Below are 57,671 nucleotides of genomic sequence, written 5' to 3' on the forward strand. Positions count from 1 at the left end.
CAACAGCCGCAGCTACCCACTGCCTAGAAGGAGTATCACCATGTGTGGAATCGTAGGTCTGTACCTGAAACGACCGGAGCTGGAAGCCCAGCTCGGCAAGCTCTTCGAACCCATGCTCGAAGCCATGACCGACCGTGGCCCGGACAGCGCCGGCTTCGCCATCTACGGTGACGAAGTGGCCGATGGCTGGGTCAAGCTGACCCTGCAGGCGACGGACATCCACTACCCGTGGGCGGCCCTGATGGGCCAGTTGGAAGGGCGCCTGGGGTGCTCGCTGGACTGGTTCCAGAACGCCAGCGCCGCCGTGCTCAAGGTGCACACCGATGAAGCCGCCGCCCGCACCGCGCTGGCCGAATTGGCACCGGACGTGCGCATCATGAGCGCCGGGCAGAGCATCGAGATCCTCAAGGGCATGGGCCTGCCGGCGGACATCTCCAGCCGCTTCGGCCTGGCAGGCATGAAGGGCAGCCACATCATCGGCCATACCCGCATGGCCACCGAAAGCGCGGTGACCATGGAAGGCAGCCACCCGTTCTCCACCGGCGCCGACCTGTGCCTGGTGCACAACGGCTCGCTGTCCAACCACTTCCGCCTGCGCCAGGCACTCAAGCGCGAAGGGATCAGCTTCGAGACCGACAACGACAGCGAGGTGGCGGCCGGCTACCTGACCTGGCGCCTGCAGCAGGGCGACACCCTGGCCCAGGCCCTGGATGGCGCGCTGGCAGACCTGGACGGCTTCTTCACCTTCGCCATCGGCACCCGCAACGGCTTTGCCGTGATCCGCGACCCGATCGCCTGCAAGCCGGCCGTGCTGGCCGAAACCGACGACTACGTGGCCATGGCCTCCGAATACCAGGCCCTGGCCAGCCTGCCGGGCATCGACAAGGCCAAGGTCTGGGAGCCAGCGCCCGCCACCCTCTACGTCTGGGAGCGCGAGAGCGCCTGACGCCCGAATCACTGGAGACAATCATGAAGACGATCGACCTTTCCAGCGCCTCGGTGCGCATGCTCAACCAGTCCCTGCACGGTGACGTGCAGGACCGCGAATGGCGGGTGACCCACCCCGACGGCAAGCACAACCTGGCCGTGGGTATCGACGCGGCCGTGTCGGTGGATATCGAAGGCCATGCCGGCTACTACTGCGCCGGCATGAACCAGCAGGCCAGCGTCACCGTGCACGGCAACGTGGGCGTCGGCGTGGCCGAGAACATGATGTCCGGCTCGGTGCGGGTCAAGGGCAGTGCCTCGCAGGCTGCCGGCGCCACCGCCCATGGCGGATTGCTGGTGATCGAGGGCGATGCCGGCGCGCGCTGCGGCATTTCCATGAAGGGCGTGGACATCGTGGTCGGCGGCAGCATCGGCCACATGAGCTGCTTCATGGGCCAGGCCGGGCGGTTGGTGGTCTGTGGCGATGCTGGCGATGCCTTGGGCGATTCGCTGTATGAGGTGCGCATCTACGTCAAGGGCTCGGTGCAGTCGCTGGGCTCGGACTGCATCGAAAAAGAGATGCGCGCCGAGCACCTGCAAGAGCTGCAGGAGCTGCTGAACCAGGCCGGCCTTGCGCACAAGGCCGCCGATTTCAAACGCTACGGCTCGGCCCGCCAGCTGTACAACTTCAAAGTCGACAACGCCAGCGCGTACTGATCCAGGAGCATCCCATGAGCGAGCAATTTCCCCCGGTACTGCGTGAGTCGGCCACTTTTGATCGCCTGACCATCCAGGAAATCCAGCGTGCCGCCGAAACCGGCATCTATGACATTCGCGGCGGTGGCACCAAGCGCCGCGTGCCGCACTTCGACGACCTGCTGCTGCTCGGCGCCAGCGTGTCGCGCTACCCGTTGGAAGGCTATCGCGAAAAATGCGGCACCGACGTGGTGCTGGGCAACCGCTTCGCCAAGAAGCCGATCCACCTGAAGATCCCGGTGACCATCGCCGGCATGAGTTTCGGCGCGCTGTCGGCCAACGCCAAGGAGGCCTTGGGCCGTGGCGCGACCATTGCCGGTACCAGCACCACCACCGGCGACGGCGGCATGACCCCGGAAGAGCGCGGTCAGTCGCAGCACCTGGTCTATCAGTACTTGCCTTCACGCTATGGCATGAACCCCGATGACCTGCGCAAGGCCGACGCCATCGAGATCGTCCTCGGCCAGGGCGCCAAGCCGGGCGGTGGCGGCATGCTGCTGGGCATGAAGGTCACCGAGCGCGTTGCCGGCATGCGCACCTTGCCGATCGGCGTCGACCAGCGCAGCGCCTGCCGCCACCCGGACTGGACCGGCCCGGACGACCTGGCGATCAAGATTGCCGAGATCCGCGAGATCACCGACTGGGAAAAACCGATCTACGTGAAGATCGGCGCCAGCCGCCCGTACTACGACGTCAAGCTGGCGGTGAAGGCCGGCGCCGACGTGATCGTGCTCGACGGCATGCAGGGCGGCACCGCGGCCACCCAGGAGGTGTTCATCGAGCACGTCGGCATCCCGATCTTGCCGGCCATACCACAGGCGGTGCAGGCGCTGCAGGAGATGGGCATGCACCGCAAGGTGCAGCTGATCGTCTCCGGTGGCATCCGCAACGGTGCCGACGTGGCCAAGGCCATGGCCCTGGGCGCCGATGCCGTGGCCATCGGCACGGCGGCGCTGATCGCCCTGGGCGACAACCACCCGCGGCTGGACGGCGAGTTGAAGAAGATCGGCTCGGCCGCCGGCTTCTACGACGACTGGCAGAACGGCCGCGACCCGGCCGGCATCACCACCCAGGACCCGGAGCTGGCCAAGCGCCTGAACCCGGAAGAGGCCGGCCGGCGCCTGGCCAACTACCTGCGGGTGCTGGTGCTGGAAGCGCAGACCATGGCCCGCGCCTGTGGCAAGTCGCACCTGCACAACCTCGACCCCGAGGACCTGGTGGCGCTTACCGTCGAAGCCGCCGCCATGGCCCGGGTGCCGCTGGCCGGGACCTCGTGGGTGCCAGGGCAGGCGCAGTACTGATTAGACCATCTGGGTCCGCTTTGCGGCCCATTCGCGGCACAAGGCCGCTCCTACAGGGGACCGCAGTGGCTGAGCCTTGCGCGGCCCCTGTAGGAGCGGCCTTGCGCCGCGAATGGGCTGCAAAGCAGCCCCAAAGATGTCCCCCATTCGCACAGGAGTGACCCCATGAAGCTTGCCCTTGCTGTTGTGCTGTTCGCGTTGACACCCTTGGCCCACGCCGCCGACTCCACCCTGGACACCGGCAACACCGCCTGGATGATCTGCGCCGCGATGTTCGTGCTGATGATGTGCATCCCGGGCCTGGCGCTGTTCTATGGCGGCATGGTGCGGGCGAAGAACTTGCTCTCGGTGTTCACCCAGCTGTTCGCCGTGGCCGGGGTGATCGGCATCCTCTGGGTGCTGTTCGGCTACAGCCTGGTGGTCGATACCAGCGGCATGGTCGAAGGGCAGCTGACCTTCAACAGCTTCATCGGCGGCCTGGACAAGGCGCTGATGCTCAACATCGGCCACGACAGCCTGGTGGGCACCATCCCGGAAGGGGTGTTCGCGACGTTCCAGCTGACCTTCGCCATCATCACCCCGGCACTGATCGCCGGCGGTTTTGCCGAGCGCATGAAATTCAGTGCTTCGTTACTGTTCATGGCGGCCTGGTTCGTCCTGGTGTACGCGCCAATCGCCCATATGGTCTGGGGCGGGCCGGGGGCGCTGATGGTCAACTGGGGCGTGCTGGACTTTGCCGGCGGCACCGCGGTGCATATCAACTCCGGTGTGGCAGCCTTGGCCGCCGCGTTGATGCTGGGCAAGCGCAAGGGCTACCCGCAGACGGCTATGCCGCCGCACAACCTCGGTTTCACCCTGGTGGGCGCGGGGCTGCTGTGGGTCGGCTGGTTCGGCTTCAACGTAGGTTCCGGGCTTGCCGCCAACGAAGGGGCAGGGGTGGTGATGCTGGCGACCATGGTCGCGGCCTGTGCCGGGATCGTCGGCTGGTTGCTGACCGAAAAGGTCATGCATGGTCGGCCGACCGCGTTGGGTGCGGCCTCAGGGGCGTTGGCCGGGCTGGTGGGGATCACGCCGGCCTGTGCCTATGTCGGCCCGTTGGGTGCGGTGGTCATCGGCTTGCTGACCGGGGCGATCTGCTTCTTTGCCGTGACCCGCTTGAAGCAGACGTTGGGGTATGACGACAGCCTCGATGTGTTCGGGCTGCATGGGGTCGGCGGGATGGTCGGGGCGGTGTTGACCGGGGTGTTTGCCGCGCCGGCGCTGGGCGGGTATGTGGAGGGGGCTTCGCCGATCGGTCAGGCGCTGGTGCAGCTCAAGGGGGTGGCCTTTACCTTCGTGTATTGCTTCGTGGTGAGCTGGGCGATTCTCGGGGCCATCAAGCTGACCGTGGGGTTGCGGGCCAGCCGGGAAGAGGAAGAGCAGGGGCTGGACCTGGCGGAGCACAATGAGCGGGCTTACAACCTGTGATTCATGTACCGGCCTCTTCGCGGGGCAAGCCCGCTCCTACAAAGTGAACGCATACCGTTGTAGGAGCGGGCTTGTCCCGCGAAGAGGCCGGTGCAGGTGAATCAGTGGCTCATGGCGAGCTTGGCACTGGTTTGGCGACGGCGGTAGGCACTGTCACGGCTGGCCAGCCACCAGTAGAGCGGCGAGGTTACTGCCAGGCCCACCAGCCATGACAGGTCAGCGCCGTTGATGTGCTCTGAGATCGGCCCGACGTACAGCGGCGTGTTCATGAACGGAATCTGCACCACGATACCCACCACATAGGCAATCAGTGCCTGCGGGTTGTAACGGCCGTAGATGCCGCCATCGACCTTGAAGATCGACTGGATGTCGTAGTCGCCCTTGTGGATCGCATAGAAGTCGATCAGGTTGATCGCCGTCCACGGCACCAGCACCACCAGCAGCACCAGTACCATGTCGACGAAGTGGCCGATGAAGTCGGCCGAGGCGAACACCGCCACCACGCAGCAGGCCGCCAGCACGATCAGCGACAGCACCGCACGGCTCTTGGCGGTGGGAATCCAGCGGTAGGCAAAGGTCTGCACCAGAGTGATGATCGACAGCACCGCGCCATACAGGTTGAGGGCGTTGTGGCTGATCACGCTGAGCAGGAACAGCACCAGCATCACCGGGCCGAGGGTGCCGGTGGCAAGCTTGACGGCATCCATGGTGTCCATGCCGGCCGGGATCGCCAGCACCGCCACTGCGCCAAAGATGAACGACAGGCTCGAACCCAAAGCCGAGCCCAGGTAAGTGGTCCAGAAGGTCGAGCTGACTTTCACGTCTGCCGGCAGGTAGCGTGAATAGTCCGACACGTACGGTGCGAAAGCGATCTGCCATAGCGCCGCCAGCGACACGGTGGCCAGCCAGCCGGCCAGGTTGAAGCCGCCGCGGGTGAGGAAGTCGTCGCTCTGCACGTGGCTGAAGATGTAGCCGAAACCGACGACGATGCCGATGCCCAGCACCCAGGTGCCGATGCGGTTGAGCACGTGGATGAAGCGGTAGCCGATGATGCCGATGATGCCCGACCCCAACGCACCGATGACGATGCCCACCGGCACCGGGACGGCCTCGACCACTCCATGCAGCGACTTGCCGGCCAGAACGATGTTGGAGGCGAAGAAGCCGATGTACATGACGCCTGCGATCACCACCACCAGCAAGGCGCCGAGGGTGCCGAACTGGGCGCGGCTCTGGATCATCTGCGGGATGCCCATCTGCGGGCCCTGGGCCGAGTGCAGAGCCATCAGCACACCGCCGACCAGGTGGCCGACCAGGATGGCGACGATGCCCCAGACCAGGTTCAGGTGAAACAGCTGCACGCCCAGCGCGCCGGTGACGATGGGCAGCGGCGCGATGTTGCCGCCGAACCACAGGGTGAACAGATCCCTTACCTTTCCATGGCGGTCTTGCGGCGGTACATAGCCGATCGTGTGTTTTTCTATGAGGGGTGCCGAATTGGCTGCACTGGTCATGACTGACTCCAAGGCAAGGTGGGGCATCGGGTGCTGCCCGGATGCGTGCCGGCGAAGGGCGACGCGTTCTTGTTGGAGCGATGATGCGGGGCGCGGGGATAACGAGAAATTAGTAAATATGTGCCCATAAACCTTAAAAAACCTAAGGCTGACAAAAGGTTAAGCGGTGGACGGTAGCAAGGAGGGTGCCAGTAGGCTGAAGGGCTTGGGATAGAGGGGGTTGCGACGATCGGCGGCAGCCAGGGTGGGCCGTGATGGTGCACAGCGAGCATTTACAGGGCAGGTTGAAGGTTTGCCTGTGCCGGCCTCTTCGCCGGCACAGGAGAAAATGCTACATCGGCAATAACCGGTCCTGAATCACTTCCTTCATCACCAAGGTCGAACTCAGGCGTTTCACATTGGGAATGCTGGTCAGTTGCTCGTCATACAGTTTCTGGAAGGCTGGCAAGTCCTTGGCCACCACATGCAACAGGTAGTCCGGGTCGCCGAACAGCCGCTGGGCCTCGACGATCTGCGCAATCTCCGCCAGCGCCGCCTCGAAATCCGCCACCGGCTGGCGGGTTACCTCGCGCAGGGTGACGAACACCAGCGCGGCAAAGTTCAGCCCCAATGCGCTGGGCGCCAGGCGCGCGTGGTAGCCAAGGATGGCGCCAGACTCCTCCAGCGCCTTCAATCGCCGATGGCAAGGTGACAGGCTGAGGCCGACACGGTCGGCCAGCTCAGTCACCGAGAGGCGACCGTCTTTTTGCAGTTCGGCAAGGATCTTTCGGTCTGTTCTGTCCACTGGGAAGAATCTTCCAGAAAAAATGACTTGAGGGGAAATATACGAAAGAAAATCCCCTGGCGGAATCCTTAGGCTTTCTTCACCCCCCAAACTGTGTGAAAGGAAGACTCAAGTGGCATTCAACCTGCTGTCCGCGTTCTGGGCCGTGTCGTTGCTGTTCGTGATTACCCCCGGTGCCGACTGGGCCTATGCCATCTCCGCCGGGATGCGCGGGCGCTGGGTGATGCCTGCGGTGGCGGGCATGCTGTCGGGGCATCTGCTCGCCACCCTGGTGGTGGCGGCAGGGGTGGGTAGCCTGCTGGCAGGCCACCCGCTGGCGATGACCCTGCTGACCCTGGCTGGCTGCGCCTACCTGTTGTGGTTGGGCGGCAACCTGCTGCTGAGCCCGGCTGCGCCAGAGGCCGGGCAGGCCAGCGTGGGCGAATCGGGGCCGCGCTGGGCATTCAAGGGCTTTTGCGTGAGCGGGCTCAACCCGAAGGTTTTTCTCTTGTTCCTGGCCTTGCTGCCGCAGTTCACCGACCCGCACTCCAGCTGGCCGGTGCCACTGCAGATCCTGCTGCTGGGGCTGGTGCACCTGTGCAGTTCGCTGGTCATTTATTCGCTGGTGGGTTACGGCGCCAAGGCGGTGTTGAGCACCCGACCCGGCGCAGCCAGGTGGGTAGGGCGCGTGTCTGGCATGGCAATGGTGGCGGTGGCGCTGGGGTTGATTGCCGGCCAGTTGCGCTGAATAGCGCACCGCTGATCGCTCGGTAAAATTCAGCGGAACGAAAAGCTGAAGGCAGGTCTCCTATCCACAGATGGATGGCAATGTGCCCGGGACCTCCCAGACATGAGATCGCTTCAGCAACACGATACGGACACCCTGAAACCCCCGTCGAACTTCTTGCTCAACGGCGGCAGCATTGGCAACTTGCTGCAGACAATGGACTGGAGTAGCTCGCCGCTTGGTCCGCCACCTACCTGGTCGCCGCACCTGCAGGCGGTGATGGCCATGCTGCTGCCGGCACAAGCCCAGTTCGTACTGTTCTGGGGCGAAGCCTATGTGGCCCTGTACAACGATGCCTACGCCCCGACGATCGGCACCAAGCACCCTCATGCACTCGGGCGGCCAGCAGAGGAGCACTGGAGCGAACTGTGGGACGACCTCGAGCCGCTGTTGCGCGGCGTGCGTGAAACCGGCCAGACCTTCTGGGCCAAGGATCGCCCTTTCTATATAGAACGCCGGGGCCTTGGCGAAACCGTGTATTTCGACGTGTCCTATTCTGCGGTGCGTGAAGCCGATGGCAGCGTCGGCGGCGTATTGTGCCTGGTCGCCGACACCACCGAGCGGGTGCGTTTCCAGCAGCGCCAGGCGTTCTTGCTGGAACTGGGCCGGACCTTGCCAGGGCTGGGCGAGGCCGAGCGCATCGAGGCCTATGCGGTCAGGCGCTTGGCGCAGGAGCTGGGTGCTGCACGGGTGTGCTTCGGTGAGGATCAGGGCGACGGCCGCAGTTTCCGGGTGGCCCATGACTGGGCCGACGGCTTGCCCTCCCTGGTCGGTCAGCATGACTACGCCACCTTTGGCACGACGCTGCGAGAGCAGTTGGCGGCGGGCCAGGTGGTGCAGCAGGCCTACCAGGCACACCGCGATGGCTTGTGCGCCACGCTGCATGTCCCGGTGTTGCGCGCCGGGCGCCTGGAGGCGATGCTCGGCGTGCACTTCCATACCCCGCGCCAGTGTTTTGAAGACGACTGTCAGTTGGTCGAGGAAGCGGCCAAGCAGACTTGGGCCGCCATTACCCACGCCCGTGCCGAGCGGGCGCTGCACCTGCTCAACGAAAGCCTGGAGGACCGCGTCGCGGCGGTGCTGGCCGAGCGCGAGGCGGCCATGTTGCAGTTGCACGAGGCCCACAAGCTGGAAATGATCGGGCAGTTGACCGGTGGCATCGCCCACGACCTCAACAACATGCTCACGCCGATCATCGCCTCGTTCGAACTGCTGCACCGACACCCTCAATCCGAACGTGCCCCGCGCCTGATCGAAGGCGGCCTGCAGGCGGCCGAGCGGGCGCGCAACCTGGTGGGGCGCCTGCTCAGTTTCGCCCGGCGCCAGACGCTCAAGCCGCAGCCGGTGTCGCTGGCGGACCTGGTGGTGGACATGCGCGAGCTGATGGCCCGCTCGCTAGGGCCGACCATTGCCGTTCAGGTGCAGATAGACCCGGCACTGCCCTCGGTGGTGGCTGACCCCCACCAACTGGAACTGGCCTTGCTCAACCTGGTGGTCAATGCCCGCGACGCCATGCCCGACGGCGGAGCGCTGCAGATCAGGGCCGGGCTCGATGCCGACGGCCCGCCCCGGCCATCGGGCCTGGCTGCGTCGCGCCTGCTCTGGTTGCAGGTACGTGACAACGGCTGCGGCATGGATGAAGAGCAATTGCGCCGTTGCATCGAGCCGTTCTACTCGACCAAGGGCGTGGGCAAGGGCACCGGCCTGGGGCTGCCGATGGTCCAGGGCCTGGCGTTGCAGTCGGGCGGGGGCTTCGCCATCGATTCGCAGGTGGGGCAGGGTACGACGGCGACGTTGTGGTTGCCGCTCAGCGATGTCGCGGCGCCTTGCAAGGACAGCGAAATACCCGAGGCGCCGCAGGCTGACCGGCCCTACCGTGTACTGCTGGTGGATGATGAGGAAATCGTGCGCCATGCCACCGCCGCGCAGTTGCGCGACCTGGGTTACGACGTGACCGAAGCCGGCAATGCGGCGGCGGCACTGCATCTGCTGGAGCGGGGTTGGCTACCGGATGTACTGGTCACCGACCACGTCATGGCCGAGATGACCGGTGTGCGTTTTGCCCAACAGATGCGCGAGCGGCGGGTGGATCTGCCGGTGTTGATCATCACCGGTTATGCCAACCTCACGCCGCGGGAACTCAAGGGTTTCGAGGTGCTGCGCAAGCCCTACCGGCAGGCGGAACTGGCGCAGAGTGTCGCGCGTCTGCTGGCCAGCCCGCGTTAAAGGGCGGTGCCGGCGCTGAGGCCGGCACGCCTCAGCGCATGAAATGCACCTTGCCGGTGTCGTCATTGCCCATATAGATGCCATACACACCGGCCTGGCGCTCGAGGATGTAGCGCTCGAGAATCTGCCGGATCGCCGGGTAATAGATGTCGTCCCAGGGAATCTCGTCAGGGGCGAAAAACTGGTACGCCAGCGTCTCCGGCCCATACTGCCCGGTCTCCTCGGTGGCGATGGCGCGGAAGATGATGTACACCTCGGAGATTGTAGGCACGCTGAAGATCGAGTAGGGCGAGACGATGTCGGCGCGCACGCCGCTTTCTTCCCAGACCTCGCGCAAGGCTGCCTGCTCGGTGGTCTCCCCGGCTTCCATGAACCCGGCCGGCAAGGTCCAGGTGCCCGGGCGCGGCGGGATGGCGCGCTGGCACAGCAGGTACTTGCCGTCACGCTCGATGATGCAGCCGGCGATGATCTTCGGGTTGATGTAATGGATATAGCCGCAGCCGGTACAGTGCAGGCGTTCGTGGGTGTCGCCGGTGGGAAAGCCCCGGGCCAGCTCCGTGGTGCAGTGTGGGCAGTAGCGCGGGGCGTTGGGCATGGTCAGCGGCCTGTGCGGGGGCTTATATACGGGGGTCCTTCAGGGCCAGGGGCTCGACCATGTCGCGCACCTTGGGGTTGTCGTCCTGCTTCTGGCGCAGATACTCCAGGGCCACCTTGGCGGCGGCGCGAACGTGATCGACCGAGGCCTGGTGGGCCACCAGCGGGTCGCCGCTTTTGATCGCCTCGACGATCTTCTCCATTTCACGGTTACTGGCGCCGCGGCGGTTCTCCTGCGACACCGAGGTAGCCCGCAGGTAGCTGATGCGTGCCTGCAGCTGGCGCAGCTGCTGGGCTGCAACCTGGTTGCCGGAGCCCTCCAGAAGCACGTCATAGAAGCCTTGTACCGAGTCCAGCACCTGCTGCAGCTCGCCTTCTTCCAGGGCTTCGCGGTTGACTTCCAGCGCGCGCTCCAGGGCACGGATGTCCTTGGCCTTGGCGTTGAGGGTGAACAGCTGCACGATCAGGCCTTCGAGCACGCAGCGCAGCTCGTAGATGTCGCGGGCGTCTTCCAGGGTGATGATGGCCACACGCGGGCCCTTGGCATCGGCAAATTCCACCAGGCCCTCGGACTCGAGGTGGCGCAGCGCTTCGCGCACCGAGGTGCGGCTGACGCCGAGGCGGTCGCAGAGGTCGCGCTCGACCAGGCGGTCGCCCGGCAGCAGGTGGAAGTTCATGATCGCGCCGCGCAGCTTGTCGAGCACGATTTCGCGCAGGGTAACGGGGTTGCGGTTGACCTTGAAGCTGTCGTCGAGGGGCTGGCGTTTCATCAAGTGCGCTCTGAATGAGGCTGCACGTCCGCAACCGCAATAGCACCACGAACCATCGGTGCTCCTTGCGTGGGTTCGAACAGCCCGCGGTTAACGGGTTGGCTCCGCATCGGCTTCTGCGAACGCTTCGCGGGCCAGGCGGAAGCTGTCCACCGCCGCGGGCACGCCGCAATAAATGCCGACCTGGAGCAGGATCTCGCGAATCTGTTCACGGCTCAGGCCATTACGCAATGCGCCGCGAATATGCAGCTTGAGCTCGTGGGGCCGGTTGAGCGCGGAAATCATGGCCAAGTTTATCATGCTGCGCTCTTTCAGCGAGAGGCCTTCGCGGCCCCAGACGTGGCCCCAGCAATACTCGGTGACCAGCTCCTGCAACGGCTGGGTGAACTCATCGGCATTCTGGATCGAGCGGTTGACGTACTCTTCGCCCAGCACCTGGGTGCGGATCTGCAGGCCTTTCTCGTACTTTTCGTTACTCATGAGCAGTGCTCCGGATTAAAACAGGGGCCGCAACCGAGGGTGAGACGATTTGCGCGGCCCCTGAAAAACAGGGTCATCGGTGCTGGTCTATCAGCCCAACGGCGGCAGGGCGCCCAGCTTGCCTTTGTGGTAGACCATCGGCGTCACCGGCTCGGCCGGCAACACCAGGTTTTTCACCGCGCCGACGATGATCGCGTGGTCACCGCCGTCGTACTCGCGCCACAGTTCGCACTCGATGATCGCGGTGGCCTTGGTCAGCAGCGGGTTGCCCAGTTCGCTCAGCTGCCACTCGATGCCTTTGGCCTTGTCCTTGCCCTTGCCGGCGAAGGCGTAGGCCTCGGCGGTCTGGTCGGCGGACAGCAGGTGAATGGCGAACTGCTTGCTGTCACGCAGGATCGGGTAGGTGTCCGAAGCGTAGTTGGGGCAGAACAGCACCAGCGCCGGCTCGATCGACAACGCACTGAACGCACTGGCGGTGATGCCGACGATGCCGCCGTCGGCGTCCAGGGTGGTGACCACGGTGACGCCGGACGGGAACGAGCCCATCACGTCTTTGTAGATGCCTGGTTCGATCATCTCGTGTTTCTCCTAGCGCATCACGAACGGGTCGGGCATCGGCGCGGTGGACAGGTTGATCCACACGGTCTTCAGCTCGGTATAGGCCAGCACCGAATCGATGCCGCTCTCACGGCCATAGCCGCTGTTCTTGAAGCCGCCGATCGGTGCCATGGCCGACACGGCGCGGTAGGTGTTGACCCAGATGATCCCCGAACGCACATCGCGGGCCAGGCGGTGGGCACGGCCCAGGTCGCGGGTCCAGATGCCGGCCGCGAGGCCGAACTGCGAGTCGTTGGCGATGGCCAGCGCCTCCTCTTCGGTCTTGAAGCGGATCACCGCGGCGACCGGGCCGAATACCTCTTCCTGCATGATGGTCATCGAGTTGCTGTCACACTCGAACAGGGTCGGCTCGTAGAACCAGCCGTCACCCTCGACCTCGGCCCGTTTGCCGCCCATGTGCAGCTTGGCGCCTTCGGCCTTGGCCGCGGCGACCAGGCCTTCGACCACGGCCAGCTGCTGTGCGGTGGCCATCGGGCCCATTTCGCTGGCGTCGTCCTGCGGGTTGCCGATGCGGATGCGCTTGGCGCGGGCAATCAGGCGCTCGACGAATTCGTCGAAGATCTCGTCCTGTACCAGCAGGCGCGAGCCGGCCACGCAGCTCTGGCCGGAGGCCGCATAGATGCCGGCCACGGCGCCGTTGATGGCGCTGTCCAGGTCGGCGTCGGCGAAGATGATGTTGGGCGACTTGCCGCCCAGTTCCAGCGACAGCTTGGCAAAGTTCTCGGCGCTGCTGCGCACCACATGGCGAGCAGTGGCGGCGCCGCCGGTGAAGGCGATCTTGCGCACCAGTGGGTGACGGGTCAGGGCTGCGCCGGTGCTTGGGCCGTAGCCGGTAACCACGTTGACCACGCCGGCCGGGAAGCCGGCTTCGAGGGCCAGGCGAGCCAGTTCGAGGATCGTCGCCGAGGCGTGCTCGGACGGCTTGAGCACGATGGTGTTGCCGGCGGCCAGGGCCGGTGCCAGCTTGATCGCGGTCAGGTACAACGGGCTGTTCCACGGGATGATCCCGGCCACCACGCCGATCGGCTCATGCACGGTGTAGGCGAACAGGTCCGGCTTGTCCAGCGGCAGGGTGCCGCCTTCGAGCTTGTCGGCCAGGCCTGCGGTGTAATGGAAGAACTCTGGCAGGTAACCGACCTGGCCACGGGTTTCGCGGATCAGCTTGCCGTTGTCACGGCTTTCCAGCTGGGCCAGGTGTTCCTTGTTCTCGGCGATCAGGTCACCCAGGCGACGCAGCAGCTTGCCGCGCGCGGTGGCGGTGATGCTGCGCCACGCCTTGCTGTCGAAGGCACGCTGGGCGGCCTGGACGGCCAGCTCGACATCGGCTTCGTCGGCGTCGGGCAGTTGCGCCCAGGCCTGGGCAGTGGCCGGGTTGAGGCTGTCGAAGGTCTTGCCGCTCTGCGCATCGAGCCATTGGCCGTCGATGCACATCTGGAAACGAACGAGGGTCATGCAACAATCCCCTTGGCGGATTCGGTGAGGGTGCGGGCTTGGGCGAGGAAGTCCAGCAGCATCTTGTTGACTTCACGGGGTGCTTCCACGGGCATCATATGCCGTTGTTCGGCGAGGACCACGCTTTGTGCGCCAGGAATGCTGGCGGCGAGCTGGCGGGTCATGGCCGGGGTGGAGCCCGAGTCGAGTTCGCCGGTGGCGATCAGGGTCGGCACCTGGATGCTGCCCAGGTCGCCGGCGCGGTACATGTCCTGGGTGGCGAACAGCGCATAAGTGGTGTGGTAACCCTGCGGGTCGTTGTTCGCCAGCACCTGGCGAATGGCAGCGACCTGCGCCGGGTTGGCAGCCTTGTATTCACGGCTGAACCAGCGGTCGAGCGCGGCGTCGACGTTGGCGTCGGGGCCGAGCTCCGCAGCCTGGGCGGCGCGGGCGATGACGCCGGCACTCTGCTCGGGGGTGCGGTTGAACACGCTGTTGAGCACTACCAGCGCAGCCAGGCGCTGCGGGTAGTGGAGGGCGAATGCACGGGCGACCAGGCCACCCATGGAGAAGCCGATCACGGTGGCTTGTTGAATCTGCAGGTGGTCGAGCAGTTCGGCGAGCTGGGCGGCATAGCCTTCCAGGCCGGTGTCGGCGGCCGGCAGCGCGCTCTGGCCGTGGCCGAGCATGTCGTAGGTGATGACGCGGTAGTCATTGGCCAGGCCAACGATCTGCCCGCCCCACATTTCCTTGTTCAGGCCCACGCCGTGGATCAGTACCACAGGTTGGCCCTGGCCGACGGACAGGTAGCTGGTGCCGGCGGGTGTACGTTCAGCGACAGGCTGAATCATGGAGGGCGCTCCTTGAAGGTCGGGCGCGGCGGGTAAGCACGCCACGCCCCGGCCCGTCTTGGTTGTTGTTGTTATTGAGCGTTGGCTTTCTCGGCAGCCAGTTCTTCCAGGTCGATGTAGCGGTTGCCGATGCGCGGGTGCAGGCGGCCGCCGTCGGCTGCGCCCAGGACCACGACGATTTCATCGGCGCGCGGCGCGTCTTCGATCTGCATTTCCAGGGTGATGTAGTGCGAACGCAGGCCTTCGTCGTCCTTCTGCATCATCGGGATCTGGATCGAGGTGCCCGGGCCGCCGCGCTTGTTGGTGAAGCTCAGGTAGCTCTTGGCCTGTACCGCTTCACGGTAGTGGTTGCCGAAGCGCAGGGTGTGGATCACCGCCGAGGCGTGCTCGATCTCGCCGTCGGCGCCGACCACTGCGGCCTTGCCGTAGGCTTCGATCTTGTCGGCACCGCCAATGGCAGCGGTCAGACGCTCGACCATCAGGGCACCCAGGTCCGAGCAGTTGGCACGGATTTCCGGCTTCAGATCTTCAACGAAACCGCGACCGGCCCATGGGTTCTTGATCACGACAGCCAGGCCGACCATGGTCACTGGCTTGTCGGTGGCCTTGCCGCCTTCGATGCGGGTCTCTTCGGAGTAGGTGACGATCTTGCGGATTTCGAAACTCATGGGTGGCTCCTGGTGAGGGTTATCAGCTCTTGTTGTCTGATGGTATACCATAATATTTGTTGCGCAAGAGGTGACTTGAAATTTCTCTGGCCAAGGGACGAAAGGTGGCCTGATGCCCTGATTTCTGTGCTATCTGCACTGGCCTCTTCGCGGGTTTACCCGCGAAGAGGCCGGCACAGGCGTTAAAAAAAGCCCGCTCACGCGGGCTTCGGGGCCCACGGGAGCGGGCGCGTCCCGCAATGGCTCAGGCAATGGGAATTCAGGCGAACGCCGGCACCACTTCCTTGATGAACAGCTCGAGCGACTTCTTCTTCTCGGCGTGGGGCAGGCTGTTGTCGCACCAGAAGCTGAACTCGTCGACACCGAGCTCCTGGTAATACTTGATGCGGGCGATGATCTCTTCGGGGGTGCCGATCATGGTGTTCTTGCGGATGTTCTCCAGCTGGAACGCCGGCACTTCGGCAAACTTCGACTCAGGGCTCGGCTCGAGGAAGCCGTTGACCGGGGTAGTCTTGTTGCCGAACCAGGCATCGAAGGTGCGGTAGAAGCGCGAGATGGCCTGGGCGCCGATCTTCCAGCCTTCGGGCTCGGACGGGCTGTGCACGTGGGTGTGGCGCAGCACCATCAGTTGCGGGCGCGGTACGTCCGGGTTGTTGTCGAGGGCGGCCTGGAACTTGTTCTTCAGGTCCAGCACTTCTTCGTCGCCCTTCATCAGCGGGGTGACCATGACGTTGCAGCCGTTGGCAACGGCGAAGTTGTGCGAGTCCGGGTCGCGGGCGGCGATCCACATCGGCGGTGTGGCGTTGAACGGCTTTGGCACGCTGGTGGAGGTGGGGAATTTGTAGACTTCGCCATCATGGGCGTAATCGCCTTCCCACAGCTTGCGCACCACCGGGACCATTTCGCGCAGGGCCTTGCCGCCGTCGGTAGCCGGCATGCCACCTGCCATGCGGTCGAACTCGAACTGGTAGGCACCACGGGCCAGGCCCACTTCCATGCGGCCGTTGCTGATCACGTCGAGCAAGGCGCATTCGCCAGCCACGCGGATCGGGTTCCAGAACGGCGCAATGATGGTGCCGGCACCCAGGCGGATTTTCTCGGTGCGTGCGGCCAGGTAGGCCAGCAACGGCATCGGGCTTGGCGAGATGGTGTATTCCATGGCGTGGTGTTCGCCGATCCACACGGTGCTGAAACCGCCGTGCTCGGCCATCAGGGTCAGTTCGGTCAGGTCTTCGAACAACTGGCGGTGGCTGACCTGTTCATCCCAACGTTCCATGTGCACGAACAACGAAAATTTCATGGGGCTTTCCTCAACGCTTGAAAGTGTCTGGCGCCGGGCAGGGGAGGCGCCAGGAGTCTCGATTCAGAACAGGCTTCAGGCAAAGGCCGGCAGGCTGGCCATCTTGCCGCGGCAGTAGACCATCGGCCGAGGGGCTTGCTCGGGGACGATCAGGTTGTGAACCTTGCCGACCATGATGGCGTGGTCGCCACCTTCATACTCGCGCCACAGTTCGCACTCGATGACGGCGGTGGCGCCGGCCAGGATCGGGTTGCCCAGCTCGCTCAGGGTCCATTCGATGCCGGCGGCCTTGTCCTTGCCCTTCTTGGCGAACGCATAGGCTTCGGCTTGCTGTTCACCGGAGAGCAGGTGAATGGCAAAGCGCTTGTTCTTGATCAGGACAGGGTAGGAGTCGGAGGTATAGTTAGGGCAGAACAGCACCAGCGGCGGGTCCATCGACAGCGAGGAGAAAGCGCTGGCAGTCAGGCCGACGACCGAGCCGTCGTCGTCCAGGGTGGTGATGACGGTAACGCCGGACGGGAAGGAGCCCAGGACGTTCTTGTAGAGGGTTGCATCGATCATCGGGTGTACCTCTAAACGGCTGCGGTGGTCCGCGGTTTTTATCGTTGATGTGTCTGATGGTATACCGTAATACCTATTTTGCAAGCGGAATTTTCAGCGCCGTTTTTTCACGATGAATGGCTCAAACCCATGTAAACCGTGGGATTGAGCCGTGAGGCGGTTTGTCGCAGGGGGTGGGCGAGCAGATCAGTGGGCGTTTTTTCCTGCGGTTCAGTGTTGTCAAAAGTTTGGAATACCATAATATGGTCCGCAGCTGAGAGGCCGCCTAGATGCGGTTTCCTACAACGATAAAAACGACCTTTCGAGCTGAATCCTATGTCCCAACCGTCGTCGCAACACCAGTTTGTCGAGAATCACACGGTCGATTATGTTCCACCTGCCGAGCGCCACGGGAAGGCGCGCGACCTGTTCACCCTCTGGTTCAGTACCAACATCGCGCCACTGCCAATCGTCACCGGTGCCATGGTGGTCCAGGTGTTCCACCTGAACCTGCTGTGGGGGCTGATCGCGATCGTGCTGGGTCACCTGATCGGGGGCGTGTTCATCGCCCTGGCCTCTGCGCAAGGACCGCAGCTGGGCATTCCACAAATGGTCCAGAGCCGTGGCCAGTTCGGCCGTTATGGCGCGCTGCTGATCGTGTTCTTCACCGCGCTGATCTATGTCGGCTTTTTCATTTCCAACATCGTCCTGGCGGGCAAGACCATCCACGGCATCGCCCCAAGCGTGCCGATGCCTGGCGCGATCGTCATCGGCGCCTTGAGCGCGACGGCCATCGGCGTGATCGGCTATCGCTTCATCCATATCCTCAACCGCATCGGTACCTGGGTGATGGGCTCGGCACTGCTGGCCGGTTTCATCATGATGTTCGTCCAGGAACTGCCGGCGGACTTCTTCAGCCGCGGCGCATTCAACCTGTCAGGCTTCATCGCCACTGTGTCGCTGGGCATCATCTGGCAGATCAGCTTTTCGCCGTACACCTCCGACTACTCGCGCTACCTGCCGCGTGAAGTGGGCATCGCCAAGCCGTTCTGGGCAACCTACTTCGGCGCCACCCTGGGCACCATCCTGTGCTTCGGCTTCGGTACGATCGCCGTGCTGTGCGTGCCGGAAGGCACCGACGCGATGGATGCGGTCAAGCAGGCCACTGGCTGGCTGGGCCCGATCCTGATGGTGCTGTTCCTGCTCAACATCATCAGCCACAACGCCCTCAACCTGTACGGCGCAGTGCTGTCGATCGTCACGGCGATCCAGACCTTCATTGCCGAGTGGACGCCGAGCATCAAGGTCCGGGTGATCCTGGCAGCGGTGATCCTGGTGGGCTGCGCGATGGTTGCTCTGAACGCGTCGGCTGGCTTCATCGGCCAGTTCATCGGCCTGATCCTGGCGCTGCTGCTGGTGCTGGTCCCGTGGGCATCGATCAACCTGATCGACTTCTACCTGATCAAGAAGGGCCAGTACGACATCGCTTCGATCTTCCGTGCTGATGGCGGCATCTATGGCCGCTTCAATCACCACGCGATCATTGCCTATGCCTGCGGCATCCTGGTGCAGCTGCCGTTTGCCAACACGTCGCTGTATGTGGGGCCGTATTCGAACATTGTCGAAGGGGCTGACCTGTCGTGGCTGTTCGGCCTGCTGGTAACGGTGCCGCTGTACTATTGCCTGGCGACCCGTGGCAAGGCGGCCGAGACGGCGGGGCGGGCGATTAGCGTTAACGACTGATACTAAAGCAGGGGGCTGCAGAGCAGCCCCAGCTGTTTCAGATCAGACTTTGAACTGCGCGACCATGCCATTCAGGTCCACTGCAAGGCGCGACAGGTCCTGCGCCGCGGCGCTGGTCTGGTTGGCCCCCGCCGACGTCTGCATTGCCAGGTCGCGAATGTTCACCAGGTTGCGGTCCACCTCCCGTGCCACCTGTGCCTGCTCCTCGGAAGCGCTGGCAATCACCAGGTTGCGCTGGTTGATCGAGGCGATCGCCTCGGCAATCACCTCCAGCGCCTCACCGGCACCTTGCGCCACCTCCAGCGTGCCGTTCGCCCGGCCGCGGCTGCTGTGCATCGCCGCCACCGCACGCTCGGTACCGTTCTGGATCCCGGCGATCATCTGCTCGATCTCTGCCGTCGACTGCTGGGTCCGGTGGGCGAGGGCGCGCACCTCATCGGCCACCACGGCGAAGCCGCGGCCTGCTTCACCTGCGCGTGCGGCTTCGATGGCGGCGTTGAGTGCCAGCAGGTTGGTCTGGCCGGCAATTGCGCCGATCACATCCAGCACGCGGCTGATTTCGTTGGCATTGCTGGCCAGTTGTTCGATCTCGGTAGAGGTGCCCGCCACATCGTTGACCAGGTGCTGGATCGAGGCCAGCGCCTGGTTGACCTGCTCGCGGCCATCGCGAGTGGTCTGGTCGGCTCCTTTGGAGGCATCGGCCGTGCTCACCGCGTTGTTCGCCACTTCTTCCACCGCTGCGGTCATCTGGTTGACGGCGGTGGCGGCCTGGTCGATTTCCGCGCTCTGCTGGTGCAGGCCGCGGCTGGTGTCTTCGGTGACGGTGTGCAGCTCTTCCGAGGCCGAGGCCAGCTGGTCGGAGGAGGCGGCGATCTTGCGGATTGTGTCGCGCAGGCTGTTCTGCATGCGGCTCAAGGCGCGCAGCAGCAGGGCCGGTTCGTCACGGCCGACGACACGGATGTCCTGGGTCAGGTCGCCGGTGGCCACGCGCTCGGCCACGGCGACTGCATCGGCCAGCGGCACCACGATGCTGCGCGTAAGCACCGTGGCAATGGCGGCCAGTGCAAGCATGATGACCACGAGTGAGGCGATGATCGCGGTGAAGGCCTCGTCGGCTACATCGCTGCTGCGCTGCGAGGCATCCTCGGCACCTTTGCCGTTGTAGGCAATGAGCGCGGCCATGGCCTTCATCATGGTATCGGCGTACTGGGTCAGCGGGCCGCTGATCTGCTGCTTGGCCTGGTCCATGCGACCGGCAGCGATGTCCTGCACGACCCGCGACTGCAGGTCGAGGTATTGGGTGTAGGCGGCATTGAAGGCATCGAACAGGGCGCGATCATCGGCGGCGATGATGGTGTCCTGGTAGTCCTTGAGGCCACTGCTGAGTTGCTCGTTGACGCCCTTGAGCATGTCGATGTTGCGCGCACGCTCGCCGGGGTTGTCGTCCAGCGCGGCGCGCAAGGTGAAGGCGCGGGCGCGCCCGAGGTTGCTGCTGATTTCACCGAGGGCAACCACGGCGGGCATCCAGGTGACACGGATTTCGTCCGTGGCGGAATCCATCTGCCGCGTTTCATGGATTGCGATAAGGCCCATGGCCAGGACCAATGCGCCCAACAGGGCGAAAACGCTGCTAGCGCGGGTGCCGATCTTCATATTCCGTAGTGGCATGGAATGCTCCTTGACGTTGGCGTGCAGGCGTCAAGAGCATGGTCGGATGGCCGGGTCACCGGGGATGGCGCCAGGCTCTCGATGCGCTGCGATTTAAGTGTGTGCCTCACCCTCTGGAATGCTTTTTGATTACGATGATGCCATATGGCCATCAATATTGACCAGTCATTCAATGTAACGACATCTTCTGACAGATCCGTCATTTATTGATGGATCTGTCAGGAATTTGCCGTTAAACGATTGCGATGTGCGGGTCGGCTGCGGCCAGCGCCAACGCGCGATCAGCAGCCGGTGGGTAGATCCACACGCCGTTGATCTGGCGCTTCATGTCTTTGCCTTCCTGGCCCTGCAGCTTTAGCTCGCGCTCCCATCCTTCACTGAAGGCCGCGCCCCACTCGCCGAGGTCCAGGCAGGTGACGTACTTGGGCTGGCGGTAGACCACGGGTGCCACACCGAGCAAGTCGGCCATGGCGTTGTTGCCGCAGTGGCGGCCCATGGGAATCGCGTGCTGGCAAGTCATCAGGGCGTGATTGCCAAGCTCGTCGACAGCGGCCCAGGCGGTGTCGCCGGTTGCGTATATATGCGCCTGGCCAACCACCTTGAGGTGGTCGTCGACCTTGAGCCGGCCGAAGTTGTCGCGTTCGCCAGCGACCTGGGCGGTCAGCGGGCTGGCCTTGACGCCAACGGTCCAGATCACGGTCTTGCTGGCGATGTACTCGCCATTGTCCAGAGTCACGCCACCGGCATCGATGGCCACCACCGAGCTACCTGTCAGCCACTGCACGCCGGCCTGTTCGGAAGCTGCGATGATCGACGGGGTAATGCCCGCACCCAATGCGGCACCGACACTGGCGCCACGGTCGACCACCAGCACACGCACCGCGGCCTCGCTACCGAAAATGGCGCGCAGGCGCGCCGGCATTTCGGTAGCTGTTTCGATACCGGTGAACCCACCGCCGCAGACCACCACGGTGTTGCGCGCCGGCGACGCGGGCATGGTCGATAGCCCCAGCAGATGCTGCTCAAGGCGCATGGCCGAAGCCATCTGGTCGACATCGAAGGCATGTTCGGCCAGGCCTGGTACTGCCGGGCGTGCCACCTGGCTGCCGGCGGCGAGGATCAGGCGGTCGTAGCTGACCTTCCGGTGCTCGCCGTTGGCGCCGGTGTAGCTGACGCTGCGGTCCGCAGTATCGATGGCTTCGGCAGTCCCGGCAATGAAGCGCACCCCGACCGCATCGAACAGATCAGCTAGCGGCGCCTTGAGGCTGTGCACATCGGCCTCGTAGAAGCGCGGGCGGATGTGCAACTCCGGTTGCGGGGCGAGCACGCTGATGCTCAGGTCGTCGCGCTGGGCCTGGTCCAGCAGGCGGGCTGCGCTCAGTGCGCTCCAGACACCGGCAAAGCCGGCACCGATGATCAGGATGTTCGATTTCATGGAAGTACTCCGCAAGGGTGAAGAGGGCTTCGAGCGTGTTGGTAGTGATGCCCGAATAACTACGACTGTATTAGTCGTAGTTGAAATCGACAAGTGTTTTTTGTACCCGACTCGCTGCCCACGCGTGGTTAAAACCGATCGAATGCCTGTGTCTCGGGCTTTTAACGGCTGAACATGGGCTTGGATTGGCGACGACTGGCGCGGTATGGCTTTGCGCTGCCCAATGATCAGCGTACTATTTGCGACAAACTTTGTCGGAGATTGATATGTCGCTCTACAGCGCTGGCGTCGAATACGGCATCCATTGCCTGCTGTTCCTGGTGGATGAGCGAGGGGATACCCGTGAATGCAGCGTGCGCGACCTGGCGGAGCTACAGGGCGTGCCGCAGGAATACCTGGCCAAGGTCTTCACCAAGCTCGCACGGGCCAAACTGGTGGTGGCAACGGAAGGTGTGCGTGGCGGTTTTCGCCTGGCGCGGCCGTCGGACGAAATCACCGTGCTGGATATCGTCAATGCCATCGATGGGCCGAAGAAGATCTTCGATTGCCGCGAGATCCGCGCGCGTTGCAGCTTGTTCGAAGGTTCGGCGCCGGGCTGGGCGACCGAGGGCACCTGCGCGATTCACGCGGTGATGCTGGGGGCGCAGAAGCGCATGGAAGAGGCGTTGGCGCAGCAGACCATCCTCGACCTGGCGCGGCGCTTCGGGCGTAAGGCACCGACCGAGTTCGGGCAGCAGGTCAATGAGTGGATGGGCGAACGACGCGATGGCAAGCGGGCAGGGGATATCCCGGTCAGCGACGTCTGAATCCAGCATACGCATCGGTTCTTTCGCGGGCTTGCCCGCGAAAGAACCCGCGCGATATCAGCTGTCGTAGCCGAGGTTAGGCGCCAGCCAGCGCTCGCTCACGCTCACCTCCTGGCCTTTGCGCGCGCTGTAACGCTCGATCTGGTCCTTGTCGACCTTGCCCACGGCAAAGTATTGCGCCTGCGGGTGGGCGAAATACCAGCCGCTGACCGCCGCCGCCGGGAACATCGCGAAGTGCTCGGTGAGGAACACGCCACTCGGGCCGGTTTCGCCGATGGCGGTGCCATCGAGCAGGCGGAACAGGGTTTCCTTCTCGGTGTGGTCCGGGCACGCCGGGTAGCCCGGGGCAGGGCGGATACCGCTGTACTGCTCCTTGATCAGCGCCTCGTTGTCCAGCTGCTCGTCGCGGGCATAGCCCCAGTGCTCCTTACGTACCTGCTCGTGCAGCCACTCGGCACAAGCCTCGGCCAGGCGGTCGGCCAGGGCCTTGACCATGATCGAGCTGTAGTCGTCGCCCTTGTCCTGGTAGGCCTTGGCCACTTCCTCGGCGCCGATGCCGGCGGTGGTGATGAAGCCGCCGACGTAGTCGGTGACGCCGCTGGCCTTCGGCGCGACGAAGTCGGCAAGGGACAGGTTCGGCTTGCCATCGGGCTTGATGGTCTGCTGGCGCAGGTGGTGGAGGGTGGCCAGGGCCTGGCCGTCTGCGCCGTAGACTTCGATGTCGTCATCGGCAACCTGGTTGGCCGGCCAGAAGCCGAACACCGCACGGGCGCTGATCAGCTTCTCGTCGATCAGCTTGTCGAGCATCTCGCGGGCATCCTTGTACAGCGCGGTGGCGGCTTCGCCAACCACTTCGTCGGTGAGGATGCGCGGGAACTTGCCGGCCAGGTCCCAGGAAATGAAGAACGGGGTCCAGTCGATGTACTCGGCCAGGGTGCGCAGGTCGATGTCTTCCAGCACCTTGACGCCGGTGAAGGCGGGTACCACCGGCTGATAGCCGGCCCAGTCGTATTGCGGTTTGGCAGCGATGGCCTGCGCGTAGCTCAGGCGCTCGGTGCGGGCGCTGCGGTTGCCGGTGCGCTCGCGCACTTCCACGTATTCCTGGCGGGTCTTCTCGACGAAGCCGGGTTTGAGTTCCCTGGACAGCAGCTGGGTAGCCACCCCCACCGCACGCGAGGCGTCGGTGACGTAGACCACGGCGTCGTTGCTGTACTTGGGCTCGATCTTGACCGCGGTGTGTGCCTTGGACGTGGTGGCGCCGCCGATCATCAGCGGCAGGTGGAAGTCCTGGCGCTGCATTTCGCGGGCGACGTGGACCATCTCGTCCAGCGACGGGGTGATCAGGCCGGACAGGCCGATGATGTCGCACTTCTGTTCGCGGGCGGTCTGCAAGATCTTCTCGGCTGGCACCATGACCCCGAGGTCGACGATGTCGTAGCCGTTACAGCCCAGCACCACGCCGACAATGTTCTTGCCGATGTCGTGCACGTCACCCTTGACCGTGGCCATGAGGATCTTGCCCTTGGCTTCCGGCTTGTCGCCTTTCTCGGCTTCGATGAACGGGATCAGGTGCGCCACGGCCTGCTTCATGACACGGGCCGACTTGACCACCTGCGGCAGGAACATCTTGCCGGCGCCGAACAGGTCACCGACCACGTTCATGCCACTCATCAGCGGGCCTTCGATGACCTCGATCGGGCGCGCGCACTGCTGCCGGCACTCCTCGGTATCTTCGACGATGAAGGCGGTGATGCCTTTGACCAGCGCGTGCTCCAGGCGCTTCTCGACGGGCAGCGAACGCCACTCTTCGTTTTCCACTTCCTTGGTCGCGCCGCCGCCCTTGTAGTCGTCGGCAATCGCCAGCAGGGCGTCGGTGCCGTGCGGCGTGCGGTTGAGCACCACGTCCTCGACCTTTTCGCGCAGCGCGGCCGGGATCTCGTCGTAGATCTCCAGCTGGCCGGCGTTGACGATACCCATGGTCAGGCCATTCTGGATCGCGTGGTAGAGGAATACCGAGTGGATCGCCTCACGCACCGGGTTGTTGCCGCGGAACGAGAACGAGACGTTGGACACGCCGCCCGAACTCAGCGCGTGGGGCAGGTGATCGCGGATGTAGGCGCAGGCCTCGATGAAGTCGACGGCGTAGTTGTTGTGCTCTTCGATGCCGGTGGCGACGGCGAAGATGTTCGGGTCGAAGATGATGTCTTCCGGAGGGAAGCCGACTTCGTTGACCAGGATGTCGTAGCTGCGCTGGCAGATTTCCTTCTTGCGCGCGGCGGTGTCGGCCTGGCCGACCTCGTCGAAGGCCATCACCACCACGGCCGCGCCATAGCGCTTGCACAGGCGGGCATGGTGCTTGAACTGCTCGACGCCTTCTTTCATGGAGATCGAGTTGACGATGCCCTTGCCCTGGATGCACTTCAGGCCTGCTTCGATCACTTCCCACTTGGACGAGTCGATCATGATCGGCACGCGGGAGATGTCCGGCTCACCGGCGATCAGGTTGAGGAAGCGGACCATGGCGGCCTGGGAGTCGAGCATCCCTTCGTCCATGTTGATGTCGATCACCTGGGCGCCGGCTTCGACCTGCTGCAGGGCGACTTCCAGGGCTTCGGTGTAGTTCTCTTCGCGGATCAGCCGGGCGAACTTGGCAGAGCCGGTGATGTTGGTGCGCTCGCCGACGTTGACGAACAGCGACTGGCGGTCGATGGTGAACGGTTCCAGGCCCGACAGGCGGCAGGCCTTGGCGATTTCCGGGATTTCCCGTGGCTTGTACCTGGCCACGGCCTCGGCGATCGCCTGGATATGGCCCGGGGTGGTGCCGCAGCAGCCGCCGATGATGTTGAGGAAGCCGCTGGCGGCGAACTCTTCGACCACCGCCGCCATCTCTGCCGGGGTTTCGTCATATTCACCGAAGGCGTTCGGCAGGCCGGCGTTGGGGTGGGCAGACACGTGGGTGTCGGCCTTGGTCGCCAGCTCTTCCAGGTACGGGCGCAGGTCCTTGGCGCCGAGGGCACAGTTGAGGCCCACGGAAATCGGCTTGGCGTGGCGCACCGAGTTCCAGAACGCTTCGGTGGTCTGGCCCGACAGGGTACGGCCGGAGGCATCGGTGATGGTGCCGGAGATCATGATCGGCAGTTCGATGCCATCGTCCTCGAATACCTGCTGCACGGCGAAGATCGCTGCCTTGGCATTGAGCGTGTCGAAGATGGTCTCGATCAGGAGCAGGTCGGCGCCGCCCTCGATCAGGCCGCGGGTGGCCTCGATGTAGTTCTCGACCAGCTCGTCGAAGGTGACGTTGCGGTAGCCAGGGTCGTTGACGTCCGGGGAGATCGAGCAGGTGCGGCTGGTCGGGCCGAGCACGCCGGCGACGAAGCGCGGTTTTTCCGGGGTTTCCAAGGTCTTGGCATCGGCTACCTGGCGGGCGATGCGCGCGCCCTCGACGTTCAGCTCGTACACCAGCGATTCCATGCCGTAGTCGGCCTGGGAAATCTGCGTGGCGTTGAAGGTGTTGGTTTCGAGGATATCGGCGCCGGCATCCAGGTAGGCTTTCTCGATCGCCGCGATCACATCCGGGCGGCTGAGCAGCAACAAGTCGTTGTTGCCTTTCACGTCGCTTGGCCAATCGGCGAAGCGCGTGCCACGATAGTCGTGTTCCTCGAGGCGATAGCTTTGGATCATAGTACCCATGCCGCCGTCGAGGATCAGAATGCGCTCTTTGAGTGCGTGCTGGAGTGCTTGGAGACGAGCGCTGCGGTCGGACATAGGAACTACCTGGTCGGGCAAATATCAGAAGGTGCCGAATCATAACAAAGCTGCGCGGTTTTTAGGCGCATCGCCCATTTGCATGAATTCTGCTCATGTTGAGGGCAGCAAGGCACCTCAAGACGACCAGCCAATCGTGATGGCTTCACTATCCAGGACTTTCCGCACATGGTGCAACGTATCCTTGCCAGCGTCTTCGCGCTGCTCATCAGCGGCGTGGCGTTCGGGCAAGCCCCCCAGTCGAACCCGGTGATTTCCTACACCCGGGACATCCAGCCGATCTTCACCGAAAAATGCGTGGCCTGCCACGCCTGCAACGACGCCGCCTGCCAGCTCAAGCTGGAAAGCCCCGAAGGTGCGGTGCGTGGTGCCACCAAGGTGCCGGTCTACCAAGGCGAACGCAGCAAGGCCGTGGCCCCCACGCGGTTGTTCTACGACGCCCACAGTGAAGATGAATGGCGCAAGAAGGGCTTCTATTCGGTACTCGACAACCAGGGTAGCCAGGCGGCGCTGATGGCACGCATGCTCGAGCTGGGGCACAAGACCCCGCTCACGCCCAATGCCAAACTGCCTGACGAGATCGTCCTGGGGCTCAACCGCAACAACATGTGCCCGCTGCCGGAAGAGTTCGACGCCTATGCCGGCGCCCACCCCAAGGAGGGCATGCCGCTGGCGGTCACCGGCCTGACCGACAAGCAATACCAGACCCTGCAGCGCTGGCTGGCTGCCGGCGCGCCGGTCGAATACCAACCGATCCAGCCAAGCGCCGCCGAGGCCAGGCAGATAGCCGACTGGGAGGAATTGCTCAATCGCCCCGGCTCCACCGAGGCGCTGGTCGGCCGTTGGCTCTACGAGCACCTGTTCCTGGCGCATATCTACTTCGTCGGCGGCGAGCAGGGCCACTTCTTCCAGTGGGTGCGTTCGCGCACGCCAAGCGGCAAACCGGTCGACATCATTGCCACGCGCCGCCCCAACGACCCGCCGGGCACCGACTTCTATTACCGGCTGATCCCGGTGCAGGGCGTGATCGTGCACAAGACCCACATCACCTACCCGATGGGGCCGCAGAAGCTCAAGCGCGTGAAGCAGCTGTTCTACGCCGGCGACTGGCATGCCACCGCGCTACCGGGCTACGGCCCACGCCACCGGGCCAACCCGTTCGAAACCTTCGAGGCGATCCCGGCAGTGGCGCGCTACCAGTTCATGCTGGATAACGCCGAGTATTTCGTGCGCACCTTCATCCGTGGCCCGGTGTGCCGCGGGCAGATCGCCACTGACGTGATCCGCGACAACTTCTGGGCGCTGTTCCAGGAGCCGGCCCACGACCGCTACATCACCGATGCCAAGTACCGCGGCGAAGCCACGCCGCTGCTGGCCATGCCAGGGCAGATCGATGATGTCGGCAGCGTGCTGAACCTCTGGCATGCCTACCGCGACAAACGCAACGAGTACGAAAAACTGCGCCGCGAGGCCTATGCCGAAATGCCGGCACCGGGCTGGTCGACCCTGTGGGCCGGCAACGACAATGCGCTGCTGAGCATCTTCCGCCACTTCGACAGCGCTTCGGTGACCAAGGGCCTGATCGGCGACGTGCCACTGACCGTGTGGCTGTTCGACTACCCGCTGTTCGAGCGCACCTACTACCAGCTGGCGGTCAACTTCGATGTGTTCGGCAACGTCTCGCACCAGCTGCAGACACGCCTGTATTTCGACCTGATCCGCAACGGCGCCGAGGTCAACTTCCTGCGCCTGATGCCGGCCGACCAGCGCAGCGACATCCTCGGCAGCTGGTACCAGAACAGCGGCAAGGTGAAGATGTGGCTGGACTACGAGGACATCGACACCGACACGCCGAGCGGCATCAAGCTCGACCCGCGTGACCCCAAGCGCGACTTCGGCCTGAAGCTGCTGCAACGTACCGCCAGCCTCAACGCTGCCCCCGACCCGATCAACCGCTGCAGCGGCGCCTACTGCTCGCGGCCGCAGATGAGCGAGGAGTTCCGCAACGTCGAGCAGTCGCTCAGCCGCCTGGTGTCACGACCGGCCGCCGGCCTGAAGGTGATCGGCCAGCTCCCGGAGGCGACCATGCTGCGCATCGAAGGCGAGGGCGGCCAGCGCCAAGTCTACAGCCTGCTGCGCAACCGCGCGCACAGCAACGTGGCGTTCCTTCTCGGCGAGGCTTACCGCTACGTGCCCGGGCTGGACACCCTGACCCTGTACCCGGGCGTGCTCAGCAGCTACCCGAATTTCATCTTCAACATTCCGGCCAGTGATGTGCCGGAGTTCGTCGAGGACATGGAGTACGCCAAGGATGACCCGGCAAAGTTCGAGCGCATCGTCATGCGCTGGGGCGTGCGCCGCAGCCACCCGGAGTTCTGGCGCTACTTCCATGACCTCAGTACCTATATCAAGGAAACCCAGCCGGTGGAGGCCGGCGTGCTGGACATGAACCGCTACGAGAACCTTTGATCGGTTGGGCTGACCTTTCCGAATACGCTGCGGTCGGACTGCTTGGGTGGTCCTGGTCGATTTCAGGGGGGCTGCTTGCAGCCCTTCGCGGGTAAACCCGCTCCAACAGGGAAAGTGCTGACTTCAATACCAGCGCAGTACCTGTGGGAGCGGGTTTACCCGCGAACGAGCGCACAGCGCTCGCCTGTGCACTCGATGCGGGCCTCAATGCACCGGCAATCGCAGGTATTCCATGCTGTATTCGCTTCAGGCACTGCGGGCGTTCGCCGCCTGGGTGGTGGTCTGCCACCACTTCATGCAAATCTTCTTCGACTTCCATGCCACCGGGCCCATCGGCCAATTGCTCACCGACCGCGGCGCCGTAGGCGTCGACATCTTCTTCGTCATCAGCGGGCTGGTGATCTACCTGTCGACCCGCGACAAACCCATCGAACCCCGCCAGTTCCTGCTCAACCGGGCCTTGCGCATTGTCCCGGCCTACTGGTTCTACACCGCGCTGATGGCGCTGCTGTTGCTGGCCTTCAGCCAGTGGATGCCGCACCAGGCCTTCGACTGGCATCACCTGCTGCTTTCGCTGCTGTTCATCCCGGCGGAAAACCCCGGCGGTTACGGTTTGTACCCCACCCTGAACGTAGGCTGGACGCTGAATTTCGAAATGTTCTTCTACCTGTTGTTCGGCCTGGCCTTCCTGGTGCGCCAGCGTCATCACCTGGTGCTGGTGACCGCTGCGCTGCTGCTGGTCAGTGAGGTGCTCGGGCGCATGGGCGTGCTCAGCCGTTTCTACAACAACGACATCATCTATGAATTTCTGCTGGGCATCGGCCTGGGCGTGATCCATCGCCGCGGCCTGATCCGCGAAGGCCTGTGGCTGCCACTGGCGGTGCTGGGTGTGGCGGGCTATGCGATCTATCACCTGGACGCGGCGCAGCGCCTGCTGCACTGGGGCGTGCCAAGCGCGATGATCGTGATGGCGTTCATCGCCCTGGAGCCGTACTTCAAGGGCAACCGCCTGCTCAAGGCGCTGGGTGACTGTTCCTACTCGGTGTACCTGATCCACGTGCTGGTGCTGTACGCCGGCTGGTTCGCCTGCCAGCGCCTGCGCCTGAACCCGTACCTGGTGTTCGCCTTGTGCGTGCCGTCCATTGGACTAATGTCGTGGTTCAGCCATCTGTGGCTGGAGCGCGGCCTGTACCGGCGGATGCAGGCGTGGCTGGCGGCGCCACGGGAGCAAGGCCCGGCATTCGTGCTTTCCCGAGTCAAATACTAGGACTTTGTTCAAAGGCCAGGTTGGCGTACACTTGGGCGCAAGTCTGTGAGGAACTTCCATGAGCGCTATAACCATTACTGACGCCGCCCATGACTACCTGGCCGATCTGCTTTCCAAGCAGAACACGCCTGGCATTGGCATCCGTATTTTCATCACCCAGCCGGGCACCCAGTACGCCGAGACCTGCATCGCCTACTGCAAGCCGGGCGAAGAGAAGCCCGACGACGAGCCGGTGGGCCTGAAGAGCTTTACTGCCTACCTCGATGCGGTCAGCGTGCCGTTCCTGGAAGACGCGCTGGTCGACTACGCCACCGATCGCATGGGCGGCCAGCTGACCATCAAGGCACCAAACGCCAAGGTGCCGATGGTCAACGAAGACAGCCCGATCAACGAGCGTATCAACTACTACCTGCAGACCGAGATCAACCCCGGCCTGGCCAGCCACGGCGGCCAGGTGAGCCTGGTGGATGTGGTCGACGACGGCATCGCCGTGCTGCAGTTCGGTGGCGGTTGCCAGGGCTGCGGCCAGGCCGACGTGACGCTCAAGGAAGGCATCGAGCGCACCCTGCTCGAGCGCATTCCGGAGCTCAAGGGCGTGCGTGACGTGACTGACCACAGTCAGAAAGAGAACGCCTACTACTGATCTTTAGAGGTCAAGGCCTAGCAACAAAGTGTTACGGTTTCAACCCCTGCGACAACAGGCCGCAGCCCGTTTTTAAAGGGCTGCGGGTCATCCGCGCCTTGGTCGGGTAGAAGCCCACTGGGTCTCATGCCAGAATGCCCCGGTTTTTCGGCCGGCCCGTCCCGAGGGTCGGCACCTTCCCTTTAAAGGATGGTTTCATGAATGATCAGTTTACCCGGCGCGCGGTTGTCGCCGGGATGGGCGTTCTCGGGCTCGGCCTGCTGGCAGGCTGCAACCCGGCCCGGGGGCTCGAGTTCAAGTACGGCAAGAACATGAGCAACGAAATCCTCGGGCGCAAATTCAGCCTCAAGGACCCCCAGGGCAATGTCCGTACCCTGTCGAGCTTCTACGGCAGCATGCCGATGATCTTCTTCGGTTTCACCCAGTGCCCGGCTGTCTGCCCGACCACCCTGGCGCGCGCGGCACAGATCAAGAAGCTGCTCAGGGGCCGAGACCGCGAGATCTTCCAGGTGGTATTCATCACACTGGACCCGGAGCGCGATACCCCCGAGGTACTCGACGCCTACGTCAAGGCCTTCGACCCGTCGTTCACCGCCCTGACCGGTACCCCGGAAGAAATCGCCGCGGTGGCCAAGGAGTTCAAGGTGTTCTACGAAAAGGTCCCGGCCGGTGACACCTACACCATCTCTCACTCGTCCACCAGCTACGTCTACGATACACGTGGCACCCTGCGCCTGAGCCTGGGCCATTCGCTGAATGCCAAGGAATGCGCTGAAGACCTGGCAACCCTGATGGAGATTTGCTAATGGCTGTATCCCTGCAACCGATCAAGCGCGGCCTGGCCGCCATCGCCCTGCTGGGCCTGGCCTTGCCGGCCCTGGCGCAAACCACCGTGAGCGACGCCTGGGTACGCGCCAGCGTGCCGCACCAGCCGTCCACCGGCGCTTTCATGACCCTGACTGCCAGCACCGACAGCAAGCTGGTCGGCGTGGCTTCGCCGGTGGCCAAGACCGTGCAGGTGCACGAGATGACCATGAACGGCGACGTGATGGGCATGAAGGAAGTAAAGGCCGTGGAGCTGCCTGCGGGCAAGCCGGTGAGCCTGGACCCCAACGGCTACCACGTGATGCTGATGGGCCTGACCCGGCAGGTGAAGGAAGGCGAGAAGGTACCGCTGACGCTGACCATCGAAGATGCCAAGGGCACCAGGGAAACCGTCGACGTGCAGGCAGACGTGCGCCCGCTCAATGCCGAGGCTGGCGGTGGGCATGACCACATGCACATGAATCACTGACCGACAAAAAGGGCCGCTTCAGCGGCCCTTCTTCATTGTGCTGCGCGCTTCAGCTACGGAAGCGTGGCAGCGGCCTGTCGAGGGTCAGCGAGGTCAAGGTCTTGCGGACCTGTGCCTCATCGGCCTCCAGCGCTTTCAGGCTGGCGCGGATCTTGCCCGCAGCGGGCACATCGCCCTGGCGGTCGATCCAGTCGGCAATTTCCTTGCAGGCACTGCTCAGGCAGGCTTGGCGCTGGTTCATCAGCGATATCAGGGTGGTGAGCTCTCTTTCGGACATGGCGGAATCCTCCGTTCAGCTCTGTCAGTGTAGCAGTGGCTCGCCAGCTTGCCTGAGGCCTGGCGTCGCGGGTGTTAATGGTGCAGGCAGGCGCTGCGATAGGCGCCTGGCGTCACACCAAACGCCTGCTTGAACTGCCGGCTCAAGTGACTCTGGTCGGCAAAACCGAGCGTGAACGCCACATCAGAAGCCGCAAGGCCGCTTTTCAGAAACTCCCGCGCCCGCGCCAGGCGCCGTTGCTTCAGCCAGGCATGCGGCGGCAAACCGGTGGCCTGGCGGAACACCCGGGCAAAGTGGAACGGCGAAAGATTGACCGCAGCTGCCAGGGCTTCCAGTGACGGTGGATCTGCCAGTTGGCTTTCCAGCAGTTCCCGTGCACGGGCCACTGCCAGCGGTTCGTTGCCTGGGGCCGTGGGTTCCGGACAGTGGCCGTGGCGCTGCACCAGGGCCAGCACCGCCTGGCGCCAGGCGGTCTGTTGTTCCAGGGCGCTGGCACCGGCTTCCGACAGCTGGTGCAACTGGCTGAATGCCTGCGCCAGGGCCTGGTCCTGGATCACGCTGTCCTTGAAGCGCGGCATGCCGTGCCGGCCCAGTTCCAGTTCGTCCAGCACACCGGTGACCCGTTCGTGCTCGGGGTAGAAACCCCGGTAGCGCCAGCCGGCTTCGTGGGCGGTGGCGCCGGTGTGCAGTTCGTCCGGGTTGATCAGCACCATGCTGCCGACCGGCGCCAGGTGCTCGCTGCCGCGGTGCCAGAAGCGCTGCGCGCCCGACTCGATCACGGTGAACACATAACCTTCGTGCACATGCGGGGCGAAGCGCTGCTGGAAGTAGCGCGCATGCAGCATCTCGACGTCGCCGAGGGCCGGCGCCTGCCAGAGGTGGGTCTGTTCGCGCAGGGGCCTGCTCATGCCAGCCAGCTGCGCAGCAGGAAGAAGATCAACATGCTCACCAGCATGCTCAGCAACACGCTGCGGGTCAACAGCACCAGTGCAACGGCCACCAGTGCACCGAGCAGGTAGGGGTTGAGCGGGCTCAGGTCGAGCTGGTGGCCGGGCAGGAAGATGATCGGCCCGCAGATTGCGGTGAGCATGCCGGGCACGGCAAAGCCCAGGAACTGCCGGGCGTTGGAGCTCAGGCGCAGCGGCAGGCGTGGCTCCAGAAAGGCGTAGCGGTTAAGGAATACCACGGCGCCCATGGCGAAGATCAGCAGCCAGGTCATGGGCGGCCTCCGGTAAATTTCTGACAGACGAAACCGGCGGCCATGCCCAGCAGGCCAGCGGCGACCAGTGCGGTCTCCCAGTGCCAGTAACTGAACAGCACCGAGCAGAACAGCGACACCGCCACGCACACGATGGTAGCGAGATTGCGTACAAGTGGCGCAATCAGCGCGACGAAGGTGGCGACGATGGAGAAGTCCAGGCCGAGCTGGTCGAGGTGCGGGATATTCTGGCCCAGCACGATGCCGCCCAGGGTGAACAGGTTCCAGGCGACGTAGAAGGTCAGGCCTACACCGAGCGCATACCAGCGGTTGAACTGCTGCTGGTCGTAGTGGCTGGTAAGGGCGAAGAATTCGTCGGTGAGCAGGAAGCCCAAGCCCAGCCGCCAGCGCAACGGCTGGTTTGACAACACGGGGCGCATGGACAAGCCATAGAGCAGGTGCTGGGACGTCAGCAGCAGGGTGGTGAGCAGGATCGACAGCAGGTTGGCGCCGCCCTTGAGCATGCCGATTGCAACCAGCTGTGCGGCACCGGCGAACACAATCGCCGACAGCCCTTGGCCTTGCCAGGCACTGAGGTTGGCCTCGATGGCCATGGAGCCGGCGAGCAGGCCCCAGGGGGCGACGGCCAGGGACAGCGGCAGGATGGCGATGGCGCCGTGCAGGAACGCTTGGCGGGCAATGGGGGGACTACTGGGCATGATGGCTATGGCACATTTTGCAAGGCAGGGCAGCATGACAGAGCGGTGGGGTGGGTGGCTTGAACGATCTTGCTAGTTTGTCGCCTGTGCTGGCCCCTCGCGGCTGAAGCCGCTCCTGCAGGGGCGGCGTCAACCTGTAGCAGCGATTTTAGCTGCGAAGGGCCGGGGGCAGGTGATTACCGCTTGGTCAGCTGTTGCAGCGCCGCCACGCAGCCGTTGATGTCCACGGCCTTCTGCAGCAGTGCCTGGCGATGCTGCGGATCCAGGTCACTGAGCAACCGGTAGACCTCGGCCTGGTAGTCGCGCTGGCGCCCCCACTGCATTTGCAAGCCTTGCGGGCGGCTGCGGCTGCAGGCCAGGCGTGCGGTTGGTTGCGGGAAGTAGGGCGCATACAGGGTCGCCATGCCCGGGATCGCTTCGAGGGCTTCGCGGTAGGCCGGGCTGGCATTGTAGGGTTGGCACCAGGTAGCAATTGCCACCGCCGGCGGTGCAAAGCCTTGTTGCAGGCTGGCCTGCAGCAGCGGGCAGGCGGCATCGGCGATCTGTGCTGCGGGCAGGTAGGTGGTGTAGTACAGCGCCAGGCGATACTGTGCCACCGGGTGGCCAAGCTCGACCGACTTTTTCAGCAGGGCCACTGCCGTCGGCAGGGTTTGTGCCATCGCCCGGCCCTGGCGGTTAAGCTCCGGGTCGACGCCCATGGCGGTGCGCAGGGTGCTGCTGTCGTCCGGGTTGTCGGCTTGCTCCAGCAGCGGTAACGCCTGGCGGTAGAGCAGGTCGGCGTGTGGGTCGATACGTACTTCGAGCGCGTGCGCGGCCATCGGTGCCAGCACGATGAACAGTGCCGACGCCAGAACGACGGGATTCACAGGCGTGCCCCGTTCAACGAACGAGGCCGGCTGACTGCCTGGCAGGGGGGGGCGGCTTGATGAGTGATCACAACTGCGCGTACGCCTCGGGCGAATCGGAACGACGGGGTATTCTATCCAAGCGAGGGTCAAAACCGAAACCCCGTGGCTCGTCAGTCAGGCGAGCCTGATCGGTGTGACCTTGCGCTGGCTGTGTCGTTCCTGGGCCAGCCCCAACTTGGCGGTAATCACCTTGGCCAGGGCATTGTTGCCCAGATCGTTCAAGTGCAGGCGGTCGACGAACAGATCGGCACCGAATACCGGCGAGCTGCTGAGCATGCTGTTCATGTCGTAGCAGGGCACGGGGTCTGCCTGGCTTTTGATGCGACGGAAGAAAGCCATGTGCAGCTTGCTGTCGAATGCACCGTCGAGCAGGCGGTCGAAATTCCCCGGTTGTTGCTCGAGGGCGGTCAGCATCGCCAGTTCCCCCGCCGGCAGGGTTTCCCGACACCAGGGCAGCAGGGGCTGGAGGATGAAGGTCAGGGTAGCGTGACTGTCAGCCAGCATCCGTTCCCATTGGCGCAACGTGCGGGCAATGCTGTCGGCCGCGCGGGCCAGGCGCTTTTCCGGGGCGGACAGCGACCAGTTGGGGACAGGTTCGTTGCGCCGGGGTGCCAGTGCCTGGCCCAGGCGCTGCCACAGCGAATCACGGCGAGCCGGGCCAGCGGGTGGCATGCCCTCGTTGAAACTGTTCAGGTAAGCCTGGTGAGCCTTGGCCTGCTGCGGGTCATACGGGCCGGCCAGGACCTCGCCGAGCGCTTCATGGGCCAAGGTGTTCAGGCCGCTGAGCAGTACCACATGGCCCACTTCGCCGAAGCGATGCTGGTGGGTCAGGAACAGCAAGAGCTCCTGGCTGGCGTTGAGCCCGCAGCCGGCCAGGCTCAGCCATACCTCACCGGTCAGCATCGACAGGTGCGAGGCTACCGTATGTTCGTCGCAGCTGGCGCCGATGCCCAGGGCGGTCGAGCCGCCGACCAGCAGGTTGATTCGCGATGCGGCACCGCGCTCTGCAACCGAGAAACGCTTGCCTGCGCAATGGCTGTAGCGCAAGCCAAGGGCATCGGTGTTGATGGTGCTGGAGCGGTAGCCGCTCTCGTGCACATGCAGAGTGTGTGGGGCGCGGCGGTTACCCAGCAGCAGAAAGCGCTGGTAGTCATGATGCAGTGGCGAAGCGAGGCCCTGGACATGTGTGCTGGGTGTCATGGGCGCTCCTTCTCGGCTGGCATGATGGTGGGCGTTCAGCCCGCCAGTTCCTTGAGGTTATAAGCCAGGCCACCGGCGGCGATCAGCAGCAGGACGACCCCCGAGGCGAGGGAAATCAGGCGGTTGCTGCGCTGCGAGGTGATCTTGCCGATGGCGAAGATGTACAGGCTGAGCACCGCGAAATCGATCAGTACCCACAACAGCGACAGCACTACCATGCTCTTGCCGAACGATTCGGTGATCTGGATGAACTGTGGGAAGAATGCGATGAAGAAGATGATGTCCTTCGGGTTGGAAATACCGACCATGAAGCCTTGCCACAAACCGCCGCGCCCGGCTTTGGCCGGTTGCAGTTCGGCTTCGTCGACGGCAGGCGCCTGCAGACACTCGCGCAAGGTGCCCACGGCAATGTAGCCAATGAACAGGCAGCCCAGCAGGCTCATGGCACTGAGCCAGGCCTTGTCGATGGCCGCACTGGTGAGGATCACCCAGGCGGCGGCACCGATCAGCACCAGTGATGCCCAGTTGGTGCCGACGGCGGTGAACATGGCCTTGCGTGAGCCAGAGGCCGCAGCGGTGTTGACGATAAGCGCTACCACCGGGCCGGGGGTGGCGATCAGCAGCAGGACGGTGAGTGCGTAGGTCAGTGTCAGTGCGGTATTCACGGTCAGGTCTCGATCAGAGTGTCAGATGTCGCATGGGCGTGGGCATGAAAGGGGCAGCGCGACGGATTGAGCGAACCTGCCTCCTGCAGTTGGTACTGCTTCCATTCGAAGTTGTCATCCTGGCCAAAGAAGCCGAGGGTTTGGGGCATGAAGCCGTCGTTGTAATGGCGCACGCGATCACGAATGCGGGCACGGATGCGCTGCCCGCTTTCGGTACTGGCGTTGGCCACTTCGTCAAAGTTCTCCCGTGGGTTGATGACGAAGGTGATATGCGGGCCGAGGTTGCGGCTTTTCATCTGCTGGTGACCGGGGAAGTTCATGTTGATGAACAGCGGCATGCCGGCGTAGCAGAACGACCAGGCGGTGTCGTGCGGGTCGCTGGGAACCGCTTGGGGCCACGGATGCGGGTCACGGGCATGGACCCCGTGCAGTACTTTCCAGGCCAGCGCCTGTTGCTCGGCCAGGGTGCTGTCGGCGTCCGTTTCGAGAAACACCACCAGCGGGCTGCCGATGCGTTGCTTGATCGGCACGGGGGTGATGGTGCGTACATATTCGGCCAGGCCCTGGGCGATATCGTCAGCCAGCTGTTCGGCACGGGCGAAGAGAATATGGCAGGATGCGCCTGCTACCGCCTTGCGCCCGAACAGGCATGGAAAGTCAGGGTTGGCGAGCACGCTGCGAAAATGCTGTAGAGTTTGATGCGTCCAGTGCTGATTGTTCCGTGCATGTTCTTCGGCCAGCTCTAGCGCATCCAGGCGATAGCAGTTTCCATAAACCGTAAACATGATTTCCCCAGGAGATTCAAGTAAGAGAGCGTTCCACTCATATGCAGGCAGGTTGTTTACTTATCGTTGTTATTTTCCTGCATTTTCTGAGACGCCTTTCACGTTGTAAAACGCGTGGAACTATGACCTACTATTAGTCTCACTCATGCTTCGAGGGCATCATGTCGGAACGGATTCAAGCGTTGCACGCCCTGCGTGCCTTCGAAGTGGCCTCGCGCTACGGCTCTTTCACCCGCGCTGCCGAAGAGCTGGCCTTGACTCAGGGGGCGGTCAGCCACCACATCAAGACCCTCGAATCCATGTTCGGCTGCGACCTGTTCGAACGGCGCGGCCCCAAGTTGAGCCTCACCGAGCACGGGCGGCTGCTGGCCCAGGAGCTCAAAGTCGGTTTCAAGATCATCGAAAACGCCTGCGCGTTGCTGCGCCAGGACCGTTACGGGCTGCGTCTGAAAGCGCCCTCGACGCTGACCGTGCGCTGGCTGTTGCGGGCGTTGGACGGCTTCAAGAAGCTCGAAGACAACTGCAGCGTGCAACTGTCGAGCGTATGGATGGACATCGACTCGGTGGACTTCTACTCCGAGCCTTACGACTGCGCCATCCTCCTGGCCAACGGCCGTTTCCCGGCCGACGTCGAGAGCATCAAGCTGTTCGACGAGTGGCTGATCCCGGTGTGCCACCCGGACTACATGGCACAGGCCCAACCGGAGCTTGCCGACCTGCGCCAGTGCGAATTCCTGCACCCCTCACCAGACCGCCGCGACTGGCGGCGCTGGCTGGCGCGCATGGATGCGCTGGACATCAGCATCGACCAGGGCCAGGTGTTCGACACCCTCGACCAGGGCATCTCGGCGGCGCAGCAGGGGCTGGGTATTTCGGTGGTCGACCTGGTGCTGGCCAGTGCTGACCTGGCGGCCGGGCGCCTGGTGACGCCGTTCAAGCATGCGGTATCCACCGGTGACGGTTACTACATGACGTGGCTCAAGAGCAGTCCCAAGGCGCGGCAAATGAGCAAGCTGCGCGACTTCCTGCTGGCCCAGGTGCCGCCGCTGGCCTACAAAGACATCGACTACCTGTATGGCTGATGCTCCGCTCCGGCATGACGGCTTCGTGCCCGGTGGTTCACTGGCGTAGAATCGTCGCCATCAACCGCACAGACGATTCGAGGACAACGCAGTGGAGTTGCAGCAGGGCTTTGTCCTGACCCGTCATTGGCATGACACGCCCGAAGGCACCTGCGTGGAGTTCTGGCTGGCCACAGACACCGGGCCACGGCTGGTGCGCCTGGCACCTCAGGAATCGGTGGCGTTCATCCCCCTGGCGCAGGCTGCGCAGGCCCGTTTGCTGCTGGCCGACGAGGCCGCCGTGCAACTCAAGGCGCTGCGCCTGAAAGACTTCGAGCTGCGCCCTATGCTCGGCCTCTACACCCGCCAGCACCGTCAGCTGATGCAGCTGGAGCAGCGTCTGCGCAGCGCCGGCATAGACGTTTTCGAAGCTGACATCCGCCCGCCGGAGCGCTACCTGATGGAGCGCTTCATCACTGCTCCGGTGCAGTTCACCGGTCAGCCGGACGCAGAGGGCGTGTACCATGACGCCCAACTCAAACCCCTGGAGGGTTACCGCCCGGCGCTTCGCCTGGTGTCCCTGGACATCGAGACCAGCGAGCGCGGCGAGTTGTACAGCATCGCCCTGGAAGGCTGCGGCCAGCGCCAGGTCTACATGCTTGGCCCGGCAAACGGCGATGCGGCGGCGGTGGATTTCGAACTGCATTATTGCGAGGATCGCGCAGCCCTGCTGCAGTGCCTGAACCAGTGGATGGCCAGGCATGACCCGGATGCGATCATCGGCTGGAACCTGGTGCAGTTCGACCTGCGCCTGTTGCACGAGCACGCCCGGCAGCTGCAGGTGGCGCTGACGCTAGGCCGGGCAGGCGCGCCAATGACATTGCGCAGCCATGCCGGCGGTGGCCATGTGTTCGCCGAAGCACCGGGGCGGCTGTTGATCGATGGTATCGAGGCCTTGCGCTCGGCGACCTGGAGTTTTCCCTCGTTCAGCCTGGAAAACGTCGCCCAGACCTTGCTGGGCGAAGGCAAGGCCATCGACACCCCCTACCAGCGCATGGACGAGATCAACCGCCGCTTCGCCGAGGACAAGCCCGCCCTGGCCCGCTACAACCTGAGGGACTGCGAGCTGGTCACGCGCATCTTCGCCCACACCCGGCTGCTGGAGTTCCTGCTCGAGCGCGCTTCGGTCACTGGCCTGGCGGTTGATCGCAGTGGTGGTTCGGTGGCTGCCTTCTGCCACTTGTACATTCCCCATATGCACCGGCTGGGCTACGTCGCCCCGAGTCTGGGCAGCCGCCCGGAGGAGGCCAGCCCGGGCGGCTTCGTCATGGATTCGCGACCGGGCCTGTACGACTCGGTGCTGGTGCTGGATTACAAGAGCTTGTACCCGTCGATCATTCGTACGTTCCTGATTGACCCGGTGGGCCTGGTCGAGGGCCTGCGCCAGCCGGATGAGGCGCATTCGGTCGAAGGCTTTCGCGGGGCGCGCTTTTCTCGCAGCCAGCATTGCCTGCCGGCTATCGTCGAACGGGTGTGGCAGGGCAGGGAAGCTGCCAAACGTGAGGGAAATGCGCCACTTTCGCAGGCCCTCAAGATCATCATGAACGCCTTCTACGGCGTGCTTGGCTCCAGCGGTTGCCGGTTCTTCGACCCACGGCTGGCCTCGTCGATCACCCTGCGTGGCCACCAGATCATGCGCCAGACCCGGGCCTTGATCGAGGCTCAGGGTTATGACGTGATCTACGGCGATACCGACTCCACCTTCGTCTGGCTCAAAGGTGCCCATGACGAGGCTGACGCCACCCGGATCGGAAAGGCGCTGGTGGCTGAAGTCAACCACTGGTGGCGTGAGCACCTGGCGCAGACAATGGGGCTGGACAGTGCCCTGGAGCTGCAGTTCGAAACCCACTATCGACGCTTTCTGATGCCGACCATTCGCGGCACCGACGAGGGCAGCAAGAAGCGCTATGCCGGCCTGGTGCAGCGCGCCGACGGCAGCCAGGACATGGTCTTCAAGGGGCTGGAGTCGGTCCGCACCGACTGGTCGCCGCTGGCCCGTGAATTCCAGCAGGTGCTGTATGGCCGGATCTTCCGCGGTGAGCCTTACCGCGAGTACGTGCGCGATTACGTGCGCCGCACCCTGGCGGGCGAGCTGGATGAGCTGCTGGTGTACCGCAAGCGTTTGCGCCGGCCATTGGCAGACTATCAGCGCAATGTGCCGCCTCACGTCCGCGCGGCGCGCCTGGCCGACGATTACAACCATCGCCTTGGCCGGCCGCTGCAGTACCAGCGTGGCGGCTGGATCAGCTACCTGATCACCACCGCCGGCCCGGAACCGTTGGAGAACCTGCAGGCGCCTGTCGATTACCACCATTACCTGACCCGCCAGTTACAGCCGGTGGCCGATGCCATCCTGCCATTCGTGGGCGATGCCTTCGGAGCGCTCACCGACCGCCAGTTGTCGCTGTTCTGACCCTCCTTGCGGTAGTTATCTGGCGCCAGCGGCGAGCGCGGCCTGCCTAGCCTCGTGCATCCATCACACGAGGAAGCATGGCATGGCAGACAGCACGCAACAGGGCGATGGGGCAGACCAGGCATTGGCCCTTGCCGAGGCTTATCAGGACCTGATGGTCGCCCGGCGTTTGCCGGGCTGGATGAAGGCGCTGCCGGCTGAACATTGGGATGAACTGGCCCATGCGTTGCGCCAGGGCCTGGAGAGCCGGCGCCAGATCAAGGCGGCACTGGCACGTGTCGAAGCGCTCGAACCGTTTCTCCGGGCCAGGCTGCAACCTGCGCTGGATGATCGCTTCGGGCCAGGCCTGGACATCGACAAGGTCTGTTTCCGCCGCTGGTACACCTTCCATGCCCGAGGCAAGGGGCAGTATGGCTGGACACGCCATCCCGCCCTGGATAGCGATTACTACGACATACCCTTGATCGAGGCCGCGCAGCTCAATTTCACCGAGGCCGAGACCGGTCCGTTGGGCCAGCCACGCAAGAACGCGCTGGTCGACGAACAGGGCGAGCGGCTGACTGTGGCCAGCGCGGTCGAGTTTGCCAAAGTCTGCAGGCAGCTGGACATTGGCGCACAGTATCAGGCGCATCTGCGGGTGATACTCGATGCCGCTGTCAGCGCGCATTTCTGCCAGTTGGCCAGCGCCACGCTGCTGGCCGATGCCTGCAAGGCACACGCCGGGCAAGTGCTCAGTGAGGCGGAGCTGGGCTGGGTGAGAACCCTGTGCCGCGACGGGCATCTGGACGCACTTGGCCATTTGCCGGTGGTTGCCAAACGCCTGGAGCTGCTTGGCTGCCCATTGCAGCAAGTGCTGGTGCTGGAGCACGTGGACCGGGGCTTTTTCTTTGACACCAGCAAACGGCTGCTGGTGCACATCCCGGGCGATCCGCATGGCCCCTGGCTGGCCTGTGACAACTTGCGACGCCTGGCCGTATTGCTGGGCAACCGCCTGCGCCAGGGGCAGTACCGGCGCTTTTTCAGCCGTTTCGTGCTGCGTCGCGACAGCCAAGCGTTCTTCACCGGCTACTACGCGCTGTACGGCGATTTGGCAGCGTGGGCGACGCGCTCTCTGGATGAACGCCTGCGCCCTTGCCCGCGCCGGGTTATCGAGCACCTGGCCGATACACGCATCCGCCAGATCAAGGACGACGCGGCGGTCATCCTGACGCCGGTGGCGCAGCTCGACCGTGAGGTACAGAAGGCCCACCAGCGGCGCCTGGCCGCCGAAGGCTGGACCTGGTTGAGCATTGCCGGTTTCTATATTCCGCTGCTGGGCGGCGTGTTGCTGGCCGTCATGGCCTGGCAGCTGCTGGAAGAGGTAATCCAGGCCGTCGAAGACTGGCGCGATGATGCCACCTCGGCGGCGCTCGACCATGTGCTCAACGTCGGCAGGCAAGTCGCCGTGATCGGTGCGACCGCAGCGGGCGTAGCCCTGGCCGGCAGGGCCTGGACGGGCGCGCGAGTGGTGGACGAGCTGGTGCCAGCGCGGCTGGAGGATGGCCGCGAGAAGCTCTGGAACCAGAACATCGCGGCGTTTCGCAGCGAGGCGCCGCCTGCCGAGGTGCAGCCAGACGAGCGCGGCCTGTATGAAGCGGCGGGCCAGCACTGGGTCGCCATGGGCGGCCACTATTTTGCCCTGCGGCAAACCGCGCAAGGTCAGTGGCAATTGCTGCCGCGAAACGGTCACGGGCCGCTGTTGCACGACAATGGCGCGGGCGCCTGGCGGCTGGCCAGCGAGCATCCTGGGCAATGGCAGGGGCGCCACTACCTGTGGCGCCGCCTGGGGCAGCCGTTCGCCGAACTGAGTGATTTGCAGATCGACCGGCTGATGCAAGTGCATCAGCTCAATGAAGACAACCTGCGTGCCTGGCATGTGCATGGCCAGCCAGTCGAGGTAGACCTGCTCGACAGCCTGGAGCGCATCCGCCTGGTGCAGCGCATTGCCGACCTGGCAGGCGACCTGCGCGCCGGTGCGACGGTCGCGGACGACAGCCTGCTGGCCTATGCGCGGCATCTGCCAGGTGCCGAGACGGCCAGCGACCTGCAGTTGGCGGCGCTGATCGAAACGCGCAAGCGCATGCTGTTCCAGTTTGTCCACGATGACGGGCAATTTACCGAAAGCCGTGCGATCGCCGCGCTGCGCCGGCAATTTCCACGTTTGCATCAGCGTGCTGCCAATGAGCTGGTGCGCACGGCCGACCCCGATGAGCAGGCGCAACTTGCCGATACGGGTCGTGTGCCGCTGCGCCTGGCCACTGCCGCCCGGGCGCGGGCAGCACGTATTCGTCGCATCCAGCTGTACGAGGCACTGCTGTTCGATGTGCCGCAAACCCTCGACCTGGCCCGCATCAGTCTGCAACTGCTCAACCGCTTTCCGGCTACGCTGCGCTGGGCGTTGTCCGAAGGGGCTAGCGAGTTCCCCTTGCTACGCATGAGCACGGGGGCGCGTGATGTGGATCTGGTATACGACCGTGGCCAGTTCCACTGGCGTGACCCGTTGACCGGCGCTCAGGGGGACCCAGGCGAGCTGTTCCAGACCATGGCCAGTGCCTATCGACGTGACGAAATAGCCACACTGCTGCGCGGCCAACCGGCAACGGCAGGCTTGCGTGAAGCAGTCGCCAGCAGCGCCTTGCAACAGCCAGAGGTCGTCGAGCAGTGGCTGTCCGCACATGGCCCCACCCAGCGGTGGTTCGTTGCGCCGCAACTGGCTCAGGGGCGGCTGGGTTATCCGCTCAGCGGCCGTGGCATGTGGAAGTGGTTCAAACCCAGGAGCTTGCTGGACCGCGCCCGGGAAATTTACCCCGGCTTCGACGACTCACAGCGTCGGCAGTGGCTGCAAACCTTGATCGGCACCCCTGAACAGGTGGAGCGAGCCTTGGCCCAGCTCAAACGCGAACTGGGTTTGCTGAGGCGCCAGCTGAAGGCCTGGGCAGACGAGCCGACCAGCCGCTCCGATGCGTCCGCCCGCAGGGCATTCAAGGATGCGCTGGTCGACCTCTGGCAGCGGCGGACGGGTTTGCAGCCCGACACGTCGCTGTTGCATGCCGAGTACAGCTGGGCGCCGGGGCGCATCCGCCTGCAGCAGTTGCCTGAGTTGCCTGCCCAGGTGCGTTTCGGTCATGTCACGGCATTGGCATTCAACGACATGCAACTGGAAGAAGTGCCGAACAGTTTTTTCAAAGCGTTCCCCAGGTTGCGTCGCCTGCGCATGTCGGGCAACCGGTTGACCCGCATTCCCCAGGCGCTGGGCGAACTTCAACAATTGAAAGTGCTGGATTTGTCGCGCAACCGCATCGCGCTGGACCCGGTCCAGTACCGCACTTTGCAGCGCTGCGCGCAGCTTGAGTACCTCAACCTTGGGCACAACCCCTTGGGCCTGACGTTTTCGGTGTCCTCGATGACCGGGCTGGTGGAGCTGCATTTGCGCTATGCCCGGATCCGTCAATTGCCGTATGGCGTGATGGGCTGCGAACATTTGCGCCAGCTGGACCTGTTCGACAGTGCTATCCGTGAGATGCCGGATGGCTTCTTTGCCTCGAGGGTGTGGCTGCAAGGTAATGTCCAGTTCTCGCCCAACCAACTGGTTGCGAGCGATCGCGCGTTGGCGCAACGCGCATTGAGTGCGCCCGGCTCGTCGGCAGCCGCGGCGCAATGGCGTTGGCTGGACCACCTCGATGACACGCTGCGGGCCACCTTCGAAACCACTTGGAACGCGTTGCAGCAACGCCGTGGAAGTGAGCTGTTCTTCGAATGGTTGAGGCGTTTGCCCGATACCGCCGAGTTCCGCACGCCCAAGGGTGCCAGGCTACTGGCCAGCCGCGTGCACGACCTTATGCAGACGATGCAGGCCAACCCGGCACTGGCCGAGGAGCTGTTCATCTACGCCGGGGAAATGTCCTGCACCGACAGCGTTACCCAGCGCATGGCCGACATGGAGGTGCGCGTGCTGGTCTGGGAGGCCGAGCATGCGCCGGTGCAAGAGGGCAGTGAAAGCCGCCTGCTCGACCTCGGTCGGCGCCTGTGGCGCCTGGACAAGGTTCGGGAAATCGCGCGGCGCGACATGGACGCAGGGGTGGTCGGCGATGACCAGGTCGAAGTGGTGCTGGCCTATGAGGTAGGGCTGCGGCGCAGGTTGCACCTGCCGACCCGGACTACCGATACCCGCTATACCGATCGTAAGGTGGATGAGGCGCGTTTGGCGCTGACCTGCCAGCGCGTGCTGGCCGACGAATCGGAGCAGGCGCTGGCGCGGTCGCTGGTAGCGCATGAATTCTGGAGCGGCTACCTGAAAAAGCACCACAGGGACGCGTTCAAGGCATTGCTGGCGCCGTTCCGGGCGCGTCTGGAGTGGATCGAGCGGCAAACCGAAGAAGGGGAGGATACCACCGGCCAGTTCGCGCAACTGGCAGATGAGCAGGCCAATGCCGAGCGTGAGCGATTGATGCAATACACCCTCGAAGCGCTGCGACGCCGCTATCCATAATGCGCGCGGGCATCGGCTGCCCCCGGCCCACGCCAGGTGTTAACTATGTAGACGCTTGCCCATGCGCAGCAGCCATAGCCTCGGAGCCCAATCCAAGCAGAGGGCTCCGATCATGGCCACCGAACCATTGCAAATCACCGACCTGAGCAAGGTTTTGCCGGGCAGCCAGGACCTGTCGAAGCTTTACCAGACACAGAGTCAAAAGCTGTTGAACGATTTCACCCTGGCCATGCAGCAGACCTACCAGGACAACCTGATCGCCCAGCGTCTGCCAGCCTGGCTGCAAGCCTTGACGCTTGAGCAGTTGACTGAGCTGAACACGGCGTTGAACACCGGCCTGCGTTGCCGTCGGCAACTGGACGCCCGGCTCAAGGGTATCCAGGCCATCGAAGCCTTCTGCGTCCCCTTGTTGCAGCAGGCACTCGTGCCACTGACCGGGCCAGGGCATGACGTCGTCACACTGGCGTTCGACCAGGGCGTGAGCAAACCGCTCAAGACCTGGGCGCCCATCCGCACGCCGCTTGTGCGGCTTTTCTACAAGACCTTGCCATTACTCGAAGTCGCCTTGTGGAACTTCACTGTGGACGAAGCCAAGGTCGGCGGTCAGCCGCCGGGCAATTGCCTGGTCGATGCGAATGGCAATGAGATGGCCAGGCCATCCGCCGTGGAGTTCGCCCAGTTGTGCCGGAAACTCGACCTTGGTGCCCGCTACCAGGCGCATCTGGACAGGGTGCTGCTCTCGCCAGCGGGTACCGAACCGGGCGCATCTGTATCGGCCTTGCTCAAACAGGCATTGATGGCGGACATGCTGGTCGACGCCTACAAGGCCCGCTACCACCACAAGGTGCTGTCAGCCAGCGAGTTGCAACTGATCATCGGGCTGTGCCGCGACGGTGTGGTCGGCAAGCTCGATGGCGACCTGGTCAAGCCCCGGCAGTTGCGCCTGCTCGGGCACGATCTGCAGCAGATCGTGGTGCTCGATGTGTTGGCGGATGGTTGGCTGTTCGGCAAGAACCGCAGGCGGGTGCTGGTGTACATCCCCGGCGACCCGCACGGCCCCTGGAGTGTCCATGACGATCTGCAGGCGTTCGCCAGGGCGGTGCCCGGCAAACGCCTGCGCGAAGCGCGCTACCAGCACTTCTTCAAACGTTTCCTGCCGCAACGTGGGCGTGCCGGCTTCATGGCCCAGGTCAATGCATTGCTTGGTGACCTGGCGATATGGGCGACGCGCGACCTGGAGGAGCATCTCACGGACTATCCGTTGCCGTTGTTCGATCACCTGGCGGCAGCCCGCATCGATCAGATAAAGCGTGATGCGGCTTCAGTGCTCGAGCCGGTGGCCGCACTCGACCGCCGTCTGCAGCAAGCCCATCATCAACGCTTGGCTTCCGATGCCGGAGTGCTGCTGTCTCTGGTGGGCTTGTTCGTGCCGGCGGTGGGGATGGGCCTGTTGGCATTGCTGGCCTGGGACCTGCTCGAAGAGGTGTTCGAAGGCATTGAAAGCTGGCGCGAGGGCGATTGCAGCGATGCGCTGGACCATGTACTCAACGTGGGCAAGAACACGGCGCAGATCATCGCGCTGGCCGTGGCCGGCAAAGGCGCCACGCGTCTGTGGCAGGGCGCAGAACGCGTCGATGCGCTGGTGGCGACGACCTTGGAGGATGGCTCGCAGAAGCTCTGGACCCAGGACATCAGCGCCTGGCGAGGCACGTCGCCCGCGGCGGCCAGCATCGACGCCCGCGGGGTTGCCAGCCAGGGCGAGCGGCATTGGCTCAATCTCGATGGGCATGACTATCAGGTGCAGCCGCTTGGCGCCGAAGGCACCTGGCAACTGCGCCCGCGCGCCGGCCACGGTCCGCTGTTGGCCGGTAATGGCAGCGGCGCCTGGCGCCTGGTGACTGACGACCCGTCAGGCTGGTCGAATACCCAGCACATGTTCCGCCGTTTTGGCGGGCCGGTACTGGCGCTCGATGACGAACAGATTGACCGGGTGCTCGACATTCATGGCCTGGATGCCGATCAGTTGCGCGGTCTGCATGTGCGCGGCGAAACGCTGCCAGCCGAGGTGCTGGATACCGTGCAGCGTGTGCAACTGGCGCAGCGTGTCGATGAGCTGGGCAATCGCCTGGACCTTGGCGTGGCGGTCAGCGATACCCAGGCGCTGGCCGAAGCCAACGGCCTGCCGGGCGCGGCGTCATTGAACGGACCGGCACTCGCCACCCTGGTGCGCAGGTATCGGCGACGCCTGATCGGGCAGCTGTACGACCTGTCATCAGCGGCCTTGACCGTCAACGAATCTGCCTTGCTGCGGATGTTTCCCAGCCTGCATCTGCGGGCCGCCCGCGAGCTGCTGGCGCAGGCGAACCCCGCTGACCTGTCGCGCCTTGCCAGCACCGCCCGGGTACCCCTGCGCCTGGCCGAGGCGGCGCGGCGCAGTACCTGGCGGATACGGGTAACCCGTGTGCACGAGGCCCTTGCCCTGGACACGGCGCAGAGCGCTGATCTGGCGCGGGTAGCGCTGGGGCTGCTGAAGTACCTGCCAGGCTTGTCGCAGCTACCTTGGCAGTTGTTCGAAGCGCGTGTCGGCGGGCCGCTGCTAGGTGAGGCTCACGGTGTCGGCGAGGGCTTGCAACTGGTGCATGAGGCGGGGCAGTTCCGTGCATTTCGCGGCGCCGTTGCACTAGGCGCACCCGGTGAGTTGTTTGCCACCCTCCAGGGCGCGCTGAGTGAGCCCCAGCGCGCCGCATTGGCGCTTGCCGAGCCATTCCCGGTTCGCCTGCGCGAGCGCCTGGGGCAGCTGGCGCGACAACATGCCCATCAGATGGAGGCACTGCTGGGCATCGTCACCCGGCCGGGTGGGGCAGCCGCCTTGCAGCGTCTGAACGGCTCACTCCCTGGCTTTGCGCTCAGTGGCCGCGGCGCGATCCGGGCCTTGGCACCGCAGGCGCTGCACCCGGAAGTCCGGCGCATCTACCCTGCCTTCAGCGATGCGCAGGTCGTCGAGTGGCTGGCCAGTCTGCAACGCGATGGCCTCAATGCCTGGGAGCAATTGCCGCGGCTGCGGCAGCAGTTGCTTGACCTTGAGGAGCGCCTGCATCGCTGGCACGTCGAGCGTCGCCAGGATGCAGGCAGCAGGCAGGCGCGCGGGCGCATCAAGGCGCGCCTGATCGCCTTGTGGCGGCGCATTCCCGAGCCGCGTGAACGGTTGGACACCTTGAGTTTCACCGGCATGCAGCCAGGGCGGTTGCCGGACCTGCCGGACGCCCTGCGCTTCGACGGGGTGACCGAGCTGCGCCTGACCGGCATGGGCTTGCGCAGCATTGCGCCGTCGTTCATGGCCGCTTTCCCGCATCTGCGCAGCTTGCGGCTGCCCGGCAACCGGCTGACGCGCTTGCCCGCGCAACGGGTGCTCGCCGAGCTGGAAGAACTGGACCTGTACAACAACCTGATTGCCCTGGACGCTACCCAGGCAGCGCTGCTTGCCAGCTGCGAGCGCCTGCAGGTGATCAACCTGGCGCACAACCCGTTGACGCGGTCGTTTTCCGTCAGCGGCCTGGCACGTTTGAACCGGTTGTACCTGAACAGCACCGGCATCGACACGGTGCCCAACGGCCTCCAGGATTGCCCGTTGCTGACCATGGCCGACCTGCGCGACAACCGCATTACCCGCCTGCCTCGGGAACTGCTGGAGACGCCGGTGTGGACCGGGCGCACGCTGCGGCTGGAGGCCAACCCGTTGCTGGCCGAGCAGCTGGCACGCTTGCGCACGGCCACGCAGCAAGCCGGTCCTGACACGTTGATCGTCGAGCAGTGGGCGGCGGCATTACCTGCCAGCCTGCGCCATGGTTTCATCGAAACCTGGCGCGCGGTGCAGGCCAGGCCTGGCGCTGCCGGGGTGATGCAACTGTTGCGGGAGCTGCAGCTGACCGCCCATTTCCGCCGCTTGCCTCATGTGGTCGGGCTGCGGGTGTATCGGCTGCTGGCCAACATGCAGGCGAACGAGCAACTGTGCGAAGAGCTGATCGAGCATGTCGACGACGACCTGACCTGCCAGGATGGTCAGTTGTGGCGGCTGCAGCTGCTTGAGGCGCGAATGAATGCCTGGCAGGCCGCCAGCGAGGCAGCTCCCGGGCAGGCCCTGGTCGCCCAGTTGCGCTTCGGCAGGCGCCTGCGCCGACTTTACCGGGTCCAGGAACTGGTAGAGGCACAGGTGAGCCGCTGGGAAGCGGCAGGTGAGCAGGTCGACCCGCTGGAAGTGGTACTGGGCTATCAGTTGGCCTTGCGCGAGCACCTGGAACTGCCCATCGAGGCCGATCAGATGGCGTACCCGCAGATGGCGCGTCTGGATGTCGGCATCATGGAGCGTATCCGTGATCAGGTGCTGGTCGAAGAGTCCCAGGCGGAGCTGGCCGAGTGGTTGGTCGATCAGCGGTTCTGGCAGGACACGCTGGAAAAAAACCACGAGGCCGCGTTCGAGGCTTTCAACGCGCCTTACTTTGCGCGGCTGGAGCGCCTGGAACAGACACCGCTGGAAACCGCCGACAGTATCCATGGCGAGCAGAAGCGGGGGAGGAGGGTGTTGATGATTCGTTTGACCGAGCAGGCGATGGACAGCGTGCCCGGGGAGCAGGCGATCATGCTCTGAGGGGTTTGCACAGGCATCGTCGCTGGCAAGCCGGCGCGGTAGATAGCTGACGCCTGGATGGGATGTGCCTTGCATAGGCTCGTGGCTCTTGCCAAATCAGGAGCCACGCCCATGACCCGCCAAGCCAGTACCCCAGCGTCCACCTTCGACAGCCTGGCATTCGAGCAAGCTGCACAGGACCGCTTTATTCGCCAGCGTTTGCCCACCTGGCTGCTCGGCGCCACAGAGCGCGAGCTCGATGCCCTGGGTGCTGCCCTGCGCGAGAGCCTCAAGGCCCGCCAGCAGGTGAAGCGCGCGCTGGCAGACATCCAGCCAGTCGAACCCTTCGTCCGTGCCCTGCTGGAGCCTGCGATGTCAGAGCGGTTTGGCGCAGGCTTCGACCTCGACCAGTGGACCTTTCGCTCTGGACGGCGCGGTGGGCCGGTGATCAACGCGCAGCCAGTGGGTGCGCATCTGAGCGAACTGGTCTATGGCTCGACCACGTTGCTGGAGGCCGCCTTGCGCAACTTCACGGCGGCTCAGACCAGACCAGGCGGGCATCCCGAAGGCAACCGTCTGGAAACCGACTTGCAGCCAAAGCCCAAGGCGCCTTCGGCCTCGGCGTTCGCCACGCTTTGTCGTGATGTCGATGCGGGGGGGCTGTACCAACGACACTTGAAAGCAGTGTCCGAGCAGCATGCACTGGCTGCGCAGCTGGCCACCTTGCAGCGTTGGGACATGCTGGTCGATGCCTACAAAGCGAAGTGCCGAGGTGTGCTCAGCGAACCGGAATGGCTCATGGTGGAAGCGCTCTGCCGCACCGGCACCGCGCCCGATCTGCAAGGGGCGCCGGTGGTGGTCAAGCAACTGCGCGTGCTTGGCTGCGATCTGGAGCAGATCGTCGTGCTCGATGTCATCGACGTAGGGCTGTTGCGCAACAGCAGCCAGCGCGTGCTGGTATACATTCCCGGTGATCCGGATGGCCCCTGGAGCGCCCATGACAACCTGCTGCGCTTCGCCCGCACCGTGCTCGGCCAGCGCCTGCGCAAGGCCGATTACCGGGCGTTCTTCAGGCGTTTCGTGCGCCGGCGCGACAGCCAGCGCTTCTTCGCACCGGTCATCGAGGGCTACAGGGACTTGGCGATCTGGGCCAATATCGACCTCGATGAGCACATTCATGCCTATGCGCTGCCGGTGTTCGACACGCTGGGCAGCCGACAGGTCAAACAGATCAGGGACGACGCGGCGATGATTGCGGTGCCGGTAGCCGACCTGGACCGCCAGGTGCAGGCTGAACACGACCAGCGCCTGGCCAGCGAAGGCTGGACCCTGCTCAACCTGGCCGGGTTCTTCGTCCCCGCCATTGGCGCCGCGTTGTTGGCGATCACGGCCTGGCAGTTACTGGGCGAGGTGTTCCACGGCATCGAGGCCTGGCACGAAGGTGACGACAGCGAGGCGCTGGAGCATGTGCTCAATGTTGGCAAGGACGTCGCGGCGATTGCCGTCACCGCCGTGGGCGTGGGGGTCGCCAGCCGGGTTTGGCAACGCAGCGGCTGGGTGGACAGCCTGGTGCCGGCGCGACTGGCAAGCGGTGTTGAAAAACTCTGGGACCAGAACCTCGTGCCCTATCGCGGCGAGCCACCGCTGGACGCCGGCGTGGCAGATGCCCTGGGTGTGCGCCGCCTGGGCGAGCAGGCGTGGATCGAAATGGATGGGCAACAATACTCGGTGCAGGCGCGTGCCGAGGATGGCGGCTGGCAGCTGGCGCCGCAGCAGGGCCTGGCCCCGGAGTTGTTGCACAACGGCGACGGCGCCTGGCGGTTGCGCAGCGAACAACCGGCGCAATGGGCTGACACTTATCGTCTGTTCCGGCGTTTGGGGACGCGCTATGGAAAGCTGGATGACGAGCAGATCGATGAAGTGCTGACCCTGCATGGCTTGAGCGCTGATCACCTGCGGGCTTGGCACATGGAGGGCAGGCGCGTGCCCTTTGAAGTGACCGACAGTGTCGTGCGCATTCGCCTTGACCAGCATATCCGCCGCCTGGTGTCGCAGTTGCGCAGTGGTCAGGCGGTCGATGACGCAACGCTGCTGGCCCGGGCGAGGGCGCTGGAAGGGGCGGCGCAGCTTTCCGACCAGGCCCTGGCGGAATGGGTGTGGCAGCGCCGGCGCACGCTGCTCGGGCAGCTTCATGAAGGCTTGCAGGCAAGCAGCAACGCGGGTGTGCAAAGCCTGCGGCGGATGTTCCCGCAATTGCCGCGTCGCGCTGCTTCAGCGCTGGTGCGGGCGGCCCATGTCAGTGATCGTCAGCGCCTGCTCGACGAGGGGCGGGTACCGTTGCGCCTGGCAGAAGCTGCCCGGGCGGTGGTACGACGCGTCCGAGTGGCCAGGGTGTACGAGGCGCTGCGCCTTGACACGCCACAGAACGCCGACCTGGCACGGGTGGTCATCGGCTTGTTGCGATTTTTGCCTGGTGAGGCGTCGACGGTGCGTTGGCAGCTGCTGCAAGGTGACCTGGGCAGGCCTCTGCCCACCGGGATGGAGCAGGGCAGCTAGGTTGCCAACCTGCTCCACGAGGCGGGGGCGTTCCGGTGGGTCGATGCCGCGGGCACCACCCGCGCCGGGCCTGGTGAACTGTTCGAGGTCATGGCCGTTGCCTATGGGCCCGGCCAACGTGACGCGCTCGAAATTGGCGAACCCTTCGCCCATAACCTGCGGGTGATGATCGGCCACCAAGCGCTGCAACGCCGGGAGACCGTGGAGCAGTTGCTCGACGGCGGGCCCCGGCGTGCCTGGTTCCGCGCGCCGAGGCGGCTCGAGGACGGGCGCATTGGCTACCCGCTGAGCGGGCGCAGCCCCGGTGCCAATTCGCGTCGAGGGCGGCCGCAGGCGTTGTTCGTGCGCGTACGCGCCATCTACCCGGGGTTCAATGATGCCCAGGTACTCGCCTGGTTGACTGACATGCACGATGCTGGCCGGCCAATAGAAGCCGAGCTGACCCGTCTGGCCCGTGAGCTGGAGCTACTGCAGCAGCACCTGCAGCGGTGGTGTCGGCGTGCCGCCAGTGTGGCGGGGGAAGATGAACGGCGCTTCTTCGCCGATTCGCTGGTCAATTGCTGGCAACGCAGGACCACGGTGCTGACGCCCAGCAGCGAAGGTATCGTCAACTACCGCTTCACGCTCTACGCCGCAACGCCCGGGGGCTTGCCGGAGCTGCCCGCGGATGTGAGTTTCGCCCACGTGCATGAACTTGGCCTGATGGAGATGGGCCTCAGGAACATTCCCGAAGCCTTCATGCGCGCGTTCCCCAACTTGCGCGTGCTGGAGCTGTCCGGTAACCGGCTGCGTCAGCTGCCGGCGAACCTCGAACACCTGCAGGCGCTGCGTGAACTGGACCTGTCCAACAACCGTATCGTGCTCGACGCACCGCAGGTGGCGAGCCTTGCCAATTGCATGCAGCTGGAATACCTCAACCTCTCATTCAACCCGTTGGGCCGTGCGCCTTCGGTCATCGGGCTCGGCCAGCTGCGCCGTCTGCTGCTCAGTAGCAGCAATATCACAGTGTTGCCGCCAGGCTTGCTGGACAGTCCCGAGTTGCTCCTGGCGGACCTGCGCGACAACCGCATCCACAGCCTGCCGGAGCGCTTCTACCGGGCGCCGCAATGGATCCGCCGCATCATCCTGCTGGCCGGTAACCCGCTGTCCGAAGCACACAGCGTGCGCTTGCGTGCGGCCTTGCCGCAGGAGGCCAGCCTGTTGCTGCAGCAACCTAACGTGCGCGACTTCGCCCCCGCCCGCCAGCGCTGGCTGGATGCGATGGGCAGCCCTCGTCGCCCGGAACTGTCATCGCACTGGGAACTGATGGAGACCGAGCCTGGCGCGGGAGATTTCTATCACCTGCTGGGGCGCTTGCTGGACAGCGCGGATTTCCGCCAGAACCCACAATATCTGGCCGGGCGAGTGTTCAGGATGCTCGAGGCGATGCATGGTAATGCCGGCTTGCGCGAGCAGATATTCAGCCAGGTCAGCCGCGACCTGACGTGCCAGGACAGTGCGGCCCTTGCGTTCTCGAACCTGGAAGTCAGCCTGCTGGCATGGCGGGCGAGGCTCAATGCGGCCAGTGGAGCAGAGGAGCAGGCGTTGATGCACCTGGGCCAGCAACTGTGGCGCCTGGATGAAGTCGACCGCATTGCCCTGGAGGACATTCGCCAGCGCCGTGCCGGCGGTGGCAACCCGGATGAAATCGAAGTCGTGCTGGCTTACCGCCTGGCGTTGCGCGAAACACTCGATCTGCCGCTAGAGCCGAGCGACATGCTGTTTGCCGAGGTGGCCGGGCTGACCCCGCAGCGTATCAGTGCGGCGCGTGAACAGGTACTGGAGCGAGAGAACCCCGACAGCCTGGCCCAGTCGATAGTCGACCAATCGTTCTGGCAGGAACACTTGCAGCAGACCGAGCGAAGCCGGCTGGAGGCTCTGGATGCGCCGTACCATGCACGAATAGCGCGGTTGATGGACAGCGACTCGGTGCCCGAAGGCGAGCGGGTGGCGCAGATGGAGGCCGCCCACACTTCCCGTCAGTGGGCCCGCCGCAGCCTCATGCTGGAGCTGACCTTGGCCATCCTCAACAACGACAGCTCCAGTGCGCTGCGTTGACCCGCTGCGGCGTTGATGGGCTATGCTCATCAACGTCGGGGAAGGGATTGATCGGCTCGCGGACACTGGCTGTTACCTTTCCTTTGTGCTGACGACGCACCGGCTGGTTTAGGCTTTCGCGTAGGATCTTTCTCCAAGATCTGTAGTCTTTGGTTTATCGAGAGAATAAGGAGATGCGCATGCTCGTTCGGTCACTGTCCCTTGCCACCCTGCTTGCCGTCGCCGGTCCGGTGCTGGCCGCCGACAGCGATGCTCCGCTGGCCAAGGAGGTGGGCAAAGCCAGGCCATTGGTGGTGATTGCGCCAAGCAGCGCCGACCCGACCTTGCGCGGTTTGAACGAAGCATTGAAGGACCCCGCCACCCAGGCCTCCTTCAAGGAACGCGACCTGGTGCTGTTCAGTGTGGCCAACATGATGGGCAAGCGGGAGGACAAGAACCTCGAACAGCAGGCGACCATGGCCCTTATTCGCGAACTCAAGCTGGGCGCAAGCAAGGGCACCAAGGTCATTCTGGTTGGCAAGGACGGCGAGCGCCATGTGCTCAAGGACGACGATTCGGGTGAAAAGATCGACCCGCAAGTGATCTTCAAGGCAGTAGACGAAATACGTGCCACCGAAAAGCCCGTGACAGCCCCCGAGCCGGTGGCCGCCGCGCCGGAAACCAAGGGCAAGGACAACAAGCCCGCGAAGCCGGCCAAACCCGCCAAGCCCGCAGCTCCGCCCAAGCCTCTGGAGGATTGAGCCTGCAGGGTTAGCGCTGGTATCCGACGCAGTTTCTCGCAGCAGTCTTACACCCAGTGGCGTCCCTTCCGCGCCCTGTCGCCGACCTCGGCGATAGGGCGCGGTGCAGCGGTGCGGTCCAATGGCTCCACTTTCCAACCACAGTGGAGCTTGACCATGACCCATGAACGTAAATCTCTCGGCCTGCTGGGCGCTGCATTGCTCGGTAGCATGGCCGTCGCCAACAGCGCCTTTGCCGTCGAGCCACTACCCCAGGGCTACCTGCTTGCCGACGCCAAGGCTTCGGCGGAAGGCAAATGCGGTGAAGGCAAATGTGGTGGCAATGGCAAGGCCACCCAAAGCGAAGGCAAATGTGGCGAAGGCAAGTGCGGTGGTGACGCCAAGGCTGGCCACGGCAAAGCCGACGCCTGACCTTCACCCAGATCAAGCCACGGCGCTCGGGCTCCTGGCAGCCGTGGCGCCGTGGCTTGCCACGGAGATCATCCATGAATACTGCACCTTTGTTAGTCGGCTTGGGCCTGCGCCGGGGGCTCATGGCCGAGCTGTCGAGTGTCAAGGTGGGCGAAGTGGACTTTCTGGAATGCGCTCCGGAAAACTGGATCGGCGTTGGTGGCGCCTACGGGCGTGACCTGTCGTTACTGGCCGAGCGCTTTCCACTTGCCTGTCACGGCCTGTCACTGTCGCTGGGCGGCTGCCTGCCGTTGAACCAGACCTTGCTTGAACAGACCCGGCGTTTTCTCGATCAGCATCGGGTGCGCCTGTACAGTGAGCACCTCAGCTATTGCACCGATGATGGTTATCTCTACGACCTGATGCCCATCCCCTTCACCGAAGAGGCCGTGCATCATGTCAGTGCGCGTATCCGTCAGGTACAAGATGCGTTGCAACGTCGCATAGCGGTCGAGAACATCAGCTACTACGCAGCGCCTTATCAGGCCATGAGTGAGCTGGAGTTCATTCGGGCGGTGCTCGACGAGGCCGACTGCGACCTGCTGCTGGATGTCAACAACGTTCAGGTCAATGCCTGTAATCACCGCTATGACGCCCAAGCCTTTCTGGATGGGTTGCCTGTGGCGAGGGTCACGGGCATGCATGTGGCGGGGCATCATGACGAAGGCCCTGAACTGAAGGTCGACACCCACGGTGCCGCCGTCAGTCCCCATGTCTGGTCGCTGTTCTACAGTGCCTGCAAACGTTTTGGTATTCAGCCTACCGTGCTGGAGCGTGACTTCAATTACCCGACCATGGCCGAACTGCTGGCGGAAGTTGCGCGTATTCGCGCCGTGCAACAGGAGGCGGTCGATGCACGATCCATTGCGTGAACAACAGCACTGTCTGGCGCGGCATCTGCGTGATCCGCAACGTCATGCCCCCCCTCGTGGCCTGGAGGGGCGGCGCCTGAAGTTGTACAGAACCTTGTTCTACGGTGGTATCGAGGCTCTGCTGGGGGGCAGCTTTCCAGTACTGCGGCAGACCTTGGGTGATCAGCGCTGGCATGCGCGAGTGCATGATTTCTATGCCAATTACCGCTGTCAGTCACCCCTGTTCACCGAGATCCCGGCTGCTTTCGTCGATTACTTGCAGGGTATCGAACCCGATACCCCCTGGCAGCCGGAGCTGGCCCACTACGAAATGATCGAATCGCAGCTGTACCTGAGCGATGCCCGGGACCCTGAGCATGATCCGCAGGGTGACTTGCTGCAAGGCGAGCCGGTGCTGTCGAGCAGGGCATGCGTCCTGTCCTACCGCTGGCCTGT

Annotated in this window: 44 protein-coding genes and 1 pseudogene (1 of these 45 cut by a window edge); 23 read left to right on the forward strand and 22 right to left on the reverse strand. The window is 64.2% G+C overall.

Features of this window, described 5'->3' with window-relative positions:
- Nucleotides 1-40: 40 nt before the first annotated feature.
- The 4 genes from ACQKPS_RS01045 (at nucleotide 41) to ACQKPS_RS01060 (ending at nucleotide 4,451) form a co-directional block, all read left to right on the forward strand.
- Nucleotides 41-946 (forward strand): class II glutamine amidotransferase, encoded by a 906-nt coding sequence (locus ACQKPS_RS01045; protein WP_254480500.1) that lies wholly within the window; start codon nucleotides 41-43, stop codon nucleotides 944-946.
- A 23-nt stretch (nucleotides 947-969) separates the two neighbouring features.
- Nucleotides 970-1,644 (forward strand): protein glxC, encoded by a 675-nt coding sequence (locus ACQKPS_RS01050; RefSeq protein ID WP_427602192.1) that lies wholly within the window; start codon nucleotides 970-972, stop codon nucleotides 1,642-1,644.
- A 14-nt stretch (nucleotides 1,645-1,658) separates the two neighbouring features.
- On the forward strand, nucleotides 1,659-2,984 hold the full coding sequence (locus tag ACQKPS_RS01055; RefSeq protein WP_254480498.1) for an FMN-binding glutamate synthase family protein: 1,326 nt from the start codon (nucleotides 1,659-1,661) through the stop codon (nucleotides 2,982-2,984).
- Nucleotides 2,985-3,149: 165 nt separating this feature from the next.
- Nucleotides 3,150-4,451 carry an ammonium transporter gene (locus ACQKPS_RS01060; protein WP_254480497.1) on the forward strand — a complete coding sequence of 434 codons (1,302 nt, stop codon included), beginning with the start codon at nucleotides 3,150-3,152 and terminating at the stop codon, nucleotides 4,449-4,451.
- A 101-nt stretch (nucleotides 4,452-4,552) separates the two neighbouring features.
- Here ACQKPS_RS01060 and ACQKPS_RS01065 read toward each other — a convergent pair whose 3' ends face one another.
- A complete protein-coding gene (locus tag ACQKPS_RS01065) occupies nucleotides 4,553-5,965 on the reverse strand; it encodes a purine-cytosine permease family protein (protein WP_427602195.1) in 1,413 nt (470 codons plus the stop codon).
- Between the two features lie 331 nt (nucleotides 5,966-6,296).
- On the reverse strand, nucleotides 6,297-6,749 hold the full coding sequence (locus ACQKPS_RS01070) for an Lrp/AsnC family transcriptional regulator (RefSeq protein WP_054885131.1): 453 nt from the start codon (nucleotides 6,747-6,749) through the stop codon (nucleotides 6,297-6,299).
- Nucleotides 6,750-6,861: 112 nt separating this feature from the next.
- On the opposite strand from ACQKPS_RS01070, the gene ACQKPS_RS01075 reads away from it, so the two are divergent.
- Nucleotides 6,862-7,476, forward strand: a complete 615-nt coding sequence (locus ACQKPS_RS01075; RefSeq protein ID WP_254480494.1) for a LysE family translocator — start codon at nucleotides 6,862-6,864, stop codon at nucleotides 7,474-7,476.
- 102 nt (nucleotides 7,477-7,578) lie between these two features.
- Nucleotides 7,579-9,741, forward strand: a complete 2,163-nt coding sequence (locus ACQKPS_RS01080; RefSeq protein ID WP_427602198.1) for an ATP-binding protein — start codon at nucleotides 7,579-7,581, stop codon at nucleotides 9,739-9,741.
- A 31-nt stretch (nucleotides 9,742-9,772) separates the two neighbouring features.
- On the opposite strand, the gene ACQKPS_RS01085 is transcribed toward ACQKPS_RS01080, so the two are convergent.
- From ACQKPS_RS01085 to ACQKPS_RS01125, 9 genes are all read right to left on the reverse strand, one after another.
- Nucleotides 9,773-10,336, reverse strand: coding sequence for an NUDIX hydrolase (locus ACQKPS_RS01085; RefSeq protein WP_427602200.1), 564 nt, complete (start codon nucleotides 10,334-10,336; stop codon nucleotides 9,773-9,775).
- Nucleotides 10,337-10,358: 22 nt separating this feature from the next.
- On the reverse strand, nucleotides 10,359-11,105 hold the full coding sequence (locus ACQKPS_RS01090; RefSeq protein WP_054885128.1) for a GntR family transcriptional regulator: 747 nt from the start codon (nucleotides 11,103-11,105) through the stop codon (nucleotides 10,359-10,361).
- Between the two features lie 90 nt (nucleotides 11,106-11,195).
- Nucleotides 11,196-11,585, reverse strand: coding sequence for a carboxymuconolactone decarboxylase family protein (locus ACQKPS_RS01095; RefSeq protein ID WP_254480490.1), 390 nt, complete (start codon nucleotides 11,583-11,585; stop codon nucleotides 11,196-11,198).
- Between the two features lie 90 nt (nucleotides 11,586-11,675).
- Nucleotides 11,676-12,161, reverse strand: coding sequence for a flavin reductase family protein (locus ACQKPS_RS01100; RefSeq protein ID WP_152957679.1), 486 nt, complete (start codon nucleotides 12,159-12,161; stop codon nucleotides 11,676-11,678).
- Nucleotides 12,162-12,173: 12 nt separating this feature from the next.
- Nucleotides 12,174-13,655 (reverse strand): aldehyde dehydrogenase, encoded by a 1,482-nt coding sequence (locus ACQKPS_RS01105; protein ID WP_313201261.1) that lies wholly within the window; start codon nucleotides 13,653-13,655, stop codon nucleotides 12,174-12,176.
- Entirely contained in the window at nucleotides 13,652-14,485 is an 834-nt protein-coding gene (locus ACQKPS_RS01110; RefSeq protein WP_254480488.1) for an alpha/beta fold hydrolase, read from the reverse strand. Before ACQKPS_RS01110 ends, ACQKPS_RS01105 begins: the two co-directional genes overlap by 4 nt.
- A 71-nt stretch (nucleotides 14,486-14,556) precedes the next feature.
- Nucleotides 14,557-15,153, reverse strand: coding sequence for an amino acid synthesis family protein (locus tag ACQKPS_RS01115; protein ID WP_016715710.1), 597 nt, complete (start codon nucleotides 15,151-15,153; stop codon nucleotides 14,557-14,559).
- 259 nt (nucleotides 15,154-15,412) lie between these two features.
- On the reverse strand, nucleotides 15,413-16,453 hold the full coding sequence (locus tag ACQKPS_RS01120) for an LLM class flavin-dependent oxidoreductase (protein WP_027918587.1): 1,041 nt from the start codon (nucleotides 16,451-16,453) through the stop codon (nucleotides 15,413-15,415).
- A 75-nt stretch (nucleotides 16,454-16,528) separates the two neighbouring features.
- Complete coding sequence (locus ACQKPS_RS01125) at nucleotides 16,529-17,014, reverse strand: flavin reductase family protein (RefSeq protein WP_176508996.1); 486 nt, start codon at nucleotides 17,012-17,014, stop codon at nucleotides 16,529-16,531.
- A 315-nt stretch (nucleotides 17,015-17,329) separates the two neighbouring features.
- Between ACQKPS_RS01125 and ACQKPS_RS01130 the strand changes: the two genes are divergently transcribed.
- Nucleotides 17,330-18,736 (forward strand): purine-cytosine permease family protein, encoded by a 1,407-nt coding sequence (locus ACQKPS_RS01130; RefSeq protein WP_254480484.1) that lies wholly within the window; start codon nucleotides 17,330-17,332, stop codon nucleotides 18,734-18,736.
- A 42-nt stretch (nucleotides 18,737-18,778) separates the two neighbouring features.
- On the opposite strand, the gene ACQKPS_RS01135 is transcribed toward ACQKPS_RS01130, so the two are convergent.
- Both ACQKPS_RS01135 and ACQKPS_RS01140 read right to left on the reverse strand, forming a co-directional pair.
- Nucleotides 18,779-20,404, reverse strand: coding sequence for a methyl-accepting chemotaxis protein (locus ACQKPS_RS01135; protein WP_254480483.1), 1,626 nt, complete (start codon nucleotides 20,402-20,404; stop codon nucleotides 18,779-18,781).
- A 232-nt stretch (nucleotides 20,405-20,636) separates the two neighbouring features.
- Nucleotides 20,637-21,839, reverse strand: coding sequence for an NAD(P)/FAD-dependent oxidoreductase (locus ACQKPS_RS01140; RefSeq protein ID WP_254480482.1), 1,203 nt, complete (start codon nucleotides 21,837-21,839; stop codon nucleotides 20,637-20,639).
- A 266-nt stretch (nucleotides 21,840-22,105) separates the two neighbouring features.
- On the opposite strand from ACQKPS_RS01140, the gene ACQKPS_RS01145 reads away from it, so the two are divergent.
- The gene (locus ACQKPS_RS01145; protein WP_254480481.1) at nucleotides 22,106-22,645 is read left to right on the forward strand and encodes an RrF2 family transcriptional regulator; all 540 of its coding nucleotides are present in this window, start codon (nucleotides 22,106-22,108) and stop codon (nucleotides 22,643-22,645) included.
- Between the two features lie 57 nt (nucleotides 22,646-22,702).
- On the opposite strand, the gene metH is transcribed toward ACQKPS_RS01145, so the two are convergent.
- Nucleotides 22,703-26,410, reverse strand: a complete 3,708-nt coding sequence (gene metH, locus ACQKPS_RS01150; RefSeq protein WP_254480480.1) for a methionine synthase — start codon at nucleotides 26,408-26,410, stop codon at nucleotides 22,703-22,705.
- Between the two features lie 168 nt (nucleotides 26,411-26,578).
- On the opposite strand from metH, the gene ACQKPS_RS01155 reads away from it, so the two are divergent.
- From ACQKPS_RS01155 to ACQKPS_RS01175, 5 genes are all read left to right on the forward strand, one after another.
- Nucleotides 26,579-28,879 carry a fatty acid cis/trans isomerase gene (locus ACQKPS_RS01155; protein WP_254480479.1) on the forward strand — a complete coding sequence of 767 codons (2,301 nt, stop codon included), beginning with the start codon at nucleotides 26,579-26,581 and terminating at the stop codon, nucleotides 28,877-28,879.
- Nucleotides 28,880-29,111: 232 nt separating this feature from the next.
- Complete coding sequence (locus tag ACQKPS_RS01160) at nucleotides 29,112-30,146, forward strand: acyltransferase family protein (RefSeq protein WP_427602207.1); 1,035 nt, start codon at nucleotides 29,112-29,114, stop codon at nucleotides 30,144-30,146.
- Between the two features lie 58 nt (nucleotides 30,147-30,204).
- On the forward strand, nucleotides 30,205-30,789 hold the full coding sequence (gene nfuA / locus ACQKPS_RS01165; RefSeq protein ID WP_016393607.1) for a Fe-S biogenesis protein NfuA: 585 nt from the start codon (nucleotides 30,205-30,207) through the stop codon (nucleotides 30,787-30,789).
- A 197-nt stretch (nucleotides 30,790-30,986) separates the two neighbouring features.
- Nucleotides 30,987-31,595, forward strand: a complete 609-nt coding sequence (locus tag ACQKPS_RS01170; protein WP_060511040.1) for an SCO family protein — start codon at nucleotides 30,987-30,989, stop codon at nucleotides 31,593-31,595.
- Nucleotides 31,595-32,083 carry a copper chaperone PCu(A)C gene (locus ACQKPS_RS01175; protein WP_427602210.1) on the forward strand — a complete coding sequence of 163 codons (489 nt, stop codon included), beginning with the start codon at nucleotides 31,595-31,597 and terminating at the stop codon, nucleotides 32,081-32,083. Before ACQKPS_RS01170 ends, ACQKPS_RS01175 begins: the two co-directional genes overlap by 1 nt.
- Nucleotides 32,084-32,132: 49 nt before the next feature.
- Here the strand turns inward: ACQKPS_RS01175 and ACQKPS_RS01180 are convergent, their stop codons facing one another.
- The 8 genes from ACQKPS_RS01180 to ACQKPS_RS01215 form a co-directional block, all read right to left on the reverse strand.
- On the reverse strand, nucleotides 32,133-32,360 hold the full coding sequence (locus ACQKPS_RS01180; RefSeq protein ID WP_027593874.1) for a hypothetical protein: 228 nt from the start codon (nucleotides 32,358-32,360) through the stop codon (nucleotides 32,133-32,135).
- A gap of 74 nt (nucleotides 32,361-32,434) precedes the next feature.
- Nucleotides 32,435-33,268 carry an AraC family transcriptional regulator gene (locus ACQKPS_RS01185; RefSeq protein ID WP_254480476.1) on the reverse strand — a complete coding sequence of 278 codons (834 nt, stop codon included), beginning with the start codon at nucleotides 33,266-33,268 and terminating at the stop codon, nucleotides 32,435-32,437.
- Nucleotides 33,265-33,579 carry an AzlD domain-containing protein gene (locus tag ACQKPS_RS01190; protein ID WP_254480475.1) on the reverse strand — a complete coding sequence of 105 codons (315 nt, stop codon included), beginning with the start codon at nucleotides 33,577-33,579 and terminating at the stop codon, nucleotides 33,265-33,267. The genes ACQKPS_RS01185 and ACQKPS_RS01190 overlap by 4 nt, the downstream gene beginning before the upstream one ends.
- Nucleotides 33,576-34,277, reverse strand: coding sequence for an AzlC family ABC transporter permease (locus ACQKPS_RS01195; RefSeq protein WP_283723084.1), 702 nt, complete (start codon nucleotides 34,275-34,277; stop codon nucleotides 33,576-33,578). The genes ACQKPS_RS01190 and ACQKPS_RS01195 overlap by 4 nt, the downstream gene beginning before the upstream one ends.
- A gap of 176 nt (nucleotides 34,278-34,453) precedes the next feature.
- Complete coding sequence (locus tag ACQKPS_RS01200) at nucleotides 34,454-35,095, reverse strand: sel1 repeat family protein (protein ID WP_254485590.1); 642 nt, start codon at nucleotides 35,093-35,095, stop codon at nucleotides 34,454-34,456.
- Between the two features lie 204 nt (nucleotides 35,096-35,299).
- Nucleotides 35,300-36,385 carry a hypothetical protein gene (locus ACQKPS_RS01205; RefSeq protein WP_427602213.1) on the reverse strand — a complete coding sequence of 362 codons (1,086 nt, stop codon included), beginning with the start codon at nucleotides 36,383-36,385 and terminating at the stop codon, nucleotides 35,300-35,302.
- 35 nt (nucleotides 36,386-36,420) lie between these two features.
- Complete coding sequence (locus ACQKPS_RS01210; RefSeq protein ID WP_254480472.1) at nucleotides 36,421-37,050, reverse strand: LysE family translocator; 630 nt, start codon at nucleotides 37,048-37,050, stop codon at nucleotides 36,421-36,423.
- Between the two features lie 2 nt (nucleotides 37,051-37,052).
- The gene (locus ACQKPS_RS01215) at nucleotides 37,053-37,835 is read right to left on the reverse strand and encodes a YqcI/YcgG family protein (protein ID WP_254480471.1); all 783 of its coding nucleotides are present in this window, start codon (nucleotides 37,833-37,835) and stop codon (nucleotides 37,053-37,055) included.
- 161 nt (nucleotides 37,836-37,996) lie between these two features.
- Here ACQKPS_RS01215 and ACQKPS_RS01220 point away from each other — a divergent pair, with 161 nt between their 5' ends.
- The 10 genes and pseudogenes from ACQKPS_RS01220 to ACQKPS_RS01265 all read left to right on the forward strand — a co-directional run.
- Nucleotides 37,997-38,917: a LysR substrate-binding domain-containing protein gene (locus tag ACQKPS_RS01220; RefSeq protein WP_254480470.1), complete on the forward strand. Its 921-nt coding sequence runs from the start codon at nucleotides 37,997-37,999 to the stop codon at nucleotides 38,915-38,917.
- A gap of 91 nt (nucleotides 38,918-39,008) precedes the next feature.
- Complete coding sequence (locus ACQKPS_RS01225; protein ID WP_427602216.1) at nucleotides 39,009-41,369, forward strand: DNA polymerase II; 2,361 nt, start codon at nucleotides 39,009-39,011, stop codon at nucleotides 41,367-41,369.
- Nucleotides 41,370-41,451: 82 nt separating this feature from the next.
- Nucleotides 41,452-45,897, forward strand: a complete 4,446-nt coding sequence (locus ACQKPS_RS01230) for an NEL-type E3 ubiquitin ligase domain-containing protein (protein ID WP_427602217.1) — start codon at nucleotides 41,452-41,454, stop codon at nucleotides 45,895-45,897.
- Nucleotides 45,898-46,009: 112 nt separating this feature from the next.
- On the forward strand, nucleotides 46,010-50,542 hold the full coding sequence (locus ACQKPS_RS01235; RefSeq protein ID WP_427602219.1) for an NEL-type E3 ubiquitin ligase domain-containing protein: 4,533 nt from the start codon (nucleotides 46,010-46,012) through the stop codon (nucleotides 50,540-50,542).
- 111 nt (nucleotides 50,543-50,653) lie between these two features.
- Nucleotides 50,654-53,077 (forward strand): dermonecrotic toxin domain-containing protein, encoded by a 2,424-nt coding sequence (locus tag ACQKPS_RS01240; protein WP_427602221.1) that lies wholly within the window; start codon nucleotides 50,654-50,656, stop codon nucleotides 53,075-53,077.
- A 90-nt stretch (nucleotides 53,078-53,167) separates the two neighbouring features.
- On the forward strand, nucleotides 53,168-55,174 hold the full coding sequence (locus tag ACQKPS_RS01245) for an NEL-type E3 ubiquitin ligase domain-containing protein (RefSeq protein ID WP_427602223.1): 2,007 nt from the start codon (nucleotides 53,168-53,170) through the stop codon (nucleotides 55,172-55,174).
- A 179-nt stretch (nucleotides 55,175-55,353) separates the two neighbouring features.
- Nucleotides 55,354-55,914, forward strand: coding sequence for a DUF4174 domain-containing protein (locus ACQKPS_RS01250; RefSeq protein ID WP_427602225.1), 561 nt, complete (start codon nucleotides 55,354-55,356; stop codon nucleotides 55,912-55,914).
- Nucleotides 55,915-56,070: 156 nt separating this feature from the next.
- Nucleotides 56,071-56,304 (forward strand): annotated as a pseudogene (locus ACQKPS_RS01255) (hypothetical protein); the annotation flags it as partial.
- Nucleotides 56,305-56,399: 95 nt separating this feature from the next.
- Entirely contained in the window at nucleotides 56,400-57,236 is an 837-nt protein-coding gene (locus tag ACQKPS_RS01260) for a DUF692 domain-containing protein (RefSeq protein ID WP_427602227.1), read from the forward strand.
- Nucleotides 57,217-57,671, forward strand: partial view of a DNA-binding domain-containing protein gene (locus ACQKPS_RS01265; protein ID WP_427602229.1) — the 5' portion only. Its footprint extends 244 nt past the window's final position; the window shows 455 of its 699 coding nt (coding positions 1-455); it begins with the start codon at nucleotides 57,217-57,219; the stop codon falls past the right edge of the window. The genes ACQKPS_RS01260 and ACQKPS_RS01265 overlap by 20 nt, the downstream gene beginning before the upstream one ends.

This window comes from Pseudomonas sp. NPDC086566 (assembly GCF_050280885.1).
Classification (GTDB): domain Bacteria; phylum Pseudomonadota; class Gammaproteobacteria; order Pseudomonadales; family Pseudomonadaceae; genus Aquipseudomonas; species Aquipseudomonas vlassakiae.

Bases quoted from the DNA above. Each gene is read 5' to 3' on its own strand.
- ACQKPS_RS01045 (WP_254480500.1), top strand. From the start codon at position 41: ATGTGTGGAATCGTAGGTCTGTACCTGAAACGACCGGAGCTGGAAGCC.
- ACQKPS_RS01050 (WP_427602192.1), top strand. From the start codon at position 970: ATGAAGACGATCGACCTTTCCAGCGCCTCGGTGCGCATGCTCAACCAG.
- ACQKPS_RS01055 (WP_254480498.1), top strand. From the start codon at position 1,659: ATGAGCGAGCAATTTCCCCCGGTACTGCGTGAGTCGGCCACTTTTGAT.
- ACQKPS_RS01060 (WP_254480497.1), top strand. From the start codon at position 3,150: ATGAAGCTTGCCCTTGCTGTTGTGCTGTTCGCGTTGACACCCTTGGCC.
- ACQKPS_RS01065 (WP_427602195.1), bottom strand. From the start codon at position 5,965: ATGACCAGTGCAGCCAATTCGGCACCCCTCATAGAAAAACACACGATC.
- ACQKPS_RS01080 (WP_427602198.1), top strand. From the start codon at position 7,579: ATGAGATCGCTTCAGCAACACGATACGGACACCCTGAAACCCCCGTCG.
- ACQKPS_RS01085 (WP_427602200.1), bottom strand. From the start codon at position 10,336: ATGCCCAACGCCCCGCGCTACTGCCCACACTGCACCACGGAGCTGGCC.
- ACQKPS_RS01090 (WP_054885128.1), bottom strand. From the start codon at position 11,105: ATGAAACGCCAGCCCCTCGACGACAGCTTCAAGGTCAACCGCAACCCC.
- ACQKPS_RS01095 (WP_254480490.1), bottom strand. From the start codon at position 11,585: ATGAGTAACGAAAAGTACGAGAAAGGCCTGCAGATCCGCACCCAGGTG.
- ACQKPS_RS01100 (WP_152957679.1), bottom strand. From the start codon at position 12,161: ATGATCGAACCAGGCATCTACAAAGACGTGATGGGCTCGTTCCCGTCC.
- ACQKPS_RS01105 (WP_313201261.1), bottom strand. From the start codon at position 13,655: ATGACCCTCGTTCGTTTCCAGATGTGCATCGACGGCCAATGGCTCGAT.
- ACQKPS_RS01110 (WP_254480488.1), bottom strand. From the start codon at position 14,485: ATGATTCAGCCTGTCGCTGAACGTACACCCGCCGGCACCAGCTACCTG.
- ACQKPS_RS01115 (WP_016715710.1), bottom strand. From the start codon at position 15,153: ATGAGTTTCGAAATCCGCAAGATCGTCACCTACTCCGAAGAGACCCGC.
- ACQKPS_RS01120 (WP_027918587.1), bottom strand. From the start codon at position 16,453: ATGAAATTTTCGTTGTTCGTGCACATGGAACGTTGGGATGAACAGGTC.
- ACQKPS_RS01125 (WP_176508996.1), bottom strand. From the start codon at position 17,014: ATGATCGATGCAACCCTCTACAAGAACGTCCTGGGCTCCTTCCCGTCC.
- ACQKPS_RS01130 (WP_254480484.1), top strand. From the start codon at position 17,330: ATGTCCCAACCGTCGTCGCAACACCAGTTTGTCGAGAATCACACGGTC.
- ACQKPS_RS01135 (WP_254480483.1), bottom strand. From the start codon at position 20,404: ATGCCACTACGGAATATGAAGATCGGCACCCGCGCTAGCAGCGTTTTC.
- ACQKPS_RS01140 (WP_254480482.1), bottom strand. From the start codon at position 21,839: ATGAAATCGAACATCCTGATCATCGGTGCCGGCTTTGCCGGTGTCTGG.
- ACQKPS_RS01145 (WP_254480481.1), top strand. From the start codon at position 22,106: ATGTCGCTCTACAGCGCTGGCGTCGAATACGGCATCCATTGCCTGCTG.
- metH (WP_254480480.1), bottom strand. From the start codon at position 26,410: ATGTCCGACCGCAGCGCTCGTCTCCAAGCACTCCAGCACGCACTCAAA.
- ACQKPS_RS01155 (WP_254480479.1), top strand. From the start codon at position 26,579: ATGGTGCAACGTATCCTTGCCAGCGTCTTCGCGCTGCTCATCAGCGGC.
- ACQKPS_RS01160 (WP_427602207.1), top strand. From the start codon at position 29,112: ATGCTGTATTCGCTTCAGGCACTGCGGGCGTTCGCCGCCTGGGTGGTG.
- nfuA (WP_016393607.1), top strand. From the start codon at position 30,205: ATGAGCGCTATAACCATTACTGACGCCGCCCATGACTACCTGGCCGAT.
- ACQKPS_RS01170 (WP_060511040.1), top strand. From the start codon at position 30,987: ATGAATGATCAGTTTACCCGGCGCGCGGTTGTCGCCGGGATGGGCGTT.
- ACQKPS_RS01175 (WP_427602210.1), top strand. From the start codon at position 31,595: ATGGCTGTATCCCTGCAACCGATCAAGCGCGGCCTGGCCGCCATCGCC.
- ACQKPS_RS01180 (WP_027593874.1), bottom strand. From the start codon at position 32,360: ATGTCCGAAAGAGAGCTCACCACCCTGATATCGCTGATGAACCAGCGC.
- ACQKPS_RS01185 (WP_254480476.1), bottom strand. From the start codon at position 33,268: ATGAGCAGGCCCCTGCGCGAACAGACCCACCTCTGGCAGGCGCCGGCC.
- ACQKPS_RS01190 (WP_254480475.1), bottom strand. From the start codon at position 33,579: ATGACCTGGCTGCTGATCTTCGCCATGGGCGCCGTGGTATTCCTTAAC.
- ACQKPS_RS01195 (WP_283723084.1), bottom strand. From the start codon at position 34,277: ATGCCCAGTAGTCCCCCCATTGCCCGCCAAGCGTTCCTGCACGGCGCC.
- ACQKPS_RS01200 (WP_254485590.1), bottom strand. From the start codon at position 35,095: ATGGCCGCGCACGCGCTCGAAGTACGTATCGACCCACACGCCGACCTG.
- ACQKPS_RS01205 (WP_427602213.1), bottom strand. From the start codon at position 36,385: ATGACACCCAGCACACATGTCCAGGGCCTCGCTTCGCCACTGCATCAT.
- ACQKPS_RS01215 (WP_254480471.1), bottom strand. From the start codon at position 37,835: ATGTTTACGGTTTATGGAAACTGCTATCGCCTGGATGCGCTAGAGCTG.
- ACQKPS_RS01220 (WP_254480470.1), top strand. From the start codon at position 37,997: ATGTCGGAACGGATTCAAGCGTTGCACGCCCTGCGTGCCTTCGAAGTG.
- ACQKPS_RS01230 (WP_427602217.1), top strand. From the start codon at position 41,452: ATGGCAGACAGCACGCAACAGGGCGATGGGGCAGACCAGGCATTGGCC.
- ACQKPS_RS01235 (WP_427602219.1), top strand. From the start codon at position 46,010: ATGGCCACCGAACCATTGCAAATCACCGACCTGAGCAAGGTTTTGCCG.
- ACQKPS_RS01240 (WP_427602221.1), top strand. From the start codon at position 50,654: ATGACCCGCCAAGCCAGTACCCCAGCGTCCACCTTCGACAGCCTGGCA.
- ACQKPS_RS01245 (WP_427602223.1), top strand. From the start codon at position 53,168: ATGGCCGTTGCCTATGGGCCCGGCCAACGTGACGCGCTCGAAATTGGC.
- ACQKPS_RS01250 (WP_427602225.1), top strand. From the start codon at position 55,354: ATGCTCGTTCGGTCACTGTCCCTTGCCACCCTGCTTGCCGTCGCCGGT.
- ACQKPS_RS01260 (WP_427602227.1), top strand. From the start codon at position 56,400: ATGAATACTGCACCTTTGTTAGTCGGCTTGGGCCTGCGCCGGGGGCTC.